The sequence below is a fragment of the Duganella sp. GW822-FHT06D06 genome (assembly GCF_058799615.1).
The window spans coordinates 227,204-284,874 of sequence record NZ_JBXALQ010000004.1; the positions used below are offsets into that span (position 1 = coordinate 227,204).

The following is a 57,671-nucleotide window of genomic DNA, read 5'->3' on the forward strand; positions in this document are numbered from 1 at the left end:
CGGCGCGGGTCATGCGCACCATGCCGAAGAAGTTGGTGTCGAAGATGGACTGGGCCTGCCCGATCGAGCTTTCCTCCGCGCCGGCCGGGGCGACGCCGACGCCGGCGTTGTTCACCAGCAGGTCGATGCGCCCTTCGCGCCGCATCACCTCGGCGACGGCGGCCGCCACCGACGCGTCGCTGGTCACATCCAGCGACAACAGCGCGTATTGCCGCTGCCCCGCCTGGGCGCCGCGGCGGCTGGTGCCGTACACCTTGAAACCCGCCTCGACCAACGTCTTGGCCGTGGCGGCCCCTATGCCGGACGAGGCGCCGGTGACCAATGCGATCTTGCTGCTCATGGTGTTCCTTTCTAGCGACTGCCAGCACAAAATATGATGCTCATCATATTTCAATGCAAAAAAACGCCCGCCTGTTACATCAGGCGGCCGCCGGGGTGAGTTGTTTCAGCGTCGCCGCGCGCAGTGCCGCCGACAGTTTGGGATCGTCCACCGCGCGCGCGACCATGGTGGTGCCGATCAGCGCGCAGACCAGCGCCATCGCCTGTTCGTGCGCCTGCGGCTGGCCCCAATCGGGCAACTGGCGGGCGAACAGATCGATCATTTCCTTGATGTGGATGGTCGCCGCGCGCCGCACTTCCGGCGCCTGGCGCGGCATTTCCGATCCCAGCGCGGAGACCGGGCAGCCGGTCTCGATGGCGTCGATATGCTGTTGCGACAGGTAGGCTTGCATCATGGCCTGCAGGGCCTGCCCCGGCGGCGCGGACGCCGCCACCCGCGCCGCCAGCGCGACCGATTCCGCCCCCGCGCGGTCGCCGGCCTCGGCCAGCAAAGCGTCGCGGGATTCGAAGTGCGCGTAGAAGCCGCCGTGCGTCAGGCCCGCCTCTTTCATGATGTCGGCGACGCCGGTGCCGCCGTAGCCGCTGCGGCGAATCGCGCGCGCCGCCACTTCCACGATACGTTCGTGGGTGGCCTCCTTGCGGCTGAGCGTTGCGCGTTTGGTCGATTTCAAGTTCATGACGACCATCATATCTTATTTTCAGACATCATGCACGCGATCCGCGATTTCACACTTCGCTAGAAAATTCCAGCTTGAACGAAGTCCAATCGTCGCGCTCAACGGCTAATGTCGCCCGAAGCTGCACGGCCAGCTCGCGCACCAGCTGCATGCCGACCGACTTGACCTCCAGCGGGTTGAGGTTGGTCGGTATGCCCACCCCGTTGTCTTTGACGATCAAGCACAGGCGGTCGTGTCCGGCCAGATGCAGTTCCACCCGCACGATGCCGTGCTTATTATCCGGGAACCCATGCTTGAGCGCATTGGTAATCAACTCGTTCAGGATCAGGCCACAGGGGACGGCTTTATCGACATGCAGCTCGACTTTGTCGACGGTAAGCTCCAGCGAAACGCGGCCGCCGCTGGCGCCGCCGTCAGCCGCGCTGAATACATTGCCCGCCAGCTGATGGACGTATTCCGAAAAAGAAATATGCAAGTAGTCATGGGTTTGGTACAGCATCGAGTGGATCAGCGCGATCGCCTGCACCCGCGCCGCGCAGCCGCTCAGCGAGTCGCGGCTGGCGGCGTCATCGGTGCGGTTTAACTGGATGCTGATGAGGCTGGAAACAACTTGCAGATTGTTTTTGATCCGATGGTGGATCTCCTGCAGCAGCGTCTCGCGCTGGTGCTGCACCCGTATCCGCTCGGTGATATTGACCACCGAACAAAGTACGAATTTCCCGTCCGCCGTCTCCACCGGGTTGAGCGAAATCTCGATGGGGATCTCCTCGCCGCTTTTATGCAGCCCGCGCAAGTCGCGTCCCGCGCCCATCGGGCGACTGTGCGGCGCCTTGAAAAAATCCTGCCTGAATCCTGGATGGGGTTGACGGAATTGCTGAGGCACCAGCATCTCCACCGCGCGTCCGATCAGTTCCTCCCGCGCATAGCCGAACAATGCCTCCACATGCGCGTTCACCAAGACGATGCAACCATCCCGATCGACCATGATCATGCCGGTGGGCGAAGCCTCGATCGCCAGGCGGAATTGCTCGCTGGCGCGCTTGCGTTCCGTAATATCGACGATCGAACTCAGGACAAATACGCCTTCGGAGGTTTCGAGCGGATTGAGCCCGATTTCGATCGGCACTTCCCGTCCATCTTTATGCAAGCCATAGAGGTCGCGCCCTGCCCCCATCATGCGCGCATGCGGCGCGCCAAAGAATCCCGAACGGAACGACGGATGCGCGCCGCGAAATCGCACCGGCACCAGCAGCTCCACGGCCTGGCCTATCAATTCGGCACGCGTATAACCGAACAGGCTTTCAATCTGGGCGTTGACGAGCGCAATTCGACCGGACTGGTCAACGACAATCATGCCGGTCGGCGTCGCTTCTATCGCCAGGCGGAACTGCTGCGATCCCAGCGAGTTTTCGCCCAGGTCGCGAATGACGGCGCAGTATCCATTCAAGCCGCCATCGGCGTCACGCATGGTGGTCATCACTATGCTCGCCCAAAACCTGACCCCGTTGTGGCCCAGGCGCCATCCTTCACCGACATAGCCGCCGTCCCTGGCGACGGTGGCCAGATCGCATCGGAGCTGGTCGCCGGCGATGGCCTCGGCGGTAAATAAATTGGAGAAATCGCGTCCCAGCACGGTTTCCGTCTGCATGCCGTTGAAACGCGCCGCCTCGGCGTTCCAGCTCGAAATTTTGCCGTCCAGATCGACCATGAACACGGCGCAGTCGTGACCGGGGCCCACGCCGGCCGTCATAATTTCGCCCCGTTCAAGCTGGAGGGCAGGTGTCGAAACTTGGTTGCAACGGCTACCTGTGCCTGCTCCCCTATGCGCAACGGCAACCAAATGACAAAGGTGGACCCATGCTTCGGAATGCTGGACACGGCGACGGTGCCGCCATGCAATTCGGTGAGTTGCTTGACTAAACTCAATCCCAGGCCAGTCCCGTCACTTTCGCGCGCAAGCGATGAATCGAATTGTGTAAAGACCTGAAAGATCCTATCGAGATCATCGATGCCCATGCCAGTGTCGGCGATGGCGATTTCAATAAACTCCTGGAATGCATGCTCCGGCAGCGGCAGCAGTCGGGCCGCGCCGGCGGCCGGGACGTCTATCCTGACGGCATCGCGTCGGACTTCGCGTGCGCTGATGCTCACACTGCCGCCGTCGCGCATGAATTTAACCGCATTCGACAGCAAATTCAGGATAATCTGCTTAAACTTTCGCCGGTCGGCCAGCAGCAGGTGCATGGAATTGAATGGCACGATCTGGACATTTATATTTCGCTTCCGCGCGTGGTCCATGACTATCACCAGGCAGGAACTCAATTCGGAGTTAATATCCAGAAGTTCCAGCTCCAGCGTCATTTTCCCCGCCTCGATTTTCGACAGATCGAGAATATCGTTGATCAGCGACAGCAGATGATCTCCGCTCTCGGAGACGTATCGAATATATTTTCGTTGATTGTCTGTGAGTTCGCCTATTTTTCCTATTAGAAATAGCCTTGAGAATCCGATGATGGAATTGAGCGGCGTGCGCAATTCACGCGACATCCGGTTCAGAAATTCACTTTTCACCTTTGTTGCCGATAACAGCTGATTGTTCACCGTCAGCAGTTGATCCGTTCGTTCATCGACACGCCGCTCCAGCTCGACAGTCAATTGACGAATCTCCTCCAGATTCCGACGCTGCTCAGTGATGTCCCGAAACACCATCACCTGCCCAAGACCCATGCCGCTATCGTCAACTATCGCGGCCGTCACATCGTCGATCTCAATGGTTTCACCTTGCCGGTTGACAAAAAAAGTTTGCAGCTCCACCGGGGAAGGGATGTCTTCAAACGTGCCGCTGCTGCGTCTGACCACTTCGGGCAGCGACACGCGGATACGCACCAGTTCGAGAATTTCGCGGATTTCGCGCCCCTGGGCTTCCTTCGCGTCCCACCCCGTCAGCAATTCCGCCGAGGGATTGAGAAAACGGATCTTGTTTGAGGGGTCGGTGGCAATCACGGCGTCGCTCAGGGAGCGCAACGTGGTCGAAAACCAGCGTTCCTGTTCGCGCAGGCGCTCCTCGATGGTATTTTTATGCAGGGCGACTTCTATGGTGCAGCGCAACTCCAGCATCTTGAACGGCTTGACCAGGTAGCCGAACGGCGTAACTTGCTTGGCGCGATGCAGGGTTTGTTCATCCGAATACGCCGTGAGAAAAATAACCGGGCAGTTTAAGAAGCGGTGGATTTCCTCCGCAGCATCGATGCCATCGATCTTTCCATTCAATCGAATATCCATCAAAATTAGATCAGGACGCATTTCGCGCGCACACTCGATCGCTTCATCGCCTGAAATCACACTGCCTATCACGGAATAACCCAACTTCTCCAGCGTCGAGGAAAGATCGAGCGCGACTACTCTTTCGTCTTCAACTATCATGATTCGGGCAATATATTTCGATTCCTCAACATTCGGTACCACGGCGGCATTCATTGGTCGCATTCCTTATATTGCTTCGTCGGAATAAAAAAATGTACTCAACGGAATTCAACCCGAATAGTCGCAATAATAGCGATGGGGTCCGGGTCACTTGCAATTTCTATGTTTCGGCGTGCCTCTTATTTAAAATAAATAATCAATTCAATTGAGATTACACCCATATTCACGTTGGCGAAAGTTCTATTTTTCCTTGCAATAAATTACATTTTAACAACGAAAACTGCGGCGCCTTCCGCTGTCATGGCCTGTCAAGATTTGGGGCTTGACACGGCCATCGCCTTCGCCAATACTATACCTTATGGTTAACTATAAAGATCCCCAGCTGGACCTGGTCTTCGCGGCGCTGTCCGATGCCACGCGGCGCGGCGTGCTGGCGCAATTGGGCGACGGCAGTTGCACCGTCACGGAGTTGGCGCAGCGGTATCAGATGTCGCTGCCCGGCTTCATGAAACACCTGGCCGTGCTGGAAACGGCCGGCCTGATCGCCCGCTCGAAGGAAGGACGCGTGGTGCGCTGCGAGCTGCATGCGGCGCCCATGCAGGATGCCGCCGTGTGGATCGCCCACTACCAGCGTTTCTGGACCGACCAGCTCGATTCGCTGGGACGCTATCTCTATCACCAGGAGGAAATCGCATCATGCCAACCACCGAACAGCCCGCCCAAGTCAGCCTCCGACGGGTCTACCCCGTCAGCCCCGAAAAAGTCTGGCGCGCCTGGACCGACCCGCAAGCGCTGAGCCAGTGGTTCGGGCCCGGCGCAGCCTCGCTGACCAGGGCCGAGCTCGACCTGCGCGTAGGCGGCCAATATCACCTGGCCTTCGCCGGCCCGGACGGCGGCTTGAACCAATTGACCGGCGTTTATCAGGAAGTGGCGCCTTTTACGCGGCTGGTATTTACCTGGGCCTGGCATAGCACGCCGGAACGGCAGTCGCGCATCAGCATCGATTTAACGCCGGTGGCGGAAGGCACGGAACTGCGTTTCGTGCACGACCGCTTCTTCGACGAGCAGGCCCGCATCAATCATGAACGGGGCTGGGCTCTTTTCTTCAGCAGTCTTGATCGTTACTTTTCAGGAGGTTCGCTATGAAATACCAGGGAAGCTGCCATTGCGGCAGAGTGAAATTCGAGGCCGAAGGCGAGATCGCTTCGGCGCTGTCCTGCAACTGCTCGATGTGCCAGCGCAAGGGCACGCTAATGTGGTTCGTGCCGCGCCCGGACATGCATCTGCTGACGCCGGACGACAACGCCAGCACCTATCTGTTCAACAAGCACGTGATCAAACACCGCTTCTGCCCGACCTGCGGCATCTCGCCCTACAGCGAAGGGGTGGCGCCCAACGGCGACCCGGTGGCGGCGATCAATCTGCGTTGCATCGAGGGGATAGACCTGGCCGCCATCCCCGTCAATCACTACGACGGCCGCTCGATTTAATGCGCTCGACCTCCTGCGGATTTGCTTTTAAAATAAGACGCTGCAAAACCACAGGAGGCTGAGACATGAAACGCTGGTCGATTCCGTTTGCCGTACTGGTCGGGGGCGCCGTGGCCGGCGCGCTCGATATCACTTTCGCGATTTCGTTCGCCGTCTACAACGGCCTGACGCCGGAGCGCCTGCTGCAGATCGTCGCCAGCGGCCTGTTGGGCAGCGCGGCCTTCAGCGGCGGCGCGCTGACGGCGACGGTTGGATTGCTGAGCCACTTCGTCCTCAGCTTCGCGTGGATGGCGCTGTTCCTGCTGACGGCGCGGCAGGCGCCGGCCTTGCTGGCCAAGCCGCTGCTGTCGGCGGTGCTGTTCGGCATCCTGGTGTTCCTGGCGATGCGGCTGGTGGTGTTGCCGCTGTCGGCCTTCCCCCGCCCTGTCACGTTCCAGCCGCTGTCGACGGTGTTGGACCTCGCCTCCCATATACTATTGTTCGGCCTGCCGATTGTGTGGGCCAGCCGCAAGGCAACACTCTGAAACGACAAGGAAACGCAGATGGAATCACGCTCTACCGATGCAACTGAAATGCTATTCTCCTACGGCACGCTGCAACAGCCGGAAGTGCAGATGGCGACGTTTGGCCGCCTGCTGTCCGGCCATCAGGACAGCCTGCCGGGATATCGCCTGTCGGCCGTGGCCATAGACGATCCGGCCGTGGTCGCAACCAGCGGCAAGACGCATCACCCCATCGTTTCCTACACCGGCTCGGCGGAAGACCAGGTTGCAGGCTCGGTGCTGGCGGTGGCGGCCGATGAGCTGCGGGATTCGGACCGCTACGAGGTGGCGGCCTATCGCCGTCAGAGCGTTGTGCTGGCCTCGGGAACTGTCGCCTGGGCTTATGTGGATGCAAGGGATACGCCGACATAAAAAAGGGCAGCCTCGGCTGCCCTTTTTGCTACCAAACTACGCTAGCTTCAGATCGCTGCGATAGCCGCGTTGAAGGTGGCGCTTGGACGCATGACCGCTTCGGTCTTGGCTGGATCCGGATAGTAGTAACCGCCGATATCCATCGCCTTGCCCTGCACCGAGTTCAGCTCTTCGACGATCTTGGCTTCGTTGGCCGCCAGCGTCTTCGCCAACGGCGCGAAGTAAGCTTGCAGTTCGGCGTCGTCGGTCTGCGCCGCCAGCGCCTGCGACCAGTACAGCGACAGGTAGAAGTGGCTGCCACGGTTGTCCAGCTCGCCGGTGCGGGTCGATGGCGACTTGTTGTTGTCGAGCAGCTTGCCGGTGGCTTCGTCCAGCGTCTTGGCCAACAGCTTGGCCTTGGCGTTGCCGGTCTTGATGCCCAGGTCTTCCAGCGATACCGCCAGCGCCAGGAACTCGCCCAGCGAATCCCAGCGCAGGTGGTTTTCTTCCACCAGCTGCTTGACGTGCTTGGGCGCCGAGCCGCCGGCGCCGGTTTCGTACATGCCGCCGCCCGCCATCAGCGGAACGATGGACAACATCTTGGCGCTGGTGCCCAGTTCCAGGATCGGGAACAGGTCGGTCAGGTAGTCGCGCAGGATGTTGCCGGTCACCGAGATGGTGTCCAGGCCGCGGAAGGCGCGCTCCAGCGTGTAGCGCATGGCGCGGGTCTGCGACATGATATGGATTTCCAGCCCCGTGGTGTCGTGGTCCTTCAGGTAGGTTTGCACCTTCTTGATCACTTCATTCTCGTGCGGACGATAGCTGTCCAGCCAGAACACGGCAGGCATGCCGGAATTGCGGGCGCGGGTGACGGCCAGCTTGACCCAGTCGCGGATCGGCGCGTCCTTGACCTGGCACATGCGCCAGATATCGCCTTCTTCGACGTTCTGGGTCAGCAGCACTTCGCCGGTGGCCAGGTCGGTGATGTTGGCGACGCCGGCTTCCGACACTTCGAAGGTCTTGTCGTGCGAGCCGTATTCCTCGGCTTGCTGGGCCATCAGGCCGACGTTGGGCACGGTGCCCATGGTCTTCGGATCGAAGTTGCCATGCCATTTGCAGAAGCCGATCATTTCCTGGTAGATGCGGGCGAAGGTCGATTCCGGCATCACCGCCTTGACGTCCTTCGGACGGCCGTCGGCGCCCCACATCTTGCCGCCGATGCGGATCATGGCCGGCATCGAGGCGTCGACGATGATGTCGTTCGGCGAGTGGAAGTTGGTGATGCCCTTGGCCGAGTCGACCATGGCCAGTTCCGGACGGTTGGCGTGGCAGGCGTGCAGGTCCTTCAGAATCTCTTCCTTCTGCGAGGTCGGCAGCTTTTCGATCTTCTCGTACAGGTTGGCCATGCCGTTGTTGACGTTGACGCCCAGTTCATCGAACAGCGCCGCGTGCTTGGCGAACGCGTCCTTGTAGAAGATGCGCACGCAGTGGCCGAACACGATCGGGTGCGACACCTTCATCATGGTGGCCTTGACGTGCAGCGAGAACATCACGCCGGTCTTGAAGGCGTCGTCGATTTCCTTCTCGTAGAACTCCAGCAAGGCCTTTTTGCTCATGAACATGCTGTCGATGATTTCGCCGGCCTTCAGCGAGACCTTGGGTTTCAGCACGATGGTCTTGCCGGAAGCGGTGATCAGTTCCATCTTGACATCGCGCGCCTGGCCCAGGGTCAGCGATTTTTCGCCGTGGTAGAAGTCGCCGTGGTGCATGTGCGAAACGTGGGTGCGCGAAGCCTGGCTCCACTCGCCCATCGAATGCGGGTGCTTGCGGGCGAACTCTTTGACGGCCTTCGGCGCGCGGCGGTCGGAGTTACCTTCGCGCAGCACCGGGTTGACCGAGCTGCCGACGCACTTGCCGTAGCGGGCCTTGAGGGCCTTGTCGGCGTCGGTCTTGGCATCTTCCGGATAGTCCGGCAGCTTGTAGCCGCGCGCTTGCAACTCGCGGATGCAGGTGGTCAGCTGGCCGACCGAGGCGCTGATGTTCGGCAGCTTGATGATGTTGGTGTCGGCGAGCTGGGTCAGTGCGCCCAGTTCGGCCAGGGTATTCGGGACCTTCTGCTCGTCGCTCAGGAATTCGGGGAACTCGGCCAGCACCCGTGCCGCCACCGAAATGTCGCTGGAGGTCACGTCCACGCCAGCCGATGCCGCGAACTTCTTGATAATAGGCAGCAGCGAATAGGTCGCCAGCATGGGCGCTTCATCGGTCAGCGTGTAGATGATTTTAGTTTTCTGTGTTGCCATGTTCATTCCATGTCATGCGGGCGATACCCGCCGATTGAATTCCTCCGTTTCAGATTACAAGATGGTGTGTCGTAATCTGGCAACGGCCCCAACCTGCATTTTAGCCCTGTTGGCCGCTGATGCCCAGAGGCGGATTCTGCGTAGTGAGTCTTTGCCACCAACAAATGTAAAAAGAACATCCATTTGAGTTGCTGCATGGCATAACTTTAGCAACTAAAAGTTTCAACAGGCGCAACCAATAGATATTTCTTTGTTGCACCAGTGTTGAAAGTGATTATGTGAGAGTTTGCTAGCCTCTTCTGACCTCTAAGATCGTGGAAACGTTCTGCCAAATGCTCATATGGATATTTGGAATGCAAATAAGGCCTTAAGGAGGCAGCATGAAATTTCAGAATTGGACAGTGGCCAACCGGCTGGGACTGGGATTCGGCCTGGGCGCCGTGTTTCTGTTGGTAATCATCGCGCTGGCCCTGACCAGCATGCGGCAGATCCAGGGACGGCTGGACGAGATCACCAAGATCAACAATGTCGAAACCAAACTGGCCCAGACCATGGACCTGACAGTTACAGAGCGCGCGCTCGCCACGCGCAACCTGATCCTGCTCAAGGAAGACAAGGAAATCCAGATCGAGGTCAACCGCATCGCCGAGCAGCAGAAGAAATATGCGGCCGCCCAGGACAAGCTGGGGCAGATGTTCGCGACGCTGGCCGGCACCTCGGCCGAGGAAAAAGAGTTGCTGGATCAAATCCGCAAGCAAGCGGAGCTGGCGATACCGTTCATCGAGCGCGCCGCCGCGCTGGCGCTGGAACAAAAACAGGACGACGCCTATAAGCTGCTGCGCTATGAATTCCGGCCGGTGCAGAAGCGCTGGTGGGAATTGCTGCGCAAGCTGATCGCGATCGAGGAAGCACAGAACCTGGAGGCGACCGACGCGGCCGAGGTGGCCTATGCCCAGGCCCGCACCGTGATGCTGATCATCGGCTCGCTGGCCCTGCTGACCAGCGTGGTGGCGGCCTGGCTGATCACCCGCGGCGTCACCCGCGAGCTGGGCTGCGAGCCGGGCGAAGCGGCCGAGATCGCCGGCCAGATCGCCGCCGGCAACCTGACGGTGCGCATCGATCCCAGGGCCGACGACCAGCACAGCCTGCTGTTCGCCATGCGCACCATGCGCGACAGCCTGGCCCGCATCGTCAACCAGGTGCACGCCAGCACCGAGACCATCGCCGCCGCCGCCGGCCAGATCGCCTCCGGCAACCTGGACCTGTCCTCGCGCACCGAGCAGCAGGCCAGCACGCTGGAGGAAACCGCCTCGTCGATGGAGGAGCTCACCAGCACCGTGCGCCTGAACACCGACCATGCGCGCCAGGCCAACGGCCTGGCCGAATCGGCCTCCGACGTCGCCGCCAAGGGCGGCGCGGTGGTGGCGCAGGTGGTCGACACCATGGCCGCGATCGACGTCTCGGCGCGCAAGATCGTCGACATCATCGCCGTCATCGACGGCATCGCCTTCCAGACCAACATCCTGGCGCTGAACGCCGCCGTGGAAGCGGCGCGCGCCGGCGAACAGGGGCGCGGCTTCGCGGTGGTGGCCACCGAGGTGCGCAACCTGGCCCAGCGCTCGGCGGCGGCGGCCAAGGAAATCAAGGACTTGATCGGCGATTCGGTCGACAAGGTCCAGGCCGGCAACCGCCTGGTCGAGCAGGCCGGCACCACCATGCACGACGTCGTCTCCAGCGTCAAACGGGTGACCGACATCATGTCCGAGATCATGCTGGCCAGCCAGGAGCAATCGTCGGGCATCGAGCAGATCAACACGGCGGTCACGCAGATGGACGACGTGACCCAGCAAAACGCCGCGCTGGTGGAGGAAGCCGCCGCCGCCGCGCACGCCATGCAGGACCAGGTCAACAGCCTGAACGAGCTGGTCAGCGTATTCCGCACCGAGGCCAAGTCCGGCGCGGCGCGGCCGGCGCTGCAGCGGGTCGCGGTGGCGGTGCCGTCCAAGTCGGCGCGCGCCCCGGCCCTGACCACGGCGGTACGCCCGCGCGGCACGGCCAAGGTCGATGCGCAGGAATGGGAACAATTCTAATCCGGAGGGAATAGCGATGGGTAAGCTGGACAAAATCGAAGACATCGGCATGCAGGCCGCGCCGCATATATTCTGGCACGGCAGCCAGGTCAGCGCCGAGCTGCGCAGCCGCCAGGCCGGGCAGCGGCCGGCGACCATCTGGCTCACCGGCCTCAGCGGCGCGGGCAAGTCGACCCTGGCGTCGGCGCTGGAAGGCCGGCTGGTCGGCGCCGGCCACATGGCCTACGTGCTGGACGGCGACAACCTGCGCCACCACCTGAACCGCGACCTCGGTTTCTCGCCGGCCGACCGCCAGGAAAACATCCGCCGCAGCGCCGAAGTGGCCCGCATCATGAACGACGCCGGCCTGTTCGTGATCTGCGCCTTCATCTCGCCGCTGCGCCAGGACCGCGAGATGGCGCGCCAGATCATCGGCGCCGACAACTTCCTCGAAACCCATGTCAGCACCTCGGCCGCCGTGTGCGAGGCGCGCGACCCCAAGGGCCTGTACAAGAAGGCCCGCGCCGGGCTGATCGCGGAGTTCACCGGCATCTCGGCGCCGTACGAGGAACCGCTGGAGCCGGCGCTCAAGCTGGACACCGGCGCGCTGCCGCTGGACGCCTGCTGCGAGCGGCTGTATCAACAGCTGTCGCGCCGCTTCATCTGACGCCGCCATGGACGCCGCGCAGAACTACGATGTGTTCAACGGCGACGCCGACGGCATCTTCGCGCTGCACCAGATGCGCCTGCACACCCCGCTGCCGGCGCAGCTGGTGACCGGCGTCAAACGCGAGATCGAGCTGCTGCGGCGCGTGCCGGACGGCTGCGCCGGCCGGGTGCTGGTGCTCGACATCTCGCTCGACAGCAACTGCGCGGCGCTGCAGCGCCTGCTCGACGGCGGCGCCGAGGTCGACTATTTCGACCACCACTCGGCCGACCGCGCCTTCGAGCATCCGCGCCTGCGCCTGCATTGCGACGGCGCGCCCGACGTCTGCACCAGCATCCTGGTGGACCGCCACCTGCAAGGCCGCCACCGGCCCTGGGCGGTGGCGGCGGCGTTCGGCGACAATCTGGCCGAGGCCGCCTGCCGGCTGGCCCGCCGCAGTGGCCTGGACGGCGCCGCTGTCGAGGCGCTGGCGCAACTGGGCCAGGTGTTCAACTACAACGCCTACGGCGAATGCGAGCAGGACCTGCACATCGCCCCGGCCGCGCTGTACCGGGCGCTGGCCGGCCACGAGCAGCCGTTCGACTTCATCGCCGGCAGCGCCATCTACCGCGAACTGTGCGCCGGCTACCACGACGATTGCGCGCGCCTGCAAGGCTTGCGCCCGCACGCCGAACTCGGCGCCGGCGCGGTCTACATCCTGCCCGCCAGCGCCTGGGCGCGGCGCGTCAGCGGGGTGCTGGCCAACCGCCTGGCGGCCCAGCACCGCGGCGCCTCGTTCGCCGTGCTCAACGAACGCGACGACGGCTCCTACCTGGTCAGCGTGCGCTCCGGCGCGCCGCTGACGCACAGCGCCAGCGGCTTTTGCCTGCAATTCGACACCGGTGGCGGGCGCAAGGCCGCCGCCGGCATCAACCGCCTGCCGGCGGCGGAACTGGGCCGCTTCATGGACAGTTTCCGCCGCTATTACACCGCGCCGCCCGCCGGCCAGTTCTCAAAGGAAGAAATCGCATGAACGATATGTTTAGCAACAGCGGCCACCAGCGTCCGCGTCCCGTGATGATGATACCGCTGCGCCGCTGCGGCAGCCATGCGCTGCGCCTGCGGCTGAATATGTCGCCGCAGTTCTATTCGCCCTACCCGCTGCACATCGTCGACCTGGTGCCGCTGCTGCCGCTGTACGGCGACCTGCGCGACGACCGCGCCTACTTCAACCTGGTGGTCGACGTGGTCGGCCTGCAGGCGGTCAGCATGGTCAAGTGGCCGGAGGTGGTGTTCGATCCGGTGGAGATCTTCGAAACGCTGCGCAACCAGCCGCGCAGCGTGCACCGGGTGGTGTGGGAACTGCTGCTGCGCGCCGCCGAGCAGCGTGGCGCCCAGGTGGTGATGGACAAGTCGCTCGACAGCGTGCACTACGCGCAGGAGCTGATGACGCTGTATCCCGACATGCTGTTCGTGAACGTGGTGCGCGATCCGCGCGCCCAGGTGGCGTCGATGAACCGCGCCATCATCCACGATTTCGACACCCGCCTCAACGCCCGCACCTGGCTGGCCGCGCACCAGGCGGCCGACCGCGTGCTGCAGCAATGGCCGCAGCGCGTGCTGACGATACGCTACGAAGACTTCCTGTCGCGGCAGCAGGCCACGCTGGAATCGGTGTGCGATTTCATGGGCATCGACTTCCTGCCGCAAATGCTGGACGGCGCCGCCTCGCGCGAAGCGCGCCAGCTGTCGCAGATGTCGGCGCTGTGGTCGTCCAACTGCTATCCGCCGATCGCCGCCAACATCGACAAGTTCAAGCAGCAGCTGACGGTGGACGAGATCAACATCATCGAAACGCTGACCGGCGACTATATGGACCGCTACGGCTACACCCGCCTGGCCGCCGGCGACGCGCCGATGCAGCCGGCGCTGTTCGAAGCGGCCGCGGGCAGCTCCCAGACCGGCCGCCAGCAGGCCTGGCGCGATCTGGAACACAGCAACTTCCGCGACTACGCGCTGCGCCGCAGCCGCGCCGACTATCTGGAGCGGCTGCGCGCGCGCCTGCAGGGGCAAGCATCGCCGCCCGGCGGCGGCCAGCTCGTCACGCTCGACCAGCTGGACCCGGCCGCGTTCGCGCCGGCCGATTGAGGCGAGCGCGATAAGCGCCAATCCGTCATTCCCGCGCAGGCGGGAACGACGGGTATTTCAAGCCGATCAAGTCTGGGCCAGCTGCTCGGCGCACTTGGCCAGCGCCAGCCGCAGCTCGCGCATCTTGGGCGGCTTGCTCAGCACCTGGTCGACATGGACCGGCGCCTCGCCGCTGTCCGGGATCAGGCGCTGGCCCCAGCCGGTCAGCAACACCACCGGCGTGGCCGGCGCCAGCCGCTTGACCGTCTCGGCCACCTTGCGGCCGTCGACATACGGCATGCCGAGGTCGGTGATCACCACCGCGAACGGCTGCCCCGCCTGTTCGGCCGCGCAGAACAGGTCGATGCCGGCCTGGCCGCCGTCCGCCCTGGTGACCTGGTGGCCGTCCAGGCTCAGGATATTCTCCAGCGACGCCAGCACCGTCGGGTCGTCGTCCACCACCAGGATGCGCAGGCCCGGCCCCGGTTCCTGCGCCTGCGTGGGCGCCGAGCCGGCCGCCGTCGCCGGCGCCACCGGGAAATACATCTTGACCGCGGTGCCGTGGTTCAGCTGCGACTCGATGGCGATGCTGGCGGAATGGCGCTCGATCATGCCGTACACGGTGGCCAGGCCGAGGCCGGTGCCGCGTTCGCCCTTGGTGGTGAAGAACGGCTCCAGGCAGCGCCGCTGCGTCGCCTCGTCCATGCCGGTGCCGCTGTCGGCCACCTCCACCAGCACATACGGGCCGGAGCCGTCGTCCAGCCGCTCGACGTGGCGGGTGCGCAGCGTGACGGCGCCGCCTTCCGGCATGGCGTCGACGGCGTTGAAGATCAGGTTGGTCAAGGCTTCGCGGATCTCGCCCTCGACGCCGAGGATGGCCGGCAGCTCCACCCCCAGCTCCTGGCGCATCTCGATCACGATGCCGCGCTTCTGCGGCATGTCCGACCAGCGCGCGCGGGTCAGGTCGATCACGTGCTGCAGCATCAGGTTGACGTTGACGGTGCTGTGGGTCAGCTGCGGCTCGCGCTGGCGGTAGAACTCGCGCATGCGCGCCACGGTCGCGGCGACGTCGTCGATGGCGCGCTCGATCACCTGCAAGCAGGCGCGGCCGTTCTCGCTCAGGCCGCGCTCGGTTTCCAGCAGCGACTCGGCATACAGGCCGATCGGCGAGATGGCGTTGTTGATGTCGTGCGCGATGCCGCTGGCCATTTGGCCCAGCGCGCGCAGGCGCTCCTGCTTGGTCACCTGCACCTGGCTCTGGTGCAGGTCGTCGTAGGCCTGCTGCAGCGCGCCGTACAGCCGGGCCTGGTTGGCGGCCAGCGCCACGTGCTCGCTGAGCTGGCGCAGGAATTCGCAATCGGTGCTGGAAAAGGCGTCGGCCTCGGCGCGCGCCACGATCAGCACGCCGAACACGGTGCTTTCGGCCAGCAGCGGCGCCAGCACCATCGAACGCATGCCCACCTTGGCCAGCCGCCTGGGGAAAGGGAACTCGACCGCGCGGATGTCCGGCTCGTACACCAGCTGGCCGCGCACGCAGCGCGACAGGCCGTTCTCGTCGATCTCGATCTGGGCCGCCTCCCCCATCGCCATCGCCGCCGACAACTGGTGGCTCTGCATGCCGACGCAGCTGACCGTCAGCCTGGCGCCGTCGTACAGGCAGATGGCGCCGAAGGCTATCGGCAGCTGGTCTTCCAGGCAGCGCACCACCACCTGGAAAATGCTGGGCAAGTCCTGCCGCTCGCCGATCGAGCGGGTGATCTGGTGCAGCAGGCTCATGCGCGCCAGCTGGGCCACCACCTTGCGCTCGGCCGCCTGCCGTTCCGCCACCTCGGTTTGCAGCGCGACGTTGGCGTGGATCAGTTCATCGCGCGAGACCGTGGTCTGGCGCAGCCGCTCCACCATGCCGTCGAACGAGCGCGCCAGGTTGCCGATCTCGTCGTCCGAGCGCGCGTCCAGCACCACGTCCAGGCTGCCCGTGCCGATCACCCTGGTGGCCTGCTGCAGGCGCGCCAGCGGCTTGCTGACGCTGCGGATGGTCAGGCCCATCGCCCCCACCACCACCAGCAGCACCAGCGCGCCCAGCACCGCGCCGGCCGTCACCAGGTCGGACTGCGCCGCCAGCATGTTGACGCGGCTGATGCGGGCCAGGTCTTCGGCGTCGGACATCATCGCCTGGGCCCGGTTCATCATCAGGCCCGACAGCCTGGCCTCCAGCTCCCGCAGGATCTCGCGCCGCTCCGGCGTGCGGGCGAACTCCGCCTGCAACCCCTGCAATTCGTTGAACAGGCCCAGCAGCGACAGCTGGCGCTCGCGCACGTCGCGCAGCAGCGCCAGCTCGGACTCGTCGTCGAAGCCGCCGTCGTCGGCGATCATCTTTTGCAGCGACTGGTGCCGTTGCAGCCATTGCGCCTTGGTGCGGGTCTGGTGGTGCTGCACATATTCCAGCGACAGATAGCGCAGCGCGGCGGCGCCGCGCAGCACATCGCCGGTGATTTCCGCCTTGGCGATCTCGTGCCGCATCTGCTGCGTGCTGCGGCCGAACACCAGCGCCATGATCGCCAGCAGCACGATGCAGATGATTTGCGCCAGCTTGAGGCGGGTGGAAATTTTCACGCGTCGGCCCCTAGTAGATGATCGTCACTTCGGTCGGGCTCACCGTCCTGAGCCCGTCGAGATAAATGTAGTCGAGGAAATTGGGCACGTCGCGCGCGGCCGTCAGCCCGCCCTTGATGGCCCAGCGCGACTGGTCCTCCAGCACCAGCAGCAGGCTCTGGTCGAGCTCCAGGCCGAAATGGTGGGCCGGCCACGCGGCCAGCATGGCGCTGGCGCCGCTGGCCGACAGCTTGGGAAAGAAGGCCACGCCGGCGGCCGGATGTTCGCGGCAAAACCGCTCGCCCTGCTCCAGCGCCTGCAGCAACCGCACCATGGTCTGCGGGTTCTGCTTGATGTAGCGCGACAGCGCCACCATGTTGTAGATGCTCTCGTAGACGTCGGCCCCGGTGAAGCGGATGGCGTTGGCGCCCAGGCTTTCCTCGGCCACGCCCAGGAAGGGATCCCAGCCGCTGACGGCGTCCACCGCGCCGTCGGTGATCGCCTGCTGCAGGCCGTCGGGCGGATAGTTCACCAGCGTCACGTCGTGGGTGTCGAGGCGCTGGCGGTTCAGGAACACCTCCAGCGTGAAGTGGCCGGACGTGCCCAGCGTGACGCCGATGCGCTTGCCTTTGAGGTCGGCCGGCCGGGCGATGCCGCGGTCGCGCCGCGCCACCAGGCCGTGGTCGCGGCCGGTGCGGAAGATGGTGCTGATCACCTGGATCGGCGTGGCGTCCATGGCGAAGAACATGATCGGGATGTCGGCCACGGTCGCCATGTCGGCCAGGTTCGAGGTGACCGCCTCCAGCGCCTTGCGGCCGCTGGTGTGGGCTTGCAGCGTCACCGCCAGCTGCCGCTCCCTGAAATAGCCCTGGGCCTGGGCCGCCATCACCGGGCAGGCGCCCACGTATTCGGTGTTGGTGGCGATCACCAGCGCGGTCGGCGCCGGCGCGGGCCCGGCGGCCGGCCGCAGCAGCTGCCACATGCCGATCCCGGCCAGCACCACGAGCAGGGCTGGCAGCAACCAGGCGGTAAGGGACCAACGCTTCATAGGGACTCCCGGCATGGACGGCTGGTTCAACTGGCGTGCTGGGTGGGGACGCGCGCGCCCGGCATGGCCGCCACCCCGCTCTGCAGCGGCAACTCGATGCGGAAGGTGCTGCCCTCGCCGGGCCGGCTTTCCACGCTGATGCTGCCGCGCATGGCTTCGACCAGGCGCTTGGTGATGGTCAGGCCCAGGCCGGTGCCTTCCTCGGCGCTCTCGTCGCGGCCGGCGCGGCCGAACGGCAGGAAGATCACCTCGATCTGCTCGGGATTGAGGCCGATGCCGCTGTCGCTGACGGCGATGCAGGCCTGGCCGCCGCGCGTCACGCTGCAGTGGACCGTGACGCTGCCGTGCACATGGTTGTACTTGATCGCGTTCGACAGCAGGTTCACCAGGATCTGCTTGAGCCGCATGCGGTCGACGCACAGCTCGAGCTTGCAGTCGGCCGGCATCGTCAGCGCGATCAGCCTTTTCTCGGCCAGCGGCGCGACGATGGCCTGCACTTCGCGCAGCACCTCGTCCAGCAGCACCGCGCCCACCATCAGCGTCACCTTGCCGGCCTCGATCTTGGACAGGTCCAGCATCTCGTTGACCAGCTGCAGCAAGTGGCGGCCGGACGAGACGATGTTCTGGCAGAAGCGCTGGCGTTCGCCCTCGGCCTTGGGGAATTTGTCGCTGGCCAGGATCTGCGCGAAGCCGAGGATGCTGTTGAGCGGCGTGCGCAGCTCGTGGCTCATGTTCGACAGGAAGGCCGACTTCTCGCGGTTGGTGCGCTCGGCCTCCTTGCGCGCCGTTTCCAGGAACAGGTTCACCCGGCCCAGCTCGTCGATGCGGTCGCGCAGCGCCGCCTCCAGCCTGAGGTTCTGCGTGCGCAGCTGGCGCGAATCGAGCGCGCGCGCCAGCACCGGCACCAGGGTCGCCGCCTTGAACGGTTTGATGATGTAGTCGAAGGCGCCGATCTTCATCGCCTTGACGGCGGTATCGACCGTGCCCTCGCCGGTCATGATGATGCAGGCGATGGTGGAATCGAGCGCGCGCGCCGCTTCGATCAGGGTCAGCCCGTTCATGCCGGGCATGATCATGTCGGTCAGCAGCAGGTCGAAGCTGTGTTCGCGCAGGTGGTCCAGCGCCAGTTCGCCGGTGGCGAAGCCGGCCGCGTCGAACCCATGTTGCCCGAGGATGTCGCATAGCGCCTTCAGATGGGCAGCCTGATCGTCCACGACCATGATGCGTGTACGCGGGACAAACTCGGACATGTCGCCTCCTGAAACCATTGTTGGCCTTAGTAATTATGCCTACTTTACCGGGCGGAAATCTCACCAATTCTAACCATTGCTGGCCTGGCTTTCCGGCTGAGGCGGCCTGCCGAACATCATCTTCTGGTAGCGGAAGGCGTCGCGGATATTCTCGCGCAGCGTCAGGTCGTCCCAGGGCTTGGTGTAGAAGCGGTAAATCTCGCCGCGGTTGATGGCGCTCAGCACCGCCTCCAGCTCGGTGTAGCCCGACAGGATGATGCGTATCGTCTCGGGGTAGATGTCCTTCACGCGGCTGAGGAACTCGGTGCCGTTCATGCCCGGCATGCGCTGGTCGCTGATCACCACCTGCACCTGGTGGCTGGCCAGCAGATCGAAAGCTTCCTCGGCGGTGTTGGCGCGCAGGATGCGGTAGCCGTCGGGACGCAGCAGGCGCGTCAACGCGGAACGGATGCTGGACTCGTCGTCCAGCAACAACAGGGTCTGCTGCCCGCCCGGCGTTTCCTCGGCCGGCAGGGCCAGCGCGCGCTCGGCGCGCAGCAGCTCGCCGAAGTCCGGCGCCGGCAACGGCTTGCTGAACAAATAGCCCTGTATCTCGTCGCACAGGTAGCGCCGCAGATAGGCCAGCTGGGCTTCGGTCTCCACCCCCTCGGCGATGACCTTGAAGCCCAGGCTCTGGCCCAGCGCGATCACCGAGCGCACGATGGCGGCCACCTTGGGTTCGACCAGCATCTCGCGCACAAACGACTGGTCGATCTTCAGGTAGTCGACCGGGAACAGCCTCAGGTAGGCCAGGCTGGAATAGCCGGTGCCGAAATCGTCGATCGACAGCGCGATGCCCATCTGCTTGAGGTCGCGCACCACCGCCACCGCGCCGTCGACGTTGTGCATCACCAGGCTCTCGGTCAGTTCCAGCTCCAGGTAGTGGGCGTCGAGCCCGCTGTCCGACAGGGCCGCCTGCACTTCCCGGCTCAGGCCCGGATCGCGGAACTGGCGCGCCGACACATTGACCGCCACCCGCAGCGGCGTCAGGCCGGCCTGCTGCCACGCCATGTTCTGGAAGCAGGCGGTGCGCATCACCCAGCGCCCGATCGCCACGATCAGGCCGGTCTCCTCGGCCACGCCGATGAAGCGCGCCGGCGACACCATGCCCATGCTCGGATGGCACCAGCGCAACAACGCCTCCATGCCGACCACGGCGCCGTTGCGCAGGTCGACCTTGGGCTGGTAGTGCAGGCTCAGTTCGTCGCGCTCGAGCGCATGGCGCAGCTCGGCCTCGATCATGGCGCGCTCGGTGATGCGGCTGTGCATGGCCGCCTCGTAGAATTGCAGCTGGTTGCGGCCGCCCTCCTTGGCGCGGTACATGGCGATGTCCGCATGCTTGAGCAACTGGTGCGGCTCGCCGCCGTCGAGCGGGTAGACGCTGACGCCGATGCTGCAGGTGACGGTCAGCACCTGGCCGGCGATGGCGATCGGCAAGGCCACCGTTTCCTGCACCCGCTGCAACACGGCCGAGGCCGGCGACTCCGGCGTGTCCGACAGCAGCAGCAGGAATTCGTCGCCGCCCAGGCGGGCCACGGTGTCGCTGTCGGCCAGGCAGGCGCGCAGGCGGATCCCGACCGCGCACAGCAGCTCGTCGCCGGCCTGGTGGCCCAGGCTGTCGTTGACCAGCTTGAAGTTGTCCAGGTCGATGAACACCACCCACAGGTGATGGCCGTAGCGTTCCGCATAGCTGATCGCCTGCGCCATGCGGTCGCCGAACAGCGCCCGGTTCGGCAGGCCGGTCAGCGGATCGTGGTTGGCCTGGTGCTCCAGCTGGACCTGGTAATTGATCGACTCGGTCATGTCGGTCAGCACGCACACGTGGTGGCTGGGCGGGCCATTGGGCACCGGCACCGGCGCCACATGCAGCCGCACCCACAGCAGGTGGCCGTCGCGATGGACGATGCGCAGCATCATGGTCAGCTCGTGCACGCCGCTCAGGGCTTCCAGCAAGGCGTCGCGGTCGGCGTTTTCCTGCTCCAGCAGCAGGTCCAGCCGGCGCCCCACCGCCGCCGCCTCGCTGTAGCCGAACAGCCGCGTGAAAGCGGGATTGATGTAGTCGATCAGGTCGCCGTTGGCGCCGTGGGCGGTGATCACCACCGCGTTGTCGCTGGCCTCCAGCGCGCGGCCGCGCAGCTGCAAGGTCTGCTCCGCCTGCTTGCGGTCGGTGATGTCCTCGATCGTGCCGAGCACGCCGACGATGTTGCCGCGCTGGTCGTGGAACGGCAGCTTGTTGATCAGGTACCAGTGCAGGCGGCCGTCCTCGCGCAGCAGCTGGTCCTCGTCGTTGAAACGGGCCTGGCCGGTGGCGGCGATGCCGCGGTCGTCGGCGCGGATGGTCTCGGCGTTGTGGCGCCAGGGGAAATCGTCGTCGGTCTTGCCGACCACCTGCTCCACCACCTGCAGGCCGGCGGCGGCGGCGAACACGGTGTTGCAGCCGCAGTATTTGCCGTCCAGGTCCTTCCAGAAGATCTGGTGCGGGATGTGGTCGATGACCAGCTGCTTGAGCTCTTGCGAGGCGTGCAGTTCGGCCGCCATGCGCAATTGCTCGGTCACGTCGTTGGCCACCACGAAGCGCGCCTGGCGGCCGGCGATCACCAGCGAATGGGAGGAGATCTGCACCTGGATGCGGCCGCCGTCGGCCTTGACGTGGGTCCAGTCGCCGGCCCGCTCGGCGCCCCTGGCCGGCGCGGCGGCCAGGTTGCGCTCCAGCGCCGCGACCTGGTCCGGTGGACGGATGTCCTTGATCGTCATCTGCAGGAATTGCGCCTCGGTATAGCCGTAATGCGCCACGGCGGCGCCATTGACCATCAGGAAGCGCAGCGTTTGCAGGTCGTAGATCCACATCGGCTGCGGATGGTGCTCGAACAGCCGCTTGAAGCGCAGCAGCGATTCATAGACGTCGTAGTCGTTGAGCTCGTAAGCCATGCACAGGAAGCGGTCCGGCCGGTGCTCCGTTGCAGGTTGCAATTCGATCGACTGGGTCACCGGATGGAAGCTGCCGTCGGCGCCCAGCAGTTCCAGTTCGCCGTGCCAGTAGCCGCTTTCCTGCGCGGCCGCCAGCGCCGCATCCTGCAACACCAGCGCCGCCCAGTCGGTGTACAGGCGCGCCGCCGGCTCGCCCGGCTTGTAGGCCCCCAGGTGCTGGCGGCAGTACAGGTTCAGCGCCAGCACCCTGCCGTCCATGCCCACCGTGAACACAAAATACGGGCAATGGTCGAAGAAGGTTTGCGGATCGATGGCGTCGCCGTTGACGCGCTGCCGCCCCTCGACCATCGCTGGCATCGACTGGTCCGTGGTGGTGTTTGGCCGTGGCTCGATCTGCATGGGTTTATCTTAACAGAAGCAAATCGTGCACGGCACGCACTATTGGCCCCGCGCGCTATTTTGCGACGTTGACGAGGCTCTGGTTGAAACTGGTTTCGCCCTGCCCAGCAGCAACAACAAGCCCACACCCAGCGGCAGCGCCCGGCCCGGCTCCGGCACGGCGCTGGCCAGCGTAAAGTCGTCCATGACAAACCAGCCGTCGTCGCGCGCGATGTTCAGCCGGGCCACGTGGTTGAAGTTCGCCGCCACCCAGCTGTAGCTGCCGCCGATGGCGACCTTGCCGGTGCTGCCGATCAGGTGGTTGTGCGCGTCGTAGGCCGTGAGGTTGATCCAGCTGGCGGTGGCGCCGTTGGTGGCCGGCGCGGCGAACCAGGCGCCGGCGAAGTTGAAGCCGGCGGCGCTGCTGACGCCAAGGTCGTCGACGCCATAGCCGTTGGTGACGAACAGCGCGCCGGAATGGGCGCCGTTGCCGTAGCCTTCGACGCTGGTGTCGCCCAGATACCAGTCGCTACTCCAGCTGAGGCCTGCATAGGGACTGCTCATCGGCGTCAGGTCGCCGTCGGCCCGCAGGTCGTCGAAGTTGAGCGCGCCCGCGCTCGCCTGCACCGCCAGCAGCAGGCCGGCGCCGGCGAATAATCGGATCAGAAATTTTTTCATTGTGGCTCCTTGTTTAGTTGCAGGCGTCGCCGGTGACGACGGGAATCGCCGCGCCGCTGACCGTCATGCCGAATTCGACCGTGCTGCCCGGATAGATGTCGTGGTTCCAGCTCTGGTTGGGCGTGGCCGTGTAGCTCGGGCTGGCGCCGGCGACGGCGGCGTTCCAATAACCCTGCACCACCGAGTTGTCGCTATAGGTCCAGCTCACCGACCAGCCCTCGATCACGCTGCTGCGGTGGTTGGTGATGCGCACCGCCGCGTTGTAGCCGCCCTGCCAGGCCGCCGTCACCACATAGCTGCACTGGTTGACCGGCTGGTTGGGCGTGCCCGGGCCGGCCGCCACCGGCGTCACCGCCACCTCGCCGCCCGCATCCATCGCCTTGCCGTAGGCGATGCCGCGCCCCGCCGTGCTCATGTAGACCTGGCCGTAGATGTTCATGTCGCCGTTGACCATGCGGGCGTTGCCGGGGCCGCCGAACTGGCGGGCGTCGTCGTTGACCCGTACCCAGCTGGCGCCGGCGTCGGTGGAGCGCAGCACGCCGCTGGTCGTGCCCACCGTGCCCTGCATGTAGAGCGTCGGATAGCCGGCCCCCGGCGCCGCCTTGCCGAAGCCGACCGCGCCGCACTGGTTGACGCTGGCGATCTTGCTGAAGCTGGCGCCGGAATCGGTCGAGCGCGTCAAGCCGCCGCCGTTCAGGCAGACCCAGATGTCGCCCTCCTGTCCCGGCGCCACGCGGATCAGCGGCGAGCCGCCGGCCGCCAGCGTGCCCTGCTCGGCAAAGGACGCGCCGCCGTCGCTGCTGGCCAGCAGCTTGCCGTTGTCGTAGACATAGAACTTGTTGGGGTTGACCGGGTCGGCCACCGGCCGCGCGTTGCTCACGCCCAGGCCGGCCACCGCCGTCCAGCTGGCGCCGAAGTTGGTCGAGCGATAGCTGGTGGCCGAGTTGGCCGGGCTGTGCAGCAGGACGTAGCCGTCGGCCGACAGCGCCAGCTGGCCGTGGTCGCCGTTCATCGCGGCCGCCTTGTTCCAGCTGGCGCCGCCGTCCACGCTGTAATAGATCGCGGTGCCGGCGCGCGCCATGATGCGGCCGTCCCGCGCGGCGATCGCCAGGCCGGTGGTGGTGCCCATCTGCGGCGTGTGCTGCGCGCCGTACTGGCCGGCGTCGGCGTTGATGAAGCCGTCGAAGTCGCCGATCGTCGACACCAGCGGCCCCTGCGGCACGCTCTCGACCTGGAACGGCACCGTCTCCTCCAGGCCGGCCACGTCGAAGGCCCAGCTGGTGGTGGCGGCGTCGATGTCGCCGGTCTTGAACAGGCCGTTGCCCGAGCCGACCCACACCTTGCTGGTGTCGAAGGGATCGAACTCCACCGAACCGGCCCAGTGGATGGACTGGCCGTTGCCGATCCAGCCCACGCCCCGCTGGTCCAGCGCGAAACCACGCGCCACCACGTCGGTCCATGAGCGGCCGGCGTCCCTGGAGGTCAGGATGCGGTCGCCGTAGCTGTTGGCGCCCTGCGGCAGCCAGGTGTTGATGGTCGACGCCACCAGGTGTTTCGGATCGGCCGGATCGACGCTGATGCCGCCGTAGGGATGGGCCGCGCCGGCCGGCGTGATGTTGACCCAGTTGCCGCCGACCGCGTTGTATTCCCACACCTGGCCGTTGTCCATCGGCTCGTTGGTGGCGGGATGGGGGCCGGCGCCGTTGGCGTAGGTGATGTACAGCTTGCCCTTGGACGACATGACCGCGCGTTGCGGCATCAGGCCGGCGGCGGGGCCGCCCTTGACCGGTGCGAAGCTGGCGCCGCCGTTGGCGCTGAAGTACAGATTGGGTCCGACCGAGCCGTAGCGCGAGACGCCGACGAAGATGCGCTGCGCCACGCCGCCGCTGACGCTGGCCGGATCCAGCAGCACGAAGCTGACGCCGTTGTCGTTGGGCGTGCTGCTTACGGCCAGGCCGTCCACATGATTCCACGTCGCGCCCGAATCGATGCTCTTGAACAGGCCGTTGCGGCGGGTGCCGACGTACAGCACATTGCCCGAGCCTGGATCGACCTGCAACTTCTCGCCGTTCTGGCGGCCCATGCCGTTGCCGTGGGCCTTGAACTGCGCCGTCACGTCGGTCGCGGCGAAAGTCTTGCCGTAGTCGCTGGAGCGCAGGATCACGGTCTTGCCGTTGCTGAAGTAGCTGGTGCCGGCCAGCATATAGACGTTGGCCGCGCGGCGCGGATCGATGGCCAGCGACTCGATGCCCATCAGGCCGACATCGGCCTCGCCGACCCAGTCGGTCAGCGCGGACCAGCGCGACTGCGCCGCATCCCAGCGGTAGGCGCCGCCGACGTCGGTGCGGACGAACACCACGTCGCGCTCGCTCTTGCTGGCGATCACGCCCGAAACGAAACCGCCGCCGCCGATGGCGACCGAGTCCCAGTGGTAGGTTTCCGCCGTAGCGGCGAGCGGCATCAACAGCGCTGCAAGCAGCGCCGCCAGGGGTTGGACTCTCATTGTTGTCTCCGTTTGATCTATTTTTTATCGCGTAGCGGCACGCGTGCGACCATTCTGCGAGTTCGGCCCGCCGGTCGCAATTATGAAAATCACCAAACGACAGAACGAAATTGGGTCGGACGCCGCATCCGCCCGTTGCTGCGGCCATCACGGATTGACAGCCCGTGCATTGCCGCACAAACTTGCATGATGCATATCACCCCAAAACGCTCCACTTTCGGTCTCCAGCGCTGGCTGGCGCGCGGCCTGTTATGCGCCGGCCTGGGACTGTCCGCCGCGTGCGCCACCGCCGAACACCTGGTGATCGACTACGTGGTCTCCAACAGTCCCCAGCGCACCGCATGGCTGGGCATCATCAACCAGTTCGCCGCCGCCAATCCTGACGTCCAGGTCGAACACCACGGCTACCCGCAGGAGCAATACAAGCGGGACTTCAACGCGCGCCTGGCCACCGGCCGCGCCGACCTGGCCTTCTGGTACGCGGGCGAACGCCTGCGCGACGCCGCCAAAAACAAGCTGCTGTCCCCTCTCGATGGCGAGCTGGTCACGCAGTTGAAGAAAAAGAAGTTCGCGCCCGCCGCCATCGAAGGCACGCGCATCGACGGCGAGGTCTATGGCTTTCCGCTGTACTACTACGCCTGGGGATTCTTGTACCGCAAGTCGCTGTTCGAGCGCCTGGGCTTGCGGCCGCCGGCCAGCTGGAGCGAGTTCCTGCAAACCTGCGAACGCCTGCAGGCGGCGGGCGTGACGCCGCTGGCGGTGGGCGCCAGGAGCGGCTGGCCGGCGGCCGCCTGGTTCGACTACCTGAACCTGCGCATCAACGGCATCGACTTCCACCGCAAGCTGCTGCGCGGCGACGCCAGCTTCGGCGACGCCCGGGTACGCCAGGTGTTCGACACCTGGGGCGACTTGCTGCGCAAGGGCTACTTCCTGGAGGCGACGATGGAGCAGGAAGCGGACCGGGTGCCGCCGTATCTGTACCGCGATCATGTCGGCATGGTGCTGACGGCCAGCTTTGTCGCCGCCAAGTTCCCGGCGGCGATAGCGGCCGACATGGGATTCTTCGCCTTCCCGAACTACACGCCCAACCTGCCCGCATATGAGGAGGCGCCGCTCGACGTGCTGGTGCTGCCGGCCAGGGGCCTGAACACCCACGCCCGCCATCGCTTCCTGGCCTTCCTCGCGGACAGCGGCGCGCTGCGCCAGATCGCCGAGGCCGACCAGACCTTTTCGGTCCAGGCCGACCCGGCCACGCCGCCCACCTTGCTGGGCGAGGCCACCGGCGAGATCCTGGCCGGCGCGGCCGGACTCACCTATTTCTTCGATCGCGACGCCAGGGCGGACCTGGTCGCGCCCATGTATGAAGGACTGCGCCAGTTCCTCAAGCCGCCCCACGACACCGAGCTGCTGGTGCGCGGCATCGACAGCGCGCGCCAGAAATCCCGCGTGCCCGCCACCCGTCAGTAGGCGGGCAACGGGCACACGGCCGGGCGCTTACTCCGCGCGGTCGTAGGAGAACTGGATGCCGGCGGTGCCGCCGGTGGAGACGAACAGGTCGATGAAGGCCGGCACGGTGTCGCTGCGCTTCCAGTCGCGCTGCAATTCGCAGAACAGCTGCACCGTGCTGATCAGCTTGCCGCCGGCCTGCTCGATGCGGCGCAAGGCCATCTCGTGCGCGGCCAGCGAGGTGCCGCCGACGGCGTCGGCCACCACGTAGACTTCATAGCCGGCCGCCAGCGCGTCGAGCGCCGGGAAGGTCAGGCAGGCTTCGGTCCACAGCGCGGTCATGATCAGTTTCTTGCGGCCGGTGGCTTCCACCGCCTGGCGGAACTCGACGTCTTCCCACGAGTTGATGGTGGTGCGGTCGATGGTCGGATAGCCTTCCAGCACTTTGCGCAGCTGCGGAATCGGTGGTTTGTTCAGGCCGGTCTGGACGTTGACGGTCGAGTGGATGATCGGCAAACCGTAGACGACGGCGGCCTTGGAGGCGCCGACGATGTTGTTGATCAGCAGTTGGCGGTCCATCGAGGCTATCGAGTTCACCTGCACCGGCTGGTAGTCGATGACGACGAAGGCGCTGTTCTGTGGCGTGAGCAGATGGTCGCGGGCTGGATCGCGGATGGTTTCGCTGGTCATATGAATTCCTTGCTTCTGAAAAGATGCCCTGGTCGGGCGGGTGGAAAATATCCCCTGCGTTAAAGTGTCTTAAACGCAAGATTGCTTGAATGATAGGCCCAAGACAATCTTCCCGGAAGTGACATAAAATGCCATCAGTGTTCTTAATTTGGGACGATGATGGATTTGAACGATATTTTCTACTTCGTGAAAGTGGTCGATCACGGAGGCTTTACCCAGGCCGGCCGCGCGCTGAACATGCCGAAGTCCAAGCTCAGCCGCCGCATCGCGGCGCTGGAAGCGGCCCACAACGTCCGCCTGCTGCAGCGGACCACACGCCACTTCTCGGTCACCGCCATGGGCCAGGAATTCTACGAACGCTGCCAGGGCGTGCTGGTGGAGGCCGACGCGGCGCGCGAAGTCATGCAGCGGGTCCATAGCGAACCGCAGGGCGTGATCCGCATGAGCTGCCCCACCGCCCTGCTCGACTATCGGATCGGCGACCTGGTGGCGCGCTTCATGGCCGAGTATCCCAAGGTCCAGGTGCACCTGGACGCCACCAACCGCCGCGTCGACGTGCTGGGCGAAGGCCTGGACCTGGCCTTGCGGGTGCGCTTTCCGCCGCTGGAAAACGTCGACCTGGTGATGCGCGTGCTGTCCGGCAGTCCGCAGCGCCTGGTCGCCAGCCCCGGCCTGCTGGCCGCCCACGCCACGCCGGCCGATCCGGCCGCGCTGACCGACCTGCCCAGCCTGGATTGGGGACCGATGCGCGAACACGCGTGGCAGTTGCTCGGCCCCGGCGGCGCCGAAATGCTGGTCCGGCATCGCCCGCGCTACGTCACCGACGACATGACGGCCCTGCGGCAAGCGGCCTTGCACGGCACCGGCATCGTGCAACTGCCCGAGATGGTGGTCGAAGCCGACCTCAAGCAAGGCCTGCTGGTCGATGTGCTGCCGGGCTGGGCGCCCAAGGGCGGCATCATCCACGCGGTGTTTCCGTCGCGCCGCGGCCTGCTGCCCGGCATACGGCTGCTGATCGACTTCCTCGCCGAGCACATCCGCAAGGAGTGAGGCCGGCCTATTGCACCGGTTCCGCCGACAGCGCCCGCCGCAGCATCAACTCCAGCTCGGGCGCCGGCACCGGCCGCGAGAAATAATAGCCCTGCATGACATCGCAGTTGGCCTGGCGCAGGAACTCGACCTGCTGCGCGTTCTCCACGCCCTCCGCCACCACCGACAGGCCCAGGCTGTGCGCCAGCGCGATGATGGCGATGGCGATCGCCGCGCCGTCGCCCGGCACGTCGCTGACGAAGCTGCGGTCGATCTTCAACTGGTCGATCGGGAAGCGCTTCAGGTAGGCCATCGACGAATAGCCGGTGCCGAAATCGTCGATCGACAGATGGATGCCGGCCGCCTGGATGCGCTGCATCAGCGCCAGGTTGGCCTCGACGTTTTCCATCATCGCGCTTTCGGTCAGCTCCAGCTCCAGCAGGTGCGCCGGCAGCCCGGTCTCTTCCAGCAGCGCTTCGATCTCGTCCATCAAATCCTTGTCGCGGGTCTGGTGCGCCGACAGGTTGACCGCCACGTGGGAGATGCCCTCCAGCAGTCCCGCGCGCTGCCACTGCGCGGCCTGGCGGCAGGCGGTCTGCAACACCCAGCGCCCCAGCGGCACGATCACGCCGCTGTCCTCGGCAACCGGGATGAACTCCGCCGGGCTGACCGGTCCCAGTTCCGGACAGGTCCAGCGCGCCAGCACCTCGAAGCCGATCATACGGCCGCTGCGCGTGTCGATCTGCGGCTGGTAGTGCAGCATCAATTCATCGTTGTCCAGCGCGCGCCGCAGCCTGGCCTCCATCGTCAGGCGCTTGTTGGCGCGCAGCGTCATCTCCTGGTGGAACACCTGGCTGGTGTTCTTGCCCAGGTGCTTGGCGTGGTACATCGCCATGTCGGCGCCGCGCATCAGCGACTCGGCGTTGTCGCCATGCGCCGGATAGGTGGCGACGCCGATGCTGGCGCTGACGTACAGCTGCTGGCCTTCGATCGGGAACGGCGCCGCCAGCGCGCCCAGGATCTTGTCCGCCACGCCGGCCGTGACGCGGGCCGCGTCCTCCGCCTCGACGATGACCACGAATTCGTCGCCGCCGATGCGGCAAATGACGTCCTGCGCGCGCAGCGTCGCGAGCAGGCGCTGGGCCACCAGCTGCAGCAGCAGGTCGCCGCAGGTGTGGCCCAGCGTGTCGTTGACCACCTTGAAGTTGTCCAGGTCGAGCAGCAGCAGGCCGACCGCGCTGGCCTGGCGGTCGGCCCGGCTCAGGCAGGCGTCGAGGTTTTCGTTGAAGGCGTTGCGGTTCGGCAGCGCCGTCACCGGGTCGACGTGGGCCAGGTAGTTCAGGCGCCGCTCGGCCGCGCGCACGGTGGCGCGCATGCGCGACACCAGCAGCCAGGCCAGCGCCATCGACGCCAGCGCCACCGCCAGCGTATAGGCGGCAAACGCGGCCAGGCGGCGGTACAGCGGCGCCAGGGTCGCGCGCAAGACCACGCTGCCGATCACGGCGCCGTTGGCGGACACCGGCTCCAGCACTTCGAGCGCGCCGGCGGAAAACACCTGGCGCCCGGCCCACAATGCGTCGTCGACGGTGGGCGGCGCGCCGCCGCCGCGCCGGTAGCTGGCCAGCGGCACGCTGCGCCGATCGAGGATGGCGGCGCTCTCCACCACCGGCGACAGCGCCAGCCCGGCCAGCGTTTCGGCGGCGGCGCGCTGGTCCTCGAACATCAGCGCGGCGCTGCTGTTGCTGCCGACGATGCGCGCCTGCACCTGCACGTCGTCGAGCAGCGCGTCGCGCAGCACAAAATACTGGAACACCACCAGCAGCAAGGCGGCCACGCTGAGCGCGGCGCCGGCCACCAGCAGATTGCTGCGGGCGACCGTGCTGCCGAGCGGCCCCGCCGGGGCGCCCACGTCCGCGCCCATGTCGGCGACCCGGGGCCGCGCGCGCGTCATTGCACGCTCCTGGCCAGGCGCAGCAGCTTGGAGCTCAGCACCATATGGGCGGCGCGCAAGGCGCCGAGGTCGGCGTCGAACACCACCCGCTTGTCGTCCATGAACAGCGCCAGCATCACGCCGGCGCGGGCGATCTGGCGGTCGTCGGCGACGGTCAGCACGCTGGCGCCGCCCGCCGCCAGGTCCTGCCGCAGCTGCGGCCAGGCGTCGCGGTCCTGGCGGTCCAGCACCAGCAGGTGACAGTTGCGCGGCGCCGCGCCGGCGGCCAGCACCCGCACGTCAAGCCGATGGCCGTTGACGCTCTTGTCGCGCAGTTCCTGCAGCGCCGCCAGCAGCCCGTTGCCGCTGTACGCGCACAGCACCAGCGGACTGGCCTGCGGCAGCGCCTCGGCCGGCCATTCAGCAAACACCGCGAAGTTGAACACGAAGGCCGCCTTGAGCTGGTACTCCGGCACCGCGCTTTCCGCGCGCGCGGCGGCGCTCCACCCGCCCAGCAGCAGGGCAAACGGCAAGGTGGAAAACCACACGGCTATGGCACGCACCATCGGCATCTCAATAATCCAATATCAGTTTCAGTTGCAGCCGCCGGCCGTCCTGCCGGATCGCGTCTTGCAGGTGCTCCACCGAAGCCGGATCGGCATAGCGGCGGTTGAACAGGTTGTAGGCGGTCAGCGCCAAGTCGGCGTGCGGCGCCAGCCGGTGCGAATACAGGTTCAGGTTGGCCAGCAGGAAGGCGCCGCTGCTGCCGCCCTGGATCATGCTGCGCCGGCCCACGTACTGGGCCTCGGCGCCGGCGCGCCATGCGCCGTGCAGCGGCACAGTCAGGTTCAGCTTGGCCAGCTGGCCGGGCGTGTTGACGTTGCCACCCTCGCCGTCGCCGCCGTCCTGGCGCGTGCGCTGCCAGCTGTAACTGGCCTTCAGCCGCGCCGCGTTGCTCCAGTTTTGCTCGTATTCGAATTCCACCCCGCGCGCCACGGCGCGCCCGGCGTTGACGAAGATCGGCAAGCCGCCCTGCTCCACTTGCGTGATCAGCGCCGACACCACGTTGCGGAAAGCCGATACCGTCACGCGGCGATTGCCGGGCAGCTGGCGCACCAGCGCCAGCTCGGCGCTGACGATGCGCTCGCGGCCCAGCGTGGGATTGGCCAGTTGGCCGCCCTCGCCGGGCGCACTGTAATACAGCTCGTAACTATTGGGCGCGCGGTAGGCGTTGCCGTACATGGCCTTGACGGTGGTCGCGTCGTTCCACCGGTGCACCAGCGCCAGGCGCGGGCTGAACACGCCGCCGGTGGCGGCATGGCGGTCGTAGCGCAAGCCGGCGTTCAGCAGCAGGGCCGGCGTCAGCGCCACCTGGTCCTGCAGGTACAGGCCGTAGCGGTTGGCGTTGTGGTTTTCGTTCAGGTACAGCGCATACGGCGCTTCGTCGAAGTTGAGCATGCGCTGCCGATAGTCGTCCTCGAACGACAGGCCGCCCAGCAGCTTGTGCTCGCCCAGGTTGGCCAGCAGCGTCAGATCCGCGCCCCACCAGCGGCTGGCGAAAACGTCGCGGTTGAGGGTGCCGTCGGCATCGTCCGTGACGTAGGCGCCCAGCGAACCATATTCCGCCCAATAGACGCGCGCATTCATCTCGACCTGCCGCGTCAACATCGTGCGGTAGCCCAGGTCGGCGTAGTTTTGCGTGTCCACCGTGCGCGAGCGCGGATCGTTGAAGCGCTGGCTGTAGGAGGCGGTCGGCACACCCTTGTCGCGCTCCCCGTGGATCAGGGTGGCGGTCAAGGCGCCGTGGATGGCCTTGGCGAACAGGCGGTGGCCGCTTTCATAATCGAGGCCGCGCGCCACGCCGTCGCTGACGCCGTCCTGCGCGTAGGCGGCGTAGAACTGGTCGCGGCCATCGGTCTTGTAGCGGCTGGCGGCCAGCAGCCAGTCGGTGCCGAAACCGTCGGTCCAGGCCTGGCTGGCGTGGCCGCGGCGGGCGCCGTCCTGGCCGCCGGCCAGCGCCAGCGCGCTGCCCTCGACGTCGCGCGGGCGGCGCGTGATGACGTTGATCACGCCGAAGAAGGCGTTGGCGCCGTACACCGACGACCCGGGACCGGGGACGTACTCGATGCGCTCGACCAGCTCCAGGTCGAGCGGGAACTCGCCGCCCATCGGCGCCGAATCGAACACCGCGTCGTTGATGCGGTTGCCGTCGATCTGCAGCAGGAAGCGGGTGTTGTAGTCGCCCGGCCGCAGGAAGCCGCGCGCGCCGACGTAGCTGTAGTTGCGGTCGTAGCTGGCGTAGACGCCGCGCACGCTGCGCAGCACATCGGCCAGGCTGCGCCAGCCATAGGCGCGGATATCGGCGGCGGTGATCACGGTGACGCTGGACGGCGCCTCGCTGGCGCGCTGCACGAACTTCGACGCGCTGAACACTTCCAGCGACATCAGCTGTTCCAGCGGCAACGCGGTCAGGTCCTGCGGATCGTCGCCGGCCGAGGCGGTGGCGGCGCCAGGGTTGAACGCGAGCAAACCGCAAAGCATGGGGAGGTATAGCGGCGCCGGTCGCCGTGTATTCATTATTGCCATATGCCTCTCGCCACTCGAATAATTGCTCTAGTAAAACATGTTGGCAGGTTGAGGCGCGCTTGTACAGTCGGCGCTGACGATGACCATCATGCGCTGGTGTTTCCGCAACAACAGAGGCGCGCCCGCGCCGACTTCCCGCCATTTTTCGTCAGACGAACCAGGCTTGAGATTTATCAAGCCGTTTTGCGGTTGCCTAAGATATTGTTTGCGCAATATTTAATAATAAGCAACTAGGGACATGCAAGTGAGTTCGCCCAATCGATATCACTCTTGAACCACGCCAGTAATGCCCTAAACAGGGGCGGCACGCTGCACCTCCCGCCATACCAGCACACGGGGGGACATTTGGGTTAGTGGCTCAGGATTCACCAATAGGGAATTCTGAATGACCAATTATTCTGACATTTGCATCATCGGTGCCGGCATCGGCGGCTTGACTTGCGCCACCCGTCTGATCGGCGCCGCCATCAGCAAGCATCTGCGCATCCGGGTGTTCGATATGGATGCCGCAGTGGGCGGTCGTATCCAGTCGCGCAAGATCAATGGCGAGGAAGTCGCCGAACTGGGCGCCGCCCGCTATTCGCCCCAGCTGCATCCGAACTTCCAGCAACTGATGCAGGGCAGCGAACTGCCGCATGCGGTCTACCCGTTCACCGAGGCGGTATTTCACGAGCGCGCGCAGGAGCAACTGAAGGCCACCCTGCTGAGCCTGAGTACTATGGTCAAAGAACATCCACAGGACTCGTTCCTGCAGTTCGTCAGCCACTACCTGGGCGCCGCCGAAGCCACCCGCATCATCAAGGCCACCGGCTACGACGCCTTGCTGCTGCCGATCGTCTCGCCGGCGATGGCCTACGACATCATCAAAAAGCATCCTGAGACCCAAAGCATCACCGAGAACGCCGCCAACCAATGGCTGTACGCCACCGACGGCTACGGCCAGCTGCTGAGCCAGCTGCAAGGCCAGGCGCAGGCCGGCGGGGTGAAGTTCGAGCTGGGCCATCGCCTGCTGTCGGTCGAGAAATCCGGCGCCGACCATGTGCTGGCCTTCAACCACATGGGCGAACGGCGGGTGCACCGGGCGCGCCATCTGGTCATGGCCGTCCCGCCCACCGCGATGGCGCGCCTGAACCTGGACCTGCGCTCCGGCTGGAGTCCGTTCCAGTACGATTCCCTGCCCCTGTTCAAAGGCTTCCTGACCTTCGACACGGCCTGGTGGCAAGCGCTGGGACTGACCGACAAGGTGCTGATGGCCGAGAATCCGCTGCGGAAAATCTACTTCAAGGGCGACAAATACCTGCTGTTCTACACCGACAGCCACAGCGCGACCTATTGGCGGGACTGTCTGACGCAAGGCGAGGACGTCTATCTGGAACATGTCCGCCGCCACCTGGAAGAAGTGTTGCCGCTCAACGGCCAGCCGCTGCCGCCGATCAAGGGGCATTTTTACAAGCATTGGCCGCACGGCGTCGAGTTCTGCATGGACACCGACGCCGACCACCCCGCCGCCCTGCTGCACCAGGACGGCATCATCGCCTGCTCGGATGCCTACACCTCGCATTGCGGTTGGATGGAAGGCAGCCTGATCAGCGCACGCCACGCCAGCCAGCTGCTGCTCGAAAGGCTGAGCCAACAGACCGAGGCATCGAACGACGCCCAGGCGTTCGCCACCTCCGCCACCGAGGGCGTATGAGTTTACTTGATTTTCCGCGCTTCCATTTTCGGGGTTTCGCTCGCGCCAATGTGCCGACCGCCAATCGCAACACGCACGGCCACATCGATATCGCCACCAACACGATCTCGATGGCGGGTGAACCTTTCGACCTGGACCGTCCTCCGTCCGACTTCCACCAGCACCTGAAGCAGCTCGCGCCGCGCTTCAATGCCGCCGGCAAGCCGGATCCGGAAGGCGTGTTCAGCCAGGCCGCCGGCTACAACGCCTGCGGCAACAACCACTTTTCCTGGGAAAACGCCAGGATCACCGGCGTCCAGCTGCGGCACGGGGAGGTCGATACCGAGGACACGCTGGTCGGCGCCAGGCTGGCCCTGTGGGGCCACTACAACGACTATCTGCGCACCACGTTTAACCGCGCCCGCTGGGTCGACAACAACCCCGCCCAGCCGGACACCACGCTGATCTACGCCGGCCAGTTCACGCTGAGCGGCATGCAGGCGAGCGCCAACACGCCGGCCCTGTTCAGCGCCGACATCGCGCAGGCGCATTCGGTGCGCTGGCTGGGCAGCGGCCACATCACCGAACGCAACGGCCATTTCCTGGACGAAGAGTTCGGCCGCTCCAGGCTGTTCCAGTTTTCGGTGGCGAAGCAGGATCCGCATTTCCTCTTCAATCCGGACACGCCGCTGCCGGCCAGCATGCGCGCGCTGCAACAGGCGCTGGCCGGCGACGATGTGCTGGGGCTGACGATCCAGTACGCCCTGTTCAATATGTCGACGCCGCAAAAGCCGGACTCGCCGGTGTTCTACGACCTGGCCGGCAGCATCGGCCTGTGGCGCCGGGACGAGCTGGCCACCTATCCGGCCGGCCGCCTGCTGCTGCCGCGCCAGGCCAGCCTGGGGCCGGTGCTGGTCAAGGTGGAGGGGGAGCGGGTCTCGCTCAATATGCCGACCGCGATTCCGTTCACCACCCGCGCGGCCGGCCCCGTGTCCGAGCAACATCCGACCCATGCGCTGGGCGGCAAGGCGGCGCTGGGCGACCTGCTGCTGCACAACGCCGATGGCGTGCTGGTTGCCCGCATCCCCCAGCAACTCTATCTGGATCACTGGCGCCATCATGGCGTGCTCGACGTGCCGCTGCTGCACGCCGGCGCGGCCGCCGATTCGCTCATCCTGGGCAGCGCGCAGGCGCAATGGGACGAAGCCGATTGGGTGCACCAGTCCGACAGCAACCAGCTGTATCTGGAAGCGCCCAACCGGCAACAGCAACAGGACTACCCGCAGACGATCACGCTGCAAAGCCGTTACCGTGGCGAGTTGAAGACGCATCCGGCGCTGGCCGCGCAGGCCGAGCACGGCGAGCTGCTGGCGCTGGAGCTGCAAGCTTCGGCGCTGGGAGCGGGCTACAGCGAGCTGACCGTCACCGGCCGCGCTGCCGGCGCCACCCGCATCCTGCTGGGCGAGGGACGGCAAGCCCAACACCTCGGCGCCCGCGTGCTGCCCGACGACTGGCATCTGGACGAGGTACCGGCCGAACAGGTCGACTATGCCTTCCTCTACCGCCACGTGATGAGCTACTACGAGCTGGTCTATCCCTTCATGGCGGACAAGGTGTTCAGCCTGGCGGACCATTGCAAGTGCGAGACCTATTCGCGCCTGATGTGGCAGATGTGCGATCCGCACAACCGCGACAAAAGCTACTACATGCCGAGCACGCGCGAACTGTCGCTGCCGAAATCGCGGCTGTTCCTGAAATACCTGACCCAGGTCGAAGCCGCCGCCAAGACCGCCGCGCCGCCGGAGCCGGCGCCGCATGTCATCCGCAGCAAGGAAGCCTTGATCGACGAACTGAAAACGGCGGTCGACCTGGAACTGTCGCTGATGATGCAGTACCTGTACGCCGCCTACAGCATCCCCAACTATGAACAGGGCCAGAAGCTGGTCGAGGCCGGCCGCTGGCAGGCGGACGAGCTGGAGCTGGCCTGCGGCGACGCCGACCGGCGCCGCAACAGCGGCGCGCGCGGCGCGCTGCTGGAGATCGCCCATGAGGAGATGATCCACTACCTGTTGATCAACAATGTGCTGATGGCGCTGGGCGAGCCCTTCTACGCCGGCGTGCCGCTGCTGGGCCGGCAGGCGCGCGAGCGCTTCGGCCTGGACACGGAGTTTTCCTTCGAACCATTCTCCGAGCACGTGCTGGCCAGGTTCGTGCGCTTCGAGTGGCCCGACTACCTGCCGACGCCGGGCAAGTCCATCGCCACCTTCTACCGCGCCATCCGCCAGGCCCTGGCCGACCTGCCCGAGCTGTTCGACGCCAACGGCGGCAAGCGCGGCGGCGAGCACCACCTGTTCCTCAAGGAGCTGACCAACCGCGCCTATCCCGGCTACCAGATGGAGGTCGGCGACCGCGCCAGCGCGCTGTTCGCGATCGACTTCGTCACCGAGCAGGGCGAAGGCGTGGCGGTCGATTCGCCGCATTTCGAGGTGTCGCACTTCCACCGGCTGCGCGCGCTGGGCGGCCGTTTTTCGTCGCGCGAAAAACCGTTCGAACCGGCCCTGCCGTCGCTGAAGAACCCGGTGCTGGCGGCGCGCGCCGACTGCACCGTGGTGACCGACACCAACGCCCGCTCGCTGATGCAGCTGTATCAAGGCTGCCATGAGCTGACCTTCGGGCTGATGGCCCTCCATTTCGCGCAACAGCCGCTGGGCAGCCTGCGCCGTTCACGCCTGATGAACGCCGCCATCGACTTCATGACCGGCTTGTTGCGGCCCTTGTCGGCGGCGCTGATGAACATGCCGTCCGGCCTGCCCGGCCGCAACGCCGGGCCGCCGGTGCCGGAGCCGGCGGGCGCCGCCATCAGCGGCGACTACAGCCTGGGTTGCGAACAGCTGGCGCAGAAATGCCTGGCGCTGGCGCAGTACGGCCGCAGCCTGGAGGCCGGCGTGGTCGGCCAGGCGCAGATCGACATGTTGGAGTTTTTTAATCAGCAATTAACCGATTTATCTCGGGGAAAGATGTCTAGAGAGGCTTAAATGAACAAGATCATCATCGTCGGCGGCGGCCTGGCGGGCAGCCTGACCGCCATCTACATGGCGCGACGGGGGCACGACGTCCATGTCATCGAAAAGCGCGCCGATCCCCTGGGCCCCAACGCAGCCAGCGCCGATCCGATCGGCTCGCGCGCGATCGGCGTCAGCATGACCGTGCGCGGCATCAAGGCGGTGCTGGGGGCCGGCATCAGCAAGCAGGAGCTGGACCAGTGCGGCGAACCCATCATCGGCATGGCGTTCTCCGTGCGCGGCGACTTCAAGGTGCGCGAGCTGACCCCGCTCGAAGGCCTGTTCCCGCTGTCGCTGGACCGCACCGCCTTCCAGCGGCTGTTGAACCGGCACGCCGTCAAGCAAGAAGTGAAGTACTACTTCGAACATAAATGCCTGGATGTCGACCTCGACCGGAAATCCGTGCTGATCCAGGACAGCAAGGGCGACCTGCAACACCTGCAAGGCGACCTGATCATCGGCGCCGACGGCGCCCACTCGGCGGTGCGGCGCGCCATGCAAAGCGGCATGCGCCGTTTCGAGTTCAAGCAGACCTTCTTCCGCCACGGCTACAAGACCCTGGTGCTGCCGAACGCCGCCAAGCTGGGCTTCCGCAAGGACCTGCTGTACTTCTTCGGCATGGATTCCAAGGGCCTGTTCGCCGGCCGCGCCGCCACCATCCCGGACGGCAGCATCAGCTTCGCCATCTGCCTGCCCTACACCGGCACGCCCAGCCTGGCCACGCACAACCGCGAAGCGATGGCGGCGTTCTTCAGCCGCTACTTCGGCAGCCTGCCGCCGGCCAGCCGCCAGGAACTGCTGGACCAGTTCATCGCCCTGCCCAGCAACGACCTGATCAACGTTCGCTCCAACACCTTCCACTACAAGGGCAATGTGCTGCTGATCGGCGACTCGGCGCACGCCACCGCGCCCTTCCTCGGCCAGGGCATGAACATGGCGCTGGAGGATGTGCACGTGTTCGCCACCCTGCTGGACCGCCAGCCCGACGCCATGCCCCAGGTGCTGGCCGAGTTCACCCGCCAGCGCAAGGTGCAGGCCGACGCCATGCAGGATATGGCGATCGCCAACTACGACGCGCTGAGCAACCCGAATCTGATTTTCTTCCTGCAAACCCGGTACACCCGCTACATGCACAAGAAATTCCCCCGTGTTTATCCGCCCGACATGGCGGAGAAACTGTACTTCACATCGGTTCCCTACGATGAGTTGCAACAAATCCAGAAGAAACAAAACGTTTGGTACAAACTTGGAAGGGTAAATTAATGAAGATTCTCGTTATCGGCGCCGGACCCGCAGGACTGATTTTCGCCAGTCAGATGAAGCAAGCCCAACCGGGCTGGGACATCAGCATCGCGGAAAAGAATACCCAGGAAGAAGTGCTGGGCTGGGGCGTGGTGCTGCCGGGACGGCCGCCGCGCCACCCGGCCAATCCGCTGTCCTACCTGGCGCAGCCGGAACTGCTCAATCCGCAGTTCCTGGAAGAGTTCAAGCTGGTGCATCACGACCAGCCCAATCTGATGAGCACCGGCATCACGCTGTGCGGCGTCGGACGCCAGGCCCTGGTGCAGGCGCTGCGCGCCAAATGCGTGGCGGCCGGCATCGCGATCCAGTACCAGACGCCGCTGGCCAGCAAGGAACAGCTGGAAGCCGAGTACGACCTGGTGGTGGTGTCCAACGGCGTCAACCACAAATCGCTGGAGTTGCCGCAGGCGCTGGCGGCGCAGGTCGAGTTCGGCCGCAACAAATACATCTGGTACGGCACCACCCAGCTGTTCGACCAGATGAACCTGGTCTTCCGCAGCAACGAGCAAGGCATCTTCATCGGCCACGCCTATAAATACTCGGACACGATGAGCACCTTCATCGTCGAGTGCAGCGAGCATAGCTATGCCCGCGCCGGGCTGGAGGACCGCAGCGACAGCGAGGTCGCCGCCTATATCGCCCAGACCTTCAAGGCGGAACTGGGCGATCACGGCCTGGTCAGCCAGCCGGGCCAGGGCTGGCGCAACTTCATGACGCTCAGCCGCGAGCAGGCCAGCGACGGCAAGTTCGTGCTGATCGGCGACGCGCTGCAGTCCGGCCACTTCTCGATCGGCCACGGCACCACCATGGCGGTGACGGTGGCGCTGCTGCTGGCCAAAACCCTGAGCGCCGAGGCCGACACCGCCGCCGCCCTGGCCAACTTCAACGCCCGCGCCGTGCCGCTGGTGCGGCTGTTCAAGGACCATGCCGACAGCAGCCGCCACTGGTTCGAAACCGTCAGCGACCGTATCGGACTGAGCAACGCCGAACTGACCATCAGCTTCGACGCCCGCCGCAAGGACTTGCCGCCGTTGCAGGATGCGCTGATGTCCACGCTGGGCTACGCCCTCGGTCGATAAGGAGCCGCCATGCCGACCTACGCCACGCCGCCGCTGCTGCCGCCGCAATGGAGCAGCGCCTACATCTCCTACTGGTCGCCGATGCGGGAGGACGACGAGGTCACCTCCGGCTATTGCTGGTTCGACTATGACCGCAATATCTGCCGCATCGACGGCCTGTTCAATCCCTGGTCGGAACGGGAAACCGGACACCGGCTGTGGATGTCGGAAATCGGCGACGCCGGACGCGAGCGCAGCCGCAAGCAAAAAGTGGCGTATGCCCGGCAAGGCGTGCAATTGCAGGAAACGGCGCTGCCCGACGAGGTGGCGCCGTTCCGCGAACTGTTCCTGCCGCAGGCCGTCCTGCGCGACGGCGCGGCCTTGCACGACGGCCGCCACGCCGTGCTGGGCCATCAGGCCGACGCCTGGGTGATCGAACGGCCGGGCAAGGCCCGTTCGGTCTTCTACCTGCAAGCCGGCGGCAACCAACTGCTGCGCATGGTCACCGGCAACGACCCGCAGCATCTGTCGGTGCGCGATTTTCCAAACTTTTCAAGCGCCGACATTGCGGACAGCATTTTCATCCCCGCCCAGTCTTAGCCATTATTTTCGAAGGAAACCTGTATGCCCTTGCTTGTCTATATACTCGGCTTGACGATCTTCTCGTTGACCACGTCCGAATTCATGGTGGCGGGCATGATGCCGTCGCTGGCGCTGGCCCTGGGCGAGCCGGTGACGCGGATCGGCTACCTGATCTCGCTCTACGCCATCGGCATGGTGGTCGGCGGACCGCTGATCACCGTCGCCATGCTCAAGCTGCGCATCACCAAAAAAGAAGGCTTGCTTGGGTTGCTGAGCCTGTATGTGATCGCCCAATCCATCGCCGCCTCGGCCACCAGCTACGACATCATGGCCTACGCGCGGCTGGCCACCGGCGTGGCCGCCTCGGCCTGCTTCGGCGTATCGCTGGCGATCTGTGCCGACGCGGTCGGCGTCCACGCGCGCGGGCGCGCCGCCGCCGTCGTGATCGGCGGCCTCATGCTCGCTTCGGTGGTCGGCCTGCCGATGGCCACGCTGATCGACCAGCATCTGGGCTGGCGCGCCAGCTTCTGGCTGGTGGTGGTGTTGACGGTGCTGTGCATGGTGCTGGTCACGCTGCTGGTGCCGCGCTCCAAGGCATCCCAGGCTGTCAGCCTGGGCAGCGAACTGAAGGAGTTCCGCAATCCCCATCTGTGGACGGCCTTCGCCAGCAGCGGCCTGATCATCGGTGCGATCTTCGCCGCCTTCAGCTACTTCGCGCCCATCCTGATCGAGGTGACCGGCTTCCCGCCCTCCTCGATACCCTGGTTGCTGGGCGTGTACGGCATCGCCAACGTGGTCGGCAATGGCGTGGTGGGGCGCTTTGCGGACCAGTACACCATCCCACTCATGGTCGGGGGCATGCTGATCCTGGCCGTCAGCCTGGCGCTGTTCGCCGTCTTCGCGCAGGACCAGACGATCAGCGTAGTTTTGCTGGTGGTGACCGGCCTGGTCGGCATGTCGATGAATCCCGCCATCATCGCGCGGGTGATGCGGACCGCGCACCCGGGGCCGCTGGTCAACACCATCCACACTTCGGTCATCAACATCGGCCTGGGCGCCGGGTCGTGGATCGGCGGGCTGGGGATAGCCGCCGGCTACGGCCTGCGCTCGCCACTATGGGTCGGCGTCGCGCTGGCCGTGCTTGCACTGATCAGCCTGCTGCCCTATCTCGGGCACAGGACTACAGAACGGGCGCCGCTTCCGTCAGCAGCGCCACAGCGTTGACCAGCTTGGCATTCAGTTCCTCGTGCTTGAGCACGCCTCGCTCCAGATCGTAGTTGTCATGGAAACTGGGAATGGCGAGGCTGGCTTTGACGTGGCCGCCGAGAAATGGCGCGGAGCCGGTCGCGGCGGCCAGCACGGAGGCGCCGCCACGGGCCCCCGGCGAGGTGGACAGCAGGACCATGGGCTTGTTCTGAAACACCTTGGGTTCGATCCGCGAGCACCAGTCGAACAGGTTTTTAAAGGCCGCGCTGTACGAGCCGTTGTGTTCGGCAAACGAGATGATCATGGCATCGCAGGCCGCGATTTTTTGCAGGAAGGCCTTGGCCAGTGCCGGGTGGCCGATGGCCGCTTCCCTGTCGACGCTGAACAGCGGCATTTCATAATCGTTTAAATCCAGCAGGTCGACCTCGGCGCCGGCCACCAGGCCGGCGGCGTAGCTCGCCAATTTCTTGTTGATCGACTTGCTGCTGTTGCTTGCTGCGAATGCTAATACTTTCATATTTCTCCTGATGGATACGGTGTCGAACTGACACTTATTGTATAGTACATGTTTTATTTTTAATAAATTTCCGAAAGGCAAGCGACATGAAAACAGCATCTCTCGTCCTGGGCGTCGCATTGGCGCTGGCCGGCAGCGCCCACGCAGGCAACTACACGCTCGACTTCGACGGCCCGAAAATCTGCACCGCCAACGGCAGCGGCTACGGCGCGCACCAGGATTGCTCCAACGGCAATGGCAGCATCGGGCAGGATTACGGCGACGTGGCCGGCGTGGTCGATGTGCAATACGCCGCGCCCTATACCGGCGCCGGCACGCTCAATTGGTGGAGCACCGGCTACAACGCCCTGCACGGCGTGCTGTGGGCCGGCACCAGCGACGCCCATTCGGCCGCCCGCATCGATCTGCTGCCGCAGCAAGCCGGCCAGTTGGTGAGCCTGTCGAGTTTCGACCTGGGCACCTATGGCGGCGCGCACACCACCTCGCTGACGGTGTCGGCCATCGGCGGCGCGGTGTTGTTCAGCTTTGACGGCATTATCCCGACCGGCAACTCGGCCACCACCCTGATCCCGAACGTCTCGTCGGCCAGCGGCCTGAGCATCCTGTGGCATGACAGCGCCTACAACGTCGGCATCGACAACATCAAATTCTCGGTGAGCGCCGTGCCGGAACCGTCGTCGTACGCCATGCTGGCGGGCGGTTTGCTGTTGATCGGCGCGATCGCGCGCCGCCGCCGCGCCTGATTAGCCGGGCAATAAGCAGCGCCTCGAAGTGGTGCCTTACCCAAACGATATAGCTGATTGCAAAAGTCGTATTGGCGTTTTCCGGCTCAAATCGCCTAAGATTTTCACTTGGCAGATTGAGCAAACAGGGAACGGTCGCAACAAGGCCGTCCATCCGGAGACAAACCTTACATTTCGAGCGCTGCATGAGCACTTTTTCCACGTTGGACGTCACCGTCTTTCTCGTTTATTTCGTCCTGGTCGCCGGCTATGGCATCTGGGTTTACCGCCGCAAGCAAGGCGGCTCCGGCAAAGCCTCGCATGACTACTTCCTGGCCGAAGGGTCGCTGACCTGGTGGGCCATCGGCGCATCGCTGATCGCCTCCAACATCTCGGCCGAGCAGTTCATCGGCATGAGCGGCTCCGGCTACCGCATCGGCATGGCGATCGCCGTCTATGAACTGATGGCCGCCGCCACGCTGGTGATCGTGGCCGTGTTCTTCATGCCGGTCTACCTGAAGAACCGCATCTACACGATGCCGCAGTTCCTCGAACAGCGCTACGGCAAGGCCGTGGCGACCACGATGGCGCTGTTCTGGCTGGGCCTGTACGTAGTGGTCAACCTGACCTCCATCCTCTACCTGGGCGCGCTGGCGATCAGCAGCCTGTCGGGCATCGCCCTGCTGCCGTGCATGCTGTTCCTGGCGCTGTTCGCGGCGGTCATCACGCTGGGCGGCATGAAGGTGATCGGCTACACCGATGTGGTGCAGGTCACCTGCCTGGTGGTCGGCGGCCTGGTCACGACCTGGCTGGCGCTCGACATGGTGGCCGCGCTGGCGCACAAGCAAGGCGCGCTGGCGGGCCTGTCCGAACTGTACGGCCATACCCGCGACCACTTCGACATGGTGCTCACGCGCGACAATCCCAACTACATGGACCTGCCCGGCCTGTCGGTGCTGCTGGGCGGCATGTGGATCGTCAACCTGAACTATTGGGGCTGCAACCAGTACATCACCCAGCGCGCCCTGGGCGCCGACCTGCCGACCGCGCGCAAGGGCTTGCTGTTCGCGGCCTTCCTGAAGCTGCTGATGCCGGTGATCGTGGTGCTGCCTGGCATCGCCGCCTATGCGCTCGACAAATCCGGCGCGCTGGGCGACGCCATGAAGGTGGGCGGCGAAGTCAATCCCGACCGCGCCTACCCTATCCTGCTCAACCTGCTGCCATCGGGCCTGAAGGGCATCGCCTTCGCCGCGCTGACGGCGGCGGTGGTGGCCTCGCTGGCCGGCAAAGCCAACAGCATCGCCACCATCTTCACGCTCGACATCTACAACAAGGCCTTCAACAAGCAGGCCAGCGAACAGCGCATGGTGTGGATCGGCCGCGTCAGCGTGGTGGTGGCGATGGCGCTGGCCGTGCTGATCGCGCCGATGCTGGGCATCGACAAGAAAGGCGGCTTCCAGTACATCCAGGAATACACCGGCTTTGTCTCGCCCGGCATCCTGGCCATGTTCCTGCTGGGTTTCTTCTGGAAAAAGACCACGGCCGGCGCCGCCATGTTCGCCACCTTGGGCGGCCTGGTCGGTTCGATCGTGTTGAAGTTCCTGCCGACGATGATGGACCTGTCGTTCCTGGTGCCGATCGGCTTTGCCAAGGTCACCGCCAGCGGCCTGGCCGAGATCCCCTTCCTCGACCGCATGTTCATCGTGTTCTGGGTGGTGGTGGCCGGCATGGTCGCGATCAGCAAAATGGCCGACGTCAAGCGCGACAGCTTATCGAAGCACATGCACATCGATACTTCGCTGTTCCGCGTTGATGGCGCTTTTGCCTTGGGTTCGGCTGTGATCGCCGTCGCGTTGACGACGATCTACAGCCTTTGGTGGTAATGATTTAGCGGGAGCGCTTGCCGTTCACATCGTAGACGGCGGCCTCCAGATGAACCACGGTGCTGACGGCCTTGTCGTCGGCAGCGCTGGACGCCAGGGTGAGCTTGTAGTCGCCCTTGGCGACCTTCCAGGTCTTCGATGCCGAGTCATAGACCGCCAGCAAGCGCGGATCGACCGTGACGGCAGCCTTGACGACCGCCCCCGGCTGCAGCTCGACCTTCTGGAAGCCTGCCAAGCGCTTGGGCGCTTCCCAGCGGACCTTCAACGGCGACACGTAGACCTGGGCCACCTGCTTGCCCGTCACCTTGCCCGTATTCTTCACCGTGAACGACGCCCGCAGCACGCCGTCCTTGACGCTGGCGGCCAGGTCCGAGAAGGCAAACTCGGTGTAGGACAGGCCGTGGCCGAACGGGAACAAAGGCTTGAGTCCCTTCAGGTCGAACCACTTGTAGCCGACCGCCGCGCCTTCGCTGTAGTCGACATCGAAGCGCCGGTCCGCCACTTCGGGGAAGCCGTCCAGCGCTGGGCGCGGCAATTGCGATTCCGACGCCGGGAAGGTGGCCGGCAAACGCCCCGACGGATTGACCTCGCCGAACAGCACCCCGGCAATCGCCTCGCCGCCATCGCTGCCGGGATACCAGGCCTCCAGCACGGCCGACACCTTCGGCAACCACGGCATCGTCACCGGGCCGCCGGTTTCCAGCACCACCACGGTGTTGGCGTTGGCCGCCGCCACCGTTGCGATCAGCTCGTCCTGCTTGTCGGGCAGCGACAGGTTCGGCATGTCGAAGCCCTCGCCTGTCCATTGGGTGGCGAACACCAGCACCACGTCGCTGTCGCGCGCCAGCTTGGCCGCTGCGGCGCGGTCGGCGCCGTCGTGGTACGCCACCGTTGCCGACGGCATGCGCGCCTGTATGGCTTTCAGCGGCGACGACGGGTACACCATGACCGGGCCGGGCCAGGTCTTGGGCGTCAGCTCCGGCGCGGCATTGCCGCCGGCCGGATACACCAGCGACGAACCGCCGCCGGCCAGCACGCCACGGTCGGCATAGCCGCCGATCACAGCGATCCGTTTGGCGGCGCGGTTCAACGGCAAGGCGCCGGCGCTGTTCTTCAGCAGCACCATGCCCTCCTGCGCATCCTTGCGCGACACCGCCGCGTTCGTTTTGAAGTCGATCGTCTCCGGCGCCGGCGCCACCGGATGATCCACCACGCCGTGCGCAAACATCGCATACAGGATGCGGCGCACCATGTCGTCCAGGCGCGCCTGCGGCACCCAGCCGTTCAACACCGCCTCCTTCAGCGGCGGGCCGAAATAATCGGCCTGGTCGAACGGCATGCCGGATTGTTGGTCCAGCCCGGCATTGGCGGCCGGCACCGTGCTGTGCACCGCGCCCCAGTCCGACATCACCCAACCCTTGAAGCCCCAGTCCTTCTTCAGCACCTCGTTCAGCAGATAGCTGTTCTCGCACGCATAGGCGCCGTTGACGCGGTTGTAGGAACACATGACCGAACCAGGATTGCCGTCCTCGTTCGCGATCTGCAAGGCCAGCAGGTCCGACATGCGCGCCGAACGGTCGTCGATCTTTACGTTGAGCGTATTGCGGCCGGTTTCCTGGTCGTTCAAGGCAAAGTGCTTGAGCGTGGATACCACGCGGTTCGACTGGATGCCCTTGATCTGCGCGCCGACGATCTTGCCGGCCAGCAGAGGATCCTCGCCCGCGTATTCGAAGTTGCGGCCGTTGCGCGGCTCGCGCATCAGGTTGACGCCGCCGGCCAACAGCACGTTGAAGCCGTAGGCGCGCGCTTCCGCGCCGATCATGGCGCCGCCAGCATAGGCGGTCTGCAAATCCCAGGTGGCCGCAGTATTCAGGCCCGACGGCAGCGCCGTGCCCGGCCGCACGTCCGGACCGGCCTGGCTGGCAACGCCCAGGCCGGCGTCGGTCTCCCACAAATGAGGAATGCCCAGGCGCGGCACGCCGTAGATGAAGCCAGCCGATTGCTTGTGCGACGGCGCCGGCCGGGTGCTCTTCTTCGATTCCATGTCGGCGCCGAAGTAGCCGTAGACCAGCTTGAGCTTCTCGTCGAACGTCATCGCCGCGACCGCCAGGCGGGCCCGTTCCTCAGCGCCCAGCTGCGCGTTCATCCACGGCGTGGCCGCAGGTGCGACCGCCTCGCCGGCAACGCCGGTTTGCGCGCCGACGCTACCGCAGCACAGCGCCACGGCGGCCGATATCAGGCTGATTTTTCTCCGCAGTTTCATTATCTCCATCACTTTCTGAATTGTTTGCGGGCGATTGTGCCCCCGGCGCGCAGACCGGGCAATTACGAAAATGACGAATCGCCGGAACGATATTCCGCAACACCTTCTTGTTGTTAGCACAATCCCTATGTAATATACGGTATACGATTTCTGGAATACGGCAAATCATGAATCAGCTCAATCAGCTCACGCAGGCCTTCGGATGGGGCAACTCCGACACGCTCAAGGAATGCTTCCGGCGCAGCGGGGCGACGGAGCCGCTGCGGGCCTGCATCGGGCCGCTGCCGATGTCGGGCGCGGTGATCGTGCGCTGGACCGCCGACGGCGCCGACCACGCGATCCGCTCCATCGTGCCGCACCCCGACAGCTACCGCATCGCCATCCAGCTGGAGCCACAGCAATCGGAAGTCTGGAACGACAGCGCCCCGGTCTGGAGCGGCGTGATCGGCGCCAACCGTTTTCGCGTCTGCATGCCGGGCGCCCAAGGCCGCTGGCTGCGCCTGAGTGGTTGCGACATCGTCAACATCTTCGTGCCGACGGCGACCGTCCAGGCCATGGCGGCGAGTTGCGGCCAGAGCCTTAGCACCCTGTCCAGCAACTGGATCGCACCGGATCGCGTGGTCATGGACCTGACCCTGAAGCTGCTCGACGCCGACACCCTGGCCGGCGCCTGGGCGCCGCAGTTCCGCGACCATCTGACATCGGCACTTGTGGCATATTTGCTACAGCAACACGCGCAATTGCCCGCCGCCTCCGCCACCAGCAGCCTGGCCGGTTCGCGCCTGCAAAAGATCCTGGCCTATATGGCCGAGCGGCTGGCGGAGGAAATCGCCGTGGTGGACATGGCCGAGGCCTGCGCGATGAGCGAATCCCACTTCTCGCGCGAATTCCATAAATCGGTCGGCATGCCGCCGCACCAGTACCTGATGAAGCTGCGCATCGAGCGCGCGCGGGAGATCCTGGTCGCCGGCGACGCCCGCATCATCGACGTCGCGCTCGACCTTGGCTTCTCCAATGCCAGCCATTTCTCCCGTGCCTTTGCGCGCCGCTATGGCGTGGCGCCGGCGGCCTTCCGCCAGTTGGCGCGCGACGTGCAACCCGAGGCGTGCACGGTCGCAGATTGAAGCGTTTTTGTGCTACTTCCGCAGGATTTGACGCGCAGCTTCCTCTTGAAAATTTCAAGATTGAAGTTGCCAGGTTTTATAAGTCGTCAATAAAAAGGGAGACACCACGATATGTTTCAAATGACTCGCATCCACCGCGCCGTACTGCTCGCATTGGGCGGCGCCGCCATCACAGCCACCCTGCCCGCGCTCGCCCAGGAGCAGGAACCGTCAACCGAAGTCCAGCGCGTGACCGTGACCGGCTCGTCCATCAAGCGCATTGCCGGCGAATCCGCGCTGCCGGTCACGATCATGAAGGCCGACGAATTCGTCAGCAAGGGCATGACCACGATCGAGGAAGTACTGTCCTCGGTCTCCGCCAACCAGCAGACCACCGTCGGCAGCACCAGCATCGGCTTCGACGGCGGCGGCAAATCGTCGGCCAATCTGCGCGGCCTGGGCGACGACCGGACGCTGGTGCTGCTCAACGGCCGCCGCCTGGCCAACCATCCCTTCGACGGCAGCAGCGTCGACCTGAACGCCATCCCGTTCGCGGCGCTGGACCGGGTGGAAATCCTGCGCGACGGCGCCTCCCATATCTACGGCACCGACGCGGTGGCCGGCGTGATCAACTTCATCACCAAGCGCTCGTTCACCGGCGTGTCCGCCACTGTTGAAACCGTCATTCCACAGCAGACCGGCGGCCGCGAAAAGCGCGGCAACGTCACCGCCGGCTTCGGCGACCTGCAAAAAGACGGCTACAACGTGTTCGGCGTGCTCGACTACCATGACCAGGGCCGGGTGCGCTCGACCGACCGGCCCTACTCGTCCACCGGCATCCAGCCGGCGTACGGCATCAACAAGACCAGCGGCACCACCTTCCCGGCCAACTTCTTTTCCGCCAAGGGCATCACCGGCAACCCGCGCTACGCCAGTGGCTGCTTTGCACCGAACACGGTGCCGCAAGCCGGCAATGGCGTCACCGACATGGGCACCTGCCGCCAGGACTATGCCCGCCTGGTCGACGACATTCCGGATACCAAGCAGACCACCGGCTACGTCAAAGGCTCGCTGCGTTTCGGCGCCTACGGCCTGGCCACGCTCGACTACCTGCACTCGGAGAGCGAGAACACCAGCCGCATCGCGCCACCGCCGCTGACCGGGCTGAAAATGAGCTCGGACAACAAGTGGTATCCGGGCGCGGCGGGCGGCACGCCCGCCGTGAGCGGCCTCACCGGCGAAGACCTGACCATCAACTGGCGTCCGCTGGAAACGGGACAGCGGACCTCGAAGAACCTCGGCGTGTCCGACCGCGTGGTGCTCAACGTGGAAAGCTCGGCCTTCGGATGGGAGCTGACGGGTGGCGCCAGCTACGCGCAAACGCGGGTCACCCAGGATTTCACCAGCGGCTATGTGAAAGACGCCCTGATCCAGCCGGGCATCAGCGCCGGCACGCTCAACCCGTTCGGCGCGCAGGACGCCCAGGGCGCGGCCTACCTGCAAAACGCGCTGTTGGTCGGCAATGCCCTGAACGCCAAGGCGAAGAACGCCAGCGTCGACGTGCGCGCAACGCGCGACCTGATGGCGCTGCCCGGCGGCGCCCTGGCGCTGGCGATCGGCGCCGAGCATCGCAGCGAAAAATCCAGCTATACCGTCAACCACGCGGTCGTCGACCAAGGCGCGATCTACCGCGCCACCGCCCTGTTTGGCGTGAAGGACAAGGACGCCTCGCGGTCGCTCTCGGCTGTGTACGCGGAACTCGTCGCCCCGCTGCACAAGACGCTGGAGCTGCAATTCGCCGCCCGTTCGGACCGGTATAGCGACGCCGGCAACACCTTCAATCCCAAGCTCGGCATCCGTTTCCAGCCGTTGAAACAGGTGATGCTGCGCGCCTCGGCCAACACCGGTTTCCGCGCGCCGACCTTGTACGAGATGCACTCGCCGGTATTCGACACCTATACCGTGGGCGCCTACGACGATCCGCAACTATGTCCCGGCGGCGTGCCCAAGACCGGCGTCAATCCGCTCACGGCATGCCATTCCATCCAGCCGGGCAAGAACGGCGGCAATCCCGAGCTGCACCCGGAGAAGTCGCGCTCGTACTCGTTCGGCGTGGTGTTCGAGCCGGCGAAGGACCTGACCGCATCGCTCGATTACTGGCACATCAAAGTGGTCGACGGCATCGGCGCGGCGCTGACCGAGGCGGAGCTGTTCGACAGTCCCGACAAATATCGCGAACGCTTCCATTACAACGCCAACGGCACCGCGCTCGACTACGTCAACCTGTCCTCGCTGGCCAACCTGGGGATCCGCAAGAGCAGCGGCATCGACCTGACGCTCCAGTACCGCCTCCCGCAAACGCCGATAGGCTGGTTCGACACCTGGGTCAACGGCACCTACGTCACCAGCAATGTGTGGCAGCTGACGCCGGACGTCGATCCTTTCAAAAGCATCGGCGTGTACAACGGCGCGACGCGCTGGAAACACAATCTCGCCCTGCGCTGGATGAACGGCGCCTGGAGCTCGACGCTGTCGCAACGCTATACGTCCGGCTACGTCGACCAGAATGCGGTGGCGGCGCAATACCAGCGCGATGTCTCGGCCAATTCGGTGTGGACGCTGTCGGGCGCCTATACCGGCTTCAAGAACACCACCGTGACCGCCGGCATCAAGAACCTGCTGAACAGCGATCCACCGTTCTCCAACCAGAACGTCAATCCGCAGACCGGCTACGATCCGCGCTTGTCCGATCCGATCGGCCGCGCCTACTATGTTCGACTGACCTACAAATTCCAATGAAAACCAAACTAATCAAACCAGCCAGGGCGCTGGCCGCCCTGGCCGTCGCGACGGGCCTCGCGGCCTGCGCGCACGTTGACCTGATCCGAACGCCGCCGTCGAGCTTCGGCTTCGATCCCTTCTATGCCAAATATGCCGACGCCCAGGGCATCCCCATCACCGGCTCCGGCCAGGTGCCGGACGCGGCGCTACTGGCGGCGCGCGACATCGTGATCGCCATGCTGGCGTACCGCCCCGACGTCCGCGACGAGCTGGCGCGCCAGGGCGCCCGCGTCGGCGTCATGGCGATCACGGAAAACACCACCGACCTGCCGGAACAGCGCGACTGGAAAAAGCCCGCGATCGACGACCCCAGGCTGACCAAGTGCGAAGTGCGCGATTATGCCAAGACGATAGGCCAGATGACGGACCGCCAGTACTGGGATGCGCGCTCACGCGGCATGGGCGGCTTGTACACCACGGGCGCCGCCGAGAACATCATGGGTGTGCCGAAGACGCGCTATTTCGGCGAGAACATCATGGTGCACGAGTTCTCGCACAACATCATGAACGCGCTGCGCACCGTCGATCCGCAGCTGATCGCGCGCCTTGAAACCGCCTACGCCCACGCCCGGGAAAAGCGCCTGTGGCAAGGCGCCTACATGGCCAATACGCTGGAGGAGTATTGGGCCGAAGGCACGCAGTTCTGGTTCAATTCCAACAAGGCCTACATCACGGACACGCTCACCGTGGTCAACGACCAGCACTTGCTGGCCCACGACCCGGAGCTCTACGCCATCCTGGCTGAAGCGTATGGCGGCAACCACCATATCGCGGCCGACGTGTTCTACATGCACGCGGCCCGCATGGACAGCGCCCGCGTATCGCTGGACAATTCAGGCAAGGCCAGGAACGACTGCTACTCCTGACGCCCCGCCTTCTCAAAGCTTGAATTCCCGCCGCAGGTCTTCCAGCGTCGAAGCAATGTGGTCGTGCATCATCGCCGCGACCACATTGCCCTTACCCTGCGACCACAGCTTCAGCATCGCCAGATGTTCCTTGTGCGCCCGGTCCTCGCGGCCGGCGGGCTCCAGGTGCTTGCGCACATAGCGCTCGGAAATGATATTGAGGCGGGCTATCATCTGGATGGTCAACGGACGGCCGAGCGGCCGCACCAGCGACATGTGGAAGTCGCGGTTGAGGCCGCCCACCATGTCCTTGTTCGAGATCATCGCCTCGTCCAGCGCATCCAGTGCGCGCTTGGCCGCGGCCTTGTCCTCCGGCGTGGCCAGCCTGCTCGCCTCGCCTACCGAATCGGGTTCCAGTTTCAGGCGCAGCGCGTAGACCTCTTCGGCCTCTTCAGCGCTCAAGGGCCGCACGAAGTAGCCGCGATTGGGATGGGAGACCAGCAGGCTTTCCTGCTCAAGGCGCGCCAGGGCTTCCCGTAAGGGGATTTTGCTCACGCCCAGTTCGGCGGCCAGCGCGTCCTGGCGGATGGAAGCGTCCGGCGGAATCCGGCCGGCGATGATGCGCTCGCGTATCAGCGTGAAGATTTGTTCGGAGAGTGTTCGGACTACAAGGCTCATGCTCCAGCAACCATGCGAATAAGGTATACGAATTATACGCGCAAAAAAAATCCGGCCGCCTCCCGAAAGAGGACGGCCGGATCGTCAGCAACGCTTATTTGAAGCTGTAGTCCAGGCTGACATACACGTAGCGGCCGCGCGGATCGCCCCAGCTATCGTTGTAGCCGAGCGAGGAGCCCGGGTCGAAGGCCGGATCGCGGTTGAACACATTGTTGGCGCCGACGCGCACCACCGTGTTCTTGATGCCCGAATAGGACAGCGACGCGTCCAGCGTGGCGATGGAAGGAATCCGCCGACCCTTGGCATAGAAGTCATACCATTGGTTCTGCACGGCCGATGGTGTGCGATCGACCTTGGTGCCGGCCACGTATTTGACGATGCCGGTGGCGCTCCATGCGCCCAGGTCCCAGTTCACGCCGACGTTGGCCAGCACGCGCGGATTGCCGTATTCGCCGGTGTCGCACGAAGTATTGTTCGCGCAGTTGATGTAGACGTTATCGGCCAACAGCACCGTGTCGTAGCGCAGCGTGTAGTTGGCGTCGCCAAACACCTTGATGCGGCCCAGCTTCTCGGTGCGGAAGACGTAGGACGCCTCCAGGTCGATGCCGGCGGTGTGCGACTGGAAGCGGTTGACCCAGCCAGTCTTGATGTTGGCCAGCTCGCCGCGCAAAGGACCCAGCCGTGCCCGGTCGGCCGCCGACAGCGCCGCATAGGCCGCGATATCGTCGGCGGTGACTTCGTCGCGAATCACGTGCGACTTGTAGGCGCCGTCTTCGTTATCGAGCACCGTCGTGTTGTCGAGCACGTCGATCTTGTTCTTCCACTTGATGTCGTAGTAGGTCAGGCCGATGTTCAGGTCCTTGAATGGTTCGATGACGAAGCCGATGTTGTACTGATTCGATTTCTCCGGCTGCAGATTCTTGGTGCCGACGTTGGACGCCTTCACGTAACGGGTGCAATAGGAATCGAAATACACGTCGCCCTCGACGCAACGGTGCGGGTCCTTGGTCGCAGAGAAAGAATCCCGGCCTTCGCTGAAGCGCTGCGGCAACGACGGCGCCACCATGCCGGTGCTGTAGTTCGCGCGCAGCATGACCGTCTTGCTCGGCTTCCACTTCACGCCGAACTTGGGATTGGTGGTGGCGCCGGCCAGCTCATATTTGTCATAGCGCACGGCGGCCTGGGCCTCCAGCGTCTTCAGCAGCGGCAGGCTCAGCTCCGCATACACGGCCGACAATTTTTCCGAACCTGAGATCGGCGGCAATACCGCGTACATGCCCAGCAAGCCTTGCTGCCAATCCTGCGACGGCGTGTACGACAACGAATTCTTGCGCAGCTCGGAGCCCACCGAGACGCCGACCTTCCCGCCCGGCAGCTCGCCGAATTCGGTCGAGGCCTGCACTTTGATGGAATCGGATTTGCTGCGGGTCTTCACAAACATCTCGCCCGACAGCTCCCTGATCAAGGCATCCGAATTGCTGTTGGCGCCGAAGGGATTGAAGCGCCCGTCGTCGACCGCCTTGTTCAGCGCCTCCAGCTTGTAGGCGCCCAGGGTATCGGTCTGGCCCCGCTCCTCGCCGTGCGACAAGGTCGCCGACCAGTCCCAGCCGCCCAGCTCGCCCTTGAGCCCGGTCAGCAGCCAGATATTGTCGACGTTGGTCTTGAGGCCGCCCTCGTAGATCGGGAAGTCGCGCCGCACCGTCACCGGCTTGCCGTAGGTATTGAAGGGATTCGAGGCCGGGATGACCAGGTTGTTGCGCGCGCGGTTCTGCAGCCACGACGACTGGCCGACGATGCGCTTGGTGAAGTTGGTGGCGAAGGCGTTGGCGAACAGCGTCAGGTCCGGCGCGATGTCCCAGTTCAGCGCGGCCGTTGCGCCGGCGCGGCGCGACGGCTTGACCAGGTCGGTGAATTCCGCCGTCGCCGACAGGCAGCCGTTGCGGGTCGGCGAAGGGAACCATTCGGCGCCGCTCGGATATGGCAGCTTGGACCCGGGCAGGCAGCCCGGGTCGGCGAAGCGGTTGCCGCCGATCGACAGCGTGCCGGCGTCGGTGCCATGGGCGCCGTAGACGTTGGCGTACTGCAGGCCACCGCTGGCGCCGAAGTCGATGTGGTTGGCCCAGTCGCGGTCGATGCCCTTGATGCGCTTGGTGTCCTCGTACATCGCGGCGTAGGTCAGGTTGAATTTCTGCGTGGCGCGGTCGCCGTAGCCGCCGGCCACCGACAGCTTGCGCACATCGCCGCCGCCCAGCGTGGTGGTGCCGTAGCTGGTGCTCAGGTCCACGCCCTGGTAGTTCTGGCGCATGATGAAGTTGATCACGCCGCCCACCGCATCGGTGCCGTAGATCGCCGAGGCGCCATCCTTGAGCACCTCGATGCGCTCGATCGCCGCCAGCGGCAGCATGTTCAAGTCCACCGAGGTGAAGCCGTTGGAATCGTCCGAGCCGGAGACCGGCAGCCGGTTGCCGTTCAACAGGATCAGGGTCGGCATGCCGCGCAGGCTGGCCGTGGTGGCGCCGTTGCGGAAATCGTTGCCGCCGCCAAAATCGCGGCCGTTGCCCCCGACCGACGGCAGGTTGCGCAACACGTCGAGCACCGAGGTCGCGCCCGAGCGCTTGATGTCTTCCTTGGTGATCAGGGTCATCGGCGAGACGCCCTCTTGCGCGATGCGCTTGATGTTACTGCCGGTGACTTCCACCCGCTCCATCCTGGGGTCCGGCTTGGGCGCCTCCGCCAGCTGCGCGTGCGCCACGCCGTGGGCCGACAACAGGGCCAGCGCCAACTTCACCCAGCGCACACATATCTTTTCCTGAAACATATTACTCGTCTCCTAGTGATGACGTCCCGCATCGACTGTGAGGGATCGTTGTAATGAAACTGCCGGTTTGCTTCGATGGCGTGCTTCAACAGGCTATCGAATCGCAACAGAGCTTACGTGGCTCGGCTGGGGACGTCTTGGCAGTCTCAGTACTGGAAACGCGCGAAATCGGCACAACGGCACCTGGAAGTGACGTGGCGCAATACCATGCAAAGGGTTTCATGAACGAGTATGGCTCGGACCGGAGGCGGGGGCCAAGCGGGCGGCGCCGGCCAAGTGAGCGGGACACCTATCGGCCTAGCCGGGGTGTTCTTCCGTCTGCTTGACTGCGTACATGGCCTGGTCGGCGTAGCGCATCAACTGCTCGATGTCGACGCCGTGCTCGGGATAGTGCGCGACGCCGACGCTGGCGGTGATCTCCAGGCCGAGACCGGTGGCCAGCAGCATCGGCGCCGCCAGCACCTGGTGGATCTTGTCGACGATCTGCAAGGCGTCGTCGGGCACCAGCACTTCTTCCACGATGATGACGAACTCGTCCCCGCCCAGCCGCGCCACGGTGTCCGCTTCGCGCACGCAGTACTTCAGCCGGTGCGCCACCTCGCGCAGCAGCAGGTCGCCGCAGGCATGGCCGTGCACGTCGTTGACCTGCTTGAACTTGTTCAGGTCGATGAACAACAAGGCCAGCCGGCCCTGGTGGCGCTGGGCGCGCGCCACCGCCATCTGCAAGCGGTCGAGGAACAGCCGGCGGTTCGGCAACTGGGTCAGCTCGTCATGCTGGGCCATGAAGCGCAGCCGGGAATGCAGCTGCTTGCGCTGGATCGCCGTGGCCACCTGCTTGGACACAAACATCAACAATTCCTGGTCCTGGTCGGTGTAGCCGTACTGGTCGGGGCCGTCGCCGCTTTGCAGCATCAACACGCCGATATGGCCCTGGGTGGTCGTCAACGGCACGCCCAGCCAGCAATCGGGCAGCCTGCCGGCCGCCTGCAGGGCCGGCGGCAGCGCGGCCGCCGTGGCCGGCGTCAGCAATACCGCTTGGCCGTTGCGCAGCACTTGCTCCCCCAGCCAGCACGCCAGCGGATGCGGCTCGGCGCGGCCATCGGCGTTGACGTGATAGGAGAATTCCACGCATTCGCCCTGCCCGCCCCGCAACGCGACCGCGAATCCCGGCGCCGGCAGCATGGCGCCGATAATCTGGTGGATATGCCGGAACAAGGCCGGCAGCTCGTCGCTGGCATGGGCGGCCTCCGAAATCGCATACAGCGCCGCTTGCATCGCTTCGGCCCGCTTGGCGGCCGTGATATCGCGCGCCACGGCCACGCGCATCTGGTCGCTCTCGGACCAGCGCGCCGACCACACGATATGGACGATCTTGCCGTCCTTGCGGACGTAGCGGTTTTCAAAGTGGGCGGTGGGCTGGCCGTCCATGATGGCGCGCGCCGCCGACAGGGTGCGCGCGCGGTCGGCCGGCGCCACCAGATCGATCATCTGCATGCCGATCATTTCCTGTGGCGTGTAGCCGAAGATGCGCTCGCAGGCGGCGCTGACGAACACGAAGCGGCCGTCCGCATCGACCATGCAGACGGCGTCCATGAGCAAGTCCGTAAAACGGGCGATCTTGGCGGCAAGAAATTTTCCCATAGTAGGCAATTCTAGTCCCGATTGGCGCTGTCAAGGTGTTTGCCCGCTGATTGTGACGAAAGACCAACACCCGCCCCTGCGGCAGCGCGCTAGCCATTTGTGCCTAGTCACTTTGGAAAATGCGATTTTGATCTGCATCAAGGAAATTCACCGACCACAAGGACATCATGCAGCTCTGTTTTGAAATTTCTTACCAGCAGGCAAACCACGAGGACTCGCATGATGAACAAGGACAAAAAAACAACACCAGAAGATGCGCGCGTCGCCGGACGCCGCCAATTCCTGAACACGGCGGCATTGGTCGGCATCGGCGGCCTGGCCGCCTGCGGCGACAAACCGGCCAGCGCCGGCGCGGCCGCTTCGGCCTCCGCTTCGGCCAGCGCGGCGGCCCATGGCGGCGCGGCCAACGCCACCCAT

43 protein-coding genes (2 of these 43 running past the window's edge) are annotated in these 57,671 nt (G+C 65.0%); 23 read left to right on the plus strand and 20 right to left on the minus strand.

Annotated features, from left to right (window positions below; genetic code table 11):
• From AC1RMD_RS09780 to AC1RMD_RS09795, 4 genes are all read right to left on the minus strand, one after another.
• Positions 1-340, minus strand: the 5' portion of a protein-coding gene (locus AC1RMD_RS09780) for an SDR family NAD(P)-dependent oxidoreductase (protein WP_492926057.1). 266 nt of this gene lie to the left of the window's left edge; 340 of the gene's 606 nt are visible here — the first part of the coding sequence; its start codon is at positions 338-340; its stop codon lies off the left edge, out of view.
• Between the two features lie 79 nt (positions 341-419).
• On the minus strand, positions 420-1,028 hold the full coding sequence (locus tag AC1RMD_RS09785) for a TetR/AcrR family transcriptional regulator (RefSeq protein WP_492926059.1): 609 nt from the start codon (positions 1,026-1,028) through the stop codon (positions 420-422).
• A 37-nt stretch (positions 1,029-1,065) separates the two neighbouring features.
• The gene (locus AC1RMD_RS09790) at positions 1,066-2,766 is read right to left on the minus strand and encodes a PAS domain-containing sensor histidine kinase (protein ID WP_492926061.1); all 1,701 of its coding nucleotides are present in this window, start codon (positions 2,764-2,766) and stop codon (positions 1,066-1,068) included.
• The gene (locus tag AC1RMD_RS09795; protein WP_492926063.1) at positions 2,763-4,493 is read right to left on the minus strand and encodes a hybrid sensor histidine kinase/response regulator; all 1,731 of its coding nucleotides are present in this window, start codon (positions 4,491-4,493) and stop codon (positions 2,763-2,765) included. Before AC1RMD_RS09795 ends, AC1RMD_RS09790 begins: the two co-directional genes overlap by 4 nt.
• A 304-nt stretch (positions 4,494-4,797) precedes the next feature.
• Between AC1RMD_RS09795 and AC1RMD_RS09800 the strand changes: the two genes are divergently transcribed.
• From AC1RMD_RS09800 to AC1RMD_RS09820, 5 genes are all read left to right on the plus strand, one after another.
• Positions 4,798-5,235: an ArsR/SmtB family transcription factor gene (locus AC1RMD_RS09800; RefSeq protein ID WP_492926065.1), complete on the plus strand. Its 438-nt coding sequence runs from the start codon at positions 4,798-4,800 to the stop codon at positions 5,233-5,235.
• On the plus strand, positions 5,136-5,585 hold the full coding sequence (locus tag AC1RMD_RS09805) for an SRPBCC family protein (protein WP_492926067.1): 450 nt from the start codon (positions 5,136-5,138) through the stop codon (positions 5,583-5,585). Before AC1RMD_RS09800 ends, AC1RMD_RS09805 begins: the two co-directional genes overlap by 100 nt.
• The gene (locus AC1RMD_RS09810; RefSeq protein ID WP_492926069.1) at positions 5,582-5,929 is read left to right on the plus strand and encodes a GFA family protein; all 348 of its coding nucleotides are present in this window, start codon (positions 5,582-5,584) and stop codon (positions 5,927-5,929) included. The genes AC1RMD_RS09805 and AC1RMD_RS09810 overlap by 4 nt, the downstream gene beginning before the upstream one ends.
• Before the next feature lie 65 nt (positions 5,930-5,994).
• Entirely contained in the window at positions 5,995-6,453 is a 459-nt protein-coding gene (locus AC1RMD_RS09815) for a hypothetical protein (RefSeq protein WP_492926071.1), read from the plus strand.
• Positions 6,454-6,471: 18 nt separating this feature from the next.
• On the plus strand, positions 6,472-6,843 hold the full coding sequence (locus tag AC1RMD_RS09820) for a gamma-glutamylcyclotransferase family protein (protein WP_492926073.1): 372 nt from the start codon (positions 6,472-6,474) through the stop codon (positions 6,841-6,843).
• Between the two features lie 47 nt (positions 6,844-6,890).
• Here AC1RMD_RS09820 and AC1RMD_RS09825 read toward each other — a convergent pair whose 3' ends face one another.
• Entirely contained in the window at positions 6,891-9,122 is a 2,232-nt protein-coding gene (locus tag AC1RMD_RS09825) for an NADP-dependent isocitrate dehydrogenase (RefSeq protein WP_492926075.1), read from the minus strand.
• Positions 9,123-9,502: 380 nt separating this feature from the next.
• Between AC1RMD_RS09825 and AC1RMD_RS09830 the strand changes: the two genes are divergently transcribed.
• Genes AC1RMD_RS09830 through AC1RMD_RS09845 form a run of 4 tightly spaced genes read left to right on the plus strand, consistent with a single transcriptional unit; the run spans position 9,503 to position 13,985 of the window.
• Positions 9,503-11,212: a methyl-accepting chemotaxis protein gene (locus tag AC1RMD_RS09830; protein ID WP_492926077.1), complete on the plus strand. Its 1,710-nt coding sequence runs from the start codon at positions 9,503-9,505 to the stop codon at positions 11,210-11,212.
• Positions 11,213-11,228: 16 nt separating this feature from the next.
• The gene (gene cysC, locus AC1RMD_RS09835) at positions 11,229-11,858 is read left to right on the plus strand and encodes an adenylyl-sulfate kinase (RefSeq protein WP_492926079.1); all 630 of its coding nucleotides are present in this window, start codon (positions 11,229-11,231) and stop codon (positions 11,856-11,858) included.
• A 7-nt stretch (positions 11,859-11,865) separates the two neighbouring features.
• Positions 11,866-12,870 carry a hypothetical protein gene (locus AC1RMD_RS09840; RefSeq protein WP_492926081.1) on the plus strand — a complete coding sequence of 335 codons (1,005 nt, stop codon included), beginning with the start codon at positions 11,866-11,868 and terminating at the stop codon, positions 12,868-12,870.
• A complete protein-coding gene (locus AC1RMD_RS09845; RefSeq protein ID WP_492926083.1) occupies positions 12,867-13,985 on the plus strand; it encodes a sulfotransferase family protein in 1,119 nt (372 codons plus the stop codon). Before AC1RMD_RS09840 ends, AC1RMD_RS09845 begins: the two co-directional genes overlap by 4 nt.
• 66 nt (positions 13,986-14,051) lie before the next feature.
• Here AC1RMD_RS09845 and AC1RMD_RS09850 read toward each other — a convergent pair whose 3' ends face one another.
• From AC1RMD_RS09850 to AC1RMD_RS09875, 6 genes are all read right to left on the minus strand, one after another.
• Complete coding sequence (locus AC1RMD_RS09850; RefSeq protein ID WP_492926085.1) at positions 14,052-16,577, minus strand: ATP-binding protein; 2,526 nt, start codon at positions 16,575-16,577, stop codon at positions 14,052-14,054.
• 10 nt (positions 16,578-16,587) lie between these two features.
• A complete protein-coding gene (locus AC1RMD_RS09855) occupies positions 16,588-17,604 on the minus strand; it encodes an ABC transporter substrate-binding protein (protein WP_492926087.1) in 1,017 nt (338 codons plus the stop codon).
• Positions 17,605-17,630: 26 nt separating this feature from the next.
• The gene (locus AC1RMD_RS09860) at positions 17,631-18,854 is read right to left on the minus strand and encodes a sensor histidine kinase (RefSeq protein ID WP_492926089.1); all 1,224 of its coding nucleotides are present in this window, start codon (positions 18,852-18,854) and stop codon (positions 17,631-17,633) included.
• 69 nt (positions 18,855-18,923) lie between these two features.
• Positions 18,924-22,220, minus strand: a complete 3,297-nt coding sequence (locus AC1RMD_RS09865) for an EAL domain-containing protein (RefSeq protein WP_492926091.1) — start codon at positions 22,218-22,220, stop codon at positions 18,924-18,926.
• Between the two features lie 39 nt (positions 22,221-22,259).
• The gene (locus AC1RMD_RS09870) at positions 22,260-22,877 is read right to left on the minus strand and encodes a hypothetical protein (RefSeq protein ID WP_492926092.1); all 618 of its coding nucleotides are present in this window, start codon (positions 22,875-22,877) and stop codon (positions 22,260-22,262) included.
• 13 nt (positions 22,878-22,890) lie between these two features.
• Positions 22,891-25,380 (minus strand): cellulose binding domain-containing protein, encoded by a 2,490-nt coding sequence (locus AC1RMD_RS09875; RefSeq protein ID WP_492926094.1) that lies wholly within the window; start codon positions 25,378-25,380, stop codon positions 22,891-22,893.
• Positions 25,381-25,566: 186 nt separating this feature from the next.
• On the opposite strand from AC1RMD_RS09875, the gene AC1RMD_RS09880 reads away from it, so the two are divergent.
• Positions 25,567-26,847, plus strand: a complete 1,281-nt coding sequence (locus AC1RMD_RS09880) for an ABC transporter substrate-binding protein (RefSeq protein WP_492926096.1) — start codon at positions 25,567-25,569, stop codon at positions 26,845-26,847.
• 27 nt (positions 26,848-26,874) lie between these two features.
• Here AC1RMD_RS09880 and AC1RMD_RS09885 read toward each other — a convergent pair whose 3' ends face one another.
• A complete protein-coding gene (locus AC1RMD_RS09885) occupies positions 26,875-27,516 on the minus strand; it encodes a hydrolase (protein WP_492926098.1) in 642 nt (213 codons plus the stop codon).
• A 156-nt stretch (positions 27,517-27,672) separates the two neighbouring features.
• On the opposite strand from AC1RMD_RS09885, the gene AC1RMD_RS09890 reads away from it, so the two are divergent.
• A complete protein-coding gene (locus AC1RMD_RS09890; protein ID WP_492926100.1) occupies positions 27,673-28,566 on the plus strand; it encodes a LysR substrate-binding domain-containing protein in 894 nt (297 codons plus the stop codon).
• A 7-nt stretch (positions 28,567-28,573) separates the two neighbouring features.
• Here AC1RMD_RS09890 and AC1RMD_RS09895 read toward each other — a convergent pair whose 3' ends face one another.
• From AC1RMD_RS09895 to AC1RMD_RS09905, 3 genes are read right to left on the minus strand one after another with little or no spacing between them, the layout of a single operon-like run.
• Complete coding sequence (locus AC1RMD_RS09895; RefSeq protein ID WP_492926102.1) at positions 28,574-30,496, minus strand: putative bifunctional diguanylate cyclase/phosphodiesterase; 1,923 nt, start codon at positions 30,494-30,496, stop codon at positions 28,574-28,576.
• Positions 30,493-31,047 (minus strand): YfiR family protein, encoded by a 555-nt coding sequence (locus tag AC1RMD_RS09900; RefSeq protein ID WP_492926104.1) that lies wholly within the window; start codon positions 31,045-31,047, stop codon positions 30,493-30,495. The genes AC1RMD_RS09895 and AC1RMD_RS09900 overlap by 4 nt, the downstream gene beginning before the upstream one ends.
• A gap of 1 nt (position 31,048) precedes the next feature.
• Positions 31,049-33,004 carry a TonB-dependent receptor plug domain-containing protein gene (locus AC1RMD_RS09905; protein WP_492926106.1) on the minus strand — a complete coding sequence of 652 codons (1,956 nt, stop codon included), beginning with the start codon at positions 33,002-33,004 and terminating at the stop codon, positions 31,049-31,051.
• Between the two features lie 442 nt (positions 33,005-33,446).
• Between AC1RMD_RS09905 and vioA the strand changes: the two genes are divergently transcribed.
• From vioA to AC1RMD_RS09935, 6 genes are read left to right on the plus strand one after another with little or no spacing between them, the layout of a single operon-like run.
• Positions 33,447-34,754, plus strand: a complete 1,308-nt coding sequence (gene vioA / locus AC1RMD_RS09910) for a flavin-dependent violacein biosynthesis tryptophan-2 monooxygenase VioA (RefSeq protein WP_492926108.1) — start codon at positions 33,447-33,449, stop codon at positions 34,752-34,754.
• Complete coding sequence (vioB, locus tag AC1RMD_RS09915; protein WP_492926110.1) at positions 34,751-37,768, plus strand: iminophenyl-pyruvate dimer synthase VioB; 3,018 nt, start codon at positions 34,751-34,753, stop codon at positions 37,766-37,768. The genes vioA and vioB overlap by 4 nt, the downstream gene beginning before the upstream one ends.
• A complete protein-coding gene (gene vioC / locus AC1RMD_RS09920; RefSeq protein ID WP_492926112.1) occupies positions 37,769-39,058 on the plus strand; it encodes an NADP-dependent violacein biosynthesis oxygenase VioC in 1,290 nt (429 codons plus the stop codon). It begins immediately after the preceding gene.
• Entirely contained in the window at positions 39,058-40,176 is a 1,119-nt protein-coding gene (vioD, locus tag AC1RMD_RS09925; RefSeq protein ID WP_492926114.1) for a flavin-dependent violacein biosynthesis monooxygenase VioD, read from the plus strand. The genes vioC and vioD overlap by 1 nt, the downstream gene beginning before the upstream one ends.
• Before the next feature lie 9 nt (positions 40,177-40,185).
• The gene (vioE, locus tag AC1RMD_RS09930) at positions 40,186-40,755 is read left to right on the plus strand and encodes a violacein biosynthesis enzyme VioE (protein WP_492926116.1); all 570 of its coding nucleotides are present in this window, start codon (positions 40,186-40,188) and stop codon (positions 40,753-40,755) included.
• A 24-nt stretch (positions 40,756-40,779) separates the two neighbouring features.
• Positions 40,780-41,961: an MFS transporter gene (locus AC1RMD_RS09935; RefSeq protein ID WP_492926118.1), complete on the plus strand. Its 1,182-nt coding sequence runs from the start codon at positions 40,780-40,782 to the stop codon at positions 41,959-41,961.
• Here AC1RMD_RS09935 and AC1RMD_RS09940 read toward each other — a convergent pair.
• On the minus strand, positions 41,918-42,460 hold the full coding sequence (locus tag AC1RMD_RS09940; RefSeq protein WP_492926120.1) for an NADPH-dependent FMN reductase: 543 nt from the start codon (positions 42,458-42,460) through the stop codon (positions 41,918-41,920). The genes AC1RMD_RS09935 and AC1RMD_RS09940 overlap by 44 nt on opposite strands.
• Positions 42,461-42,546: 86 nt before the next feature.
• Here AC1RMD_RS09940 and AC1RMD_RS09945 point away from each other — a divergent pair, with 86 nt between their 5' ends.
• Both AC1RMD_RS09945 and AC1RMD_RS09950 read left to right on the plus strand, forming a co-directional pair.
• Positions 42,547-43,203: a PEP-CTERM sorting domain-containing protein gene (locus AC1RMD_RS09945; RefSeq protein ID WP_492926122.1), complete on the plus strand. Its 657-nt coding sequence runs from the start codon at positions 42,547-42,549 to the stop codon at positions 43,201-43,203.
• A gap of 185 nt (positions 43,204-43,388) precedes the next feature.
• Positions 43,389-45,065 carry a sodium:solute symporter family transporter gene (locus AC1RMD_RS09950; RefSeq protein WP_492926124.1) on the plus strand — a complete coding sequence of 559 codons (1,677 nt, stop codon included), beginning with the start codon at positions 43,389-43,391 and terminating at the stop codon, positions 45,063-45,065.
• 4 nt (positions 45,066-45,069) lie between these two features.
• Here the strand turns inward: AC1RMD_RS09950 and AC1RMD_RS09955 are convergent, their stop codons facing one another.
• Positions 45,070-47,328, minus strand: a complete 2,259-nt coding sequence (locus tag AC1RMD_RS09955; RefSeq protein ID WP_492926126.1) for a glycoside hydrolase family 3 C-terminal domain-containing protein — start codon at positions 47,326-47,328, stop codon at positions 45,070-45,072.
• Positions 47,329-47,495: 167 nt separating this feature from the next.
• Here AC1RMD_RS09955 and AC1RMD_RS09960 point away from each other — a divergent pair, with 167 nt between their 5' ends.
• The 3 genes from AC1RMD_RS09960 to AC1RMD_RS09970 all read left to right on the plus strand — a co-directional run bounded on the left by AC1RMD_RS09960 (position 47,496) and on the right by AC1RMD_RS09970 (position 52,138).
• A complete protein-coding gene (locus tag AC1RMD_RS09960) occupies positions 47,496-48,452 on the plus strand; it encodes a helix-turn-helix domain-containing protein (RefSeq protein WP_492926128.1) in 957 nt (318 codons plus the stop codon).
• A 111-nt stretch (positions 48,453-48,563) separates the two neighbouring features.
• Positions 48,564-51,230 carry a TonB-dependent receptor gene (locus AC1RMD_RS09965; RefSeq protein WP_492926130.1) on the plus strand — a complete coding sequence of 889 codons (2,667 nt, stop codon included), beginning with the start codon at positions 48,564-48,566 and terminating at the stop codon, positions 51,228-51,230.
• Positions 51,227-52,138: a hypothetical protein gene (locus AC1RMD_RS09970; protein ID WP_492926132.1), complete on the plus strand. Its 912-nt coding sequence runs from the start codon at positions 51,227-51,229 to the stop codon at positions 52,136-52,138. Before AC1RMD_RS09965 ends, AC1RMD_RS09970 begins: the two co-directional genes overlap by 4 nt.
• Before the next feature lie 12 nt (positions 52,139-52,150).
• On the opposite strand, the gene AC1RMD_RS09975 is transcribed toward AC1RMD_RS09970, so the two are convergent.
• From AC1RMD_RS09975 to AC1RMD_RS09985, 3 genes are all read right to left on the minus strand, one after another.
• Complete coding sequence (locus AC1RMD_RS09975; RefSeq protein WP_492926134.1) at positions 52,151-52,795, minus strand: GntR family transcriptional regulator; 645 nt, start codon at positions 52,793-52,795, stop codon at positions 52,151-52,153.
• Positions 52,796-52,889: 94 nt separating this feature from the next.
• Positions 52,890-55,592 carry a TonB-dependent receptor gene (locus AC1RMD_RS09980; RefSeq protein WP_492926136.1) on the minus strand — a complete coding sequence of 901 codons (2,703 nt, stop codon included), beginning with the start codon at positions 55,590-55,592 and terminating at the stop codon, positions 52,890-52,892.
• A 318-nt stretch (positions 55,593-55,910) separates the two neighbouring features.
• Complete coding sequence (locus tag AC1RMD_RS09985; RefSeq protein WP_492926138.1) at positions 55,911-57,254, minus strand: diguanylate cyclase domain-containing protein; 1,344 nt, start codon at positions 57,252-57,254, stop codon at positions 55,911-55,913.
• Between the two features lie 222 nt (positions 57,255-57,476).
• Between AC1RMD_RS09985 and nosZ the strand changes: the two genes are divergently transcribed.
• On the plus strand, positions 57,477-57,671 hold the 5' end (the start) of the coding sequence (gene nosZ, locus AC1RMD_RS09990) for a TAT-dependent nitrous-oxide reductase (protein WP_492926370.1). Its footprint extends 1,734 nt past the window's final position; only the first 195 of its 1,929 coding nucleotides appear in the window; its start codon is at positions 57,477-57,479; its stop codon lies beyond the right edge, outside the window.

Bases quoted from the DNA above. Each gene is read 5' to 3' on its own strand.
- AC1RMD_RS09785 (WP_492926059.1), bottom strand. From the start codon at position 1,028: ATGATGGTCGTCATGAACTTGAAATCGACCAAACGCGCAACGCTCAGC.
- AC1RMD_RS09790 (WP_492926061.1), bottom strand. From the start codon at position 2,766: ATGACGGCCGGCGTGGGCCCCGGTCACGACTGCGCCGTGTTCATGGTC.
- AC1RMD_RS09795 (WP_492926063.1), bottom strand. From the start codon at position 4,493: ATGAATGCCGCCGTGGTACCGAATGTTGAGGAATCGAAATATATTGCC.
- AC1RMD_RS09800 (WP_492926065.1), top strand. From the start codon at position 4,798: ATGGTTAACTATAAAGATCCCCAGCTGGACCTGGTCTTCGCGGCGCTG.
- AC1RMD_RS09805 (WP_492926067.1), top strand. From the start codon at position 5,136: ATGCCAACCACCGAACAGCCCGCCCAAGTCAGCCTCCGACGGGTCTAC.
- AC1RMD_RS09810 (WP_492926069.1), top strand. From the start codon at position 5,582: ATGAAATACCAGGGAAGCTGCCATTGCGGCAGAGTGAAATTCGAGGCC.
- AC1RMD_RS09815 (WP_492926071.1), top strand. From the start codon at position 5,995: ATGAAACGCTGGTCGATTCCGTTTGCCGTACTGGTCGGGGGCGCCGTG.
- AC1RMD_RS09820 (WP_492926073.1), top strand. From the start codon at position 6,472: ATGGAATCACGCTCTACCGATGCAACTGAAATGCTATTCTCCTACGGC.
- AC1RMD_RS09825 (WP_492926075.1), bottom strand. From the start codon at position 9,122: ATGGCAACACAGAAAACTAAAATCATCTACACGCTGACCGATGAAGCG.
- AC1RMD_RS09830 (WP_492926077.1), top strand. From the start codon at position 9,503: ATGAAATTTCAGAATTGGACAGTGGCCAACCGGCTGGGACTGGGATTC.
- cysC (WP_492926079.1), top strand. From the start codon at position 11,229: ATGGGTAAGCTGGACAAAATCGAAGACATCGGCATGCAGGCCGCGCCG.
- AC1RMD_RS09840 (WP_492926081.1), top strand. From the start codon at position 11,866: ATGGACGCCGCGCAGAACTACGATGTGTTCAACGGCGACGCCGACGGC.
- AC1RMD_RS09845 (WP_492926083.1), top strand. From the start codon at position 12,867: ATGAACGATATGTTTAGCAACAGCGGCCACCAGCGTCCGCGTCCCGTG.
- AC1RMD_RS09855 (WP_492926087.1), bottom strand. From the start codon at position 17,604: ATGAAGCGTTGGTCCCTTACCGCCTGGTTGCTGCCAGCCCTGCTCGTG.
- AC1RMD_RS09860 (WP_492926089.1), bottom strand. From the start codon at position 18,854: ATGTCCGAGTTTGTCCCGCGTACACGCATCATGGTCGTGGACGATCAG.
- AC1RMD_RS09865 (WP_492926091.1), bottom strand. From the start codon at position 22,220: ATGCAGATCGAGCCACGGCCAAACACCACCACGGACCAGTCGATGCCA.
- AC1RMD_RS09870 (WP_492926092.1), bottom strand. From the start codon at position 22,877: ATGAAAAAATTTCTGATCCGATTATTCGCCGGCGCCGGCCTGCTGCTG.
- AC1RMD_RS09875 (WP_492926094.1), bottom strand. From the start codon at position 25,380: ATGAGAGTCCAACCCCTGGCGGCGCTGCTTGCAGCGCTGTTGATGCCG.
- AC1RMD_RS09880 (WP_492926096.1), top strand. From the start codon at position 25,567: ATGATGCATATCACCCCAAAACGCTCCACTTTCGGTCTCCAGCGCTGG.
- AC1RMD_RS09885 (WP_492926098.1), bottom strand. From the start codon at position 27,516: ATGACCAGCGAAACCATCCGCGATCCAGCCCGCGACCATCTGCTCACG.
- AC1RMD_RS09890 (WP_492926100.1), top strand. From the start codon at position 27,673: ATGATGGATTTGAACGATATTTTCTACTTCGTGAAAGTGGTCGATCAC.
- AC1RMD_RS09895 (WP_492926102.1), bottom strand. From the start codon at position 30,496: ATGACGCGCGCGCGGCCCCGGGTCGCCGACATGGGCGCGGACGTGGGC.
- AC1RMD_RS09900 (WP_492926104.1), bottom strand. From the start codon at position 31,047: ATGCCGATGGTGCGTGCCATAGCCGTGTGGTTTTCCACCTTGCCGTTT.
- vioA (WP_492926108.1), top strand. From the start codon at position 33,447: ATGACCAATTATTCTGACATTTGCATCATCGGTGCCGGCATCGGCGGC.
- vioB (WP_492926110.1), top strand. From the start codon at position 34,751: ATGAGTTTACTTGATTTTCCGCGCTTCCATTTTCGGGGTTTCGCTCGC.
- vioC (WP_492926112.1), top strand. From the start codon at position 37,769: ATGAACAAGATCATCATCGTCGGCGGCGGCCTGGCGGGCAGCCTGACC.
- vioD (WP_492926114.1), top strand. From the start codon at position 39,058: ATGAAGATTCTCGTTATCGGCGCCGGACCCGCAGGACTGATTTTCGCC.
- vioE (WP_492926116.1), top strand. From the start codon at position 40,186: ATGCCGACCTACGCCACGCCGCCGCTGCTGCCGCCGCAATGGAGCAGC.
- AC1RMD_RS09935 (WP_492926118.1), top strand. From the start codon at position 40,780: ATGCCCTTGCTTGTCTATATACTCGGCTTGACGATCTTCTCGTTGACC.
- AC1RMD_RS09940 (WP_492926120.1), bottom strand. From the start codon at position 42,460: ATGAAAGTATTAGCATTCGCAGCAAGCAACAGCAGCAAGTCGATCAAC.
- AC1RMD_RS09945 (WP_492926122.1), top strand. From the start codon at position 42,547: ATGAAAACAGCATCTCTCGTCCTGGGCGTCGCATTGGCGCTGGCCGGC.
- AC1RMD_RS09950 (WP_492926124.1), top strand. From the start codon at position 43,389: ATGAGCACTTTTTCCACGTTGGACGTCACCGTCTTTCTCGTTTATTTC.
- AC1RMD_RS09955 (WP_492926126.1), bottom strand. From the start codon at position 47,328: ATGAAACTGCGGAGAAAAATCAGCCTGATATCGGCCGCCGTGGCGCTG.
- AC1RMD_RS09960 (WP_492926128.1), top strand. From the start codon at position 47,496: ATGAATCAGCTCAATCAGCTCACGCAGGCCTTCGGATGGGGCAACTCC.
- AC1RMD_RS09965 (WP_492926130.1), top strand. From the start codon at position 48,564: ATGTTTCAAATGACTCGCATCCACCGCGCCGTACTGCTCGCATTGGGC.
- AC1RMD_RS09970 (WP_492926132.1), top strand. From the start codon at position 51,227: ATGAAAACCAAACTAATCAAACCAGCCAGGGCGCTGGCCGCCCTGGCC.
- AC1RMD_RS09975 (WP_492926134.1), bottom strand. From the start codon at position 52,795: ATGAGCCTTGTAGTCCGAACACTCTCCGAACAAATCTTCACGCTGATA.
- AC1RMD_RS09985 (WP_492926138.1), bottom strand. From the start codon at position 57,254: ATGGGAAAATTTCTTGCCGCCAAGATCGCCCGTTTTACGGACTTGCTC.